The sequence below is a fragment of the Limosilactobacillus sp. genome (genome assembly GCF_040772465.1).
Lineage (GTDB): Bacteria > Bacillota > Bacilli > Lactobacillales > Lactobacillaceae > Limosilactobacillus.
On the sequence record NZ_JAXGYB010000001.1, the window covers coordinates 57672 to 115342 of the forward strand.

50 protein-coding genes and 1 riboswitch (2 of these 51 cut by a window edge) are annotated in these 57671 nt (G+C 44.3%); of the genes, 15 read left to right on the forward strand and 35 right to left on the reverse strand.

The genetic code is table 11. The annotated features are described in order from the left end of the window. Window positions 1–336, reverse strand: partial view of a DMT family transporter gene (locus AB3114_RS00175; RefSeq protein ID WP_367341246.1) — the start only. Its footprint begins 570 nt before the window's first position; 336 of the gene's 906 nt are visible here — the first part of the coding sequence; its start codon is at window positions 334–336; its stop codon lies beyond the left edge, outside the window. Between the two features lie 173 nt (window positions 337–509). Between AB3114_RS00175 and tnpA the strand changes: the two genes are divergently transcribed. Next, a complete protein-coding gene (tnpA, locus tag AB3114_RS00180) occupies window positions 510–938 on the forward strand; it encodes an IS200/IS605 family transposase (RefSeq protein WP_367341247.1) in 429 nt (142 codons plus the stop codon). Window positions 939–954: 16 nt separating this feature from the next. Then, a complete protein-coding gene (locus tag AB3114_RS00185; protein ID WP_367341248.1) occupies window positions 955–2115 on the forward strand; it encodes an RNA-guided endonuclease TnpB family protein in 1161 nt (386 codons plus the stop codon). A 624-nt stretch (window positions 2116–2739) separates the two neighbouring features. On the opposite strand, the gene AB3114_RS00190 is transcribed toward AB3114_RS00185, so the two are convergent. The 6 genes from AB3114_RS00190 to AB3114_RS00215 form a co-directional block, all read right to left on the reverse strand. Further along, window positions 2740–3000 (reverse strand): Txe/YoeB family addiction module toxin, encoded by a 261-nt coding sequence (locus AB3114_RS00190; protein ID WP_367341249.1) that lies wholly within the window; start codon window positions 2998–3000, stop codon window positions 2740–2742. Then, window positions 3000–3263 (reverse strand): type II toxin-antitoxin system Phd/YefM family antitoxin, encoded by a 264-nt coding sequence (locus tag AB3114_RS00195; protein WP_367341250.1) that lies wholly within the window; start codon window positions 3261–3263, stop codon window positions 3000–3002. The genes AB3114_RS00190 and AB3114_RS00195 overlap by 1 nt, the downstream gene beginning before the upstream one ends. Before the next feature lie 324 nt (window positions 3264–3587). Next, window positions 3588–4832 carry a site-specific integrase gene (locus tag AB3114_RS00200; protein ID WP_006500725.1) on the reverse strand — a complete coding sequence of 415 codons (1245 nt, stop codon included), beginning with the start codon at window positions 4830–4832 and terminating at the stop codon, window positions 3588–3590. Beyond that, complete coding sequence (locus tag AB3114_RS00205) at window positions 4819–5157, reverse strand: DUF3173 family protein (protein ID WP_231125437.1); 339 nt, start codon at window positions 5155–5157, stop codon at window positions 4819–4821. Before AB3114_RS00205 ends, AB3114_RS00200 begins: the two co-directional genes overlap by 14 nt. An 18-nt stretch (window positions 5158–5175) precedes the next feature. Continuing rightward, window positions 5176–5901, reverse strand: coding sequence for a hypothetical protein (locus AB3114_RS00210; RefSeq protein ID WP_006500726.1), 726 nt, complete (start codon window positions 5899–5901; stop codon window positions 5176–5178). Window positions 5902–5920: 19 nt separating this feature from the next. Beyond that, entirely contained in the window at window positions 5921–8500 is a 2580-nt protein-coding gene (locus AB3114_RS00215; RefSeq protein WP_123835522.1) for a hypothetical protein, read from the reverse strand. A gap of 441 nt (window positions 8501–8941) precedes the next feature. On the opposite strand from AB3114_RS00215, the gene AB3114_RS00220 reads away from it, so the two are divergent. Further along, on the forward strand, window positions 8942–10060 hold the full coding sequence (locus AB3114_RS00220; RefSeq protein WP_152739061.1) for a hypothetical protein: 1119 nt from the start codon (window positions 8942–8944) through the stop codon (window positions 10058–10060). Between the two features lie 163 nt (window positions 10061–10223). After that, window positions 10224–10517: a hypothetical protein gene (locus tag AB3114_RS00225; RefSeq protein ID WP_367341251.1), complete on the forward strand. Its 294-nt coding sequence runs from the start codon at window positions 10224–10226 to the stop codon at window positions 10515–10517. Here AB3114_RS00225 and AB3114_RS00230 read toward each other — a convergent pair. Further along, window positions 10512–10853, reverse strand: coding sequence for a helix-turn-helix domain-containing protein (locus AB3114_RS00230; RefSeq protein ID WP_273773726.1), 342 nt, complete (start codon window positions 10851–10853; stop codon window positions 10512–10514). The two genes, AB3114_RS00225 and AB3114_RS00230, sit on opposite strands and share 6 nt — an antisense overlap. Window positions 10854–11015: 162 nt before the next feature. Between AB3114_RS00230 and AB3114_RS00235 the strand changes: the two genes are divergently transcribed. From AB3114_RS00235 to AB3114_RS00245, 3 genes are all read left to right on the forward strand, one after another. Then, window positions 11016–14174, forward strand: a complete 3159-nt coding sequence (locus AB3114_RS00235; RefSeq protein WP_367341252.1) for an SEC10/PgrA surface exclusion domain-containing protein — start codon at window positions 11016–11018, stop codon at window positions 14172–14174. A 24-nt stretch (window positions 14175–14198) separates the two neighbouring features. Then, on the forward strand, window positions 14199–17303 hold the full coding sequence (locus AB3114_RS00240) for a Rib/alpha-like domain-containing protein (RefSeq protein WP_367341253.1): 3105 nt from the start codon (window positions 14199–14201) through the stop codon (window positions 17301–17303). 155 nt (window positions 17304–17458) lie between these two features. After that, a complete protein-coding gene (locus AB3114_RS00245; protein WP_123835528.1) occupies window positions 17459–17812 on the forward strand; it encodes a hypothetical protein in 354 nt (117 codons plus the stop codon). Window positions 17813–18110: 298 nt separating this feature from the next. Here AB3114_RS00245 and AB3114_RS00250 read toward each other — a convergent pair whose 3' ends face one another. The 7 genes from AB3114_RS00250 to AB3114_RS00280 form a co-directional block, all read right to left on the reverse strand. Beyond that, on the reverse strand, window positions 18111–18407 hold the full coding sequence (locus AB3114_RS00250; protein ID WP_367341254.1) for a hypothetical protein: 297 nt from the start codon (window positions 18405–18407) through the stop codon (window positions 18111–18113). Further along, window positions 18407–18595 carry a hypothetical protein gene (locus AB3114_RS00255; RefSeq protein WP_367341255.1) on the reverse strand — a complete coding sequence of 63 codons (189 nt, stop codon included), beginning with the start codon at window positions 18593–18595 and terminating at the stop codon, window positions 18407–18409. The genes AB3114_RS00250 and AB3114_RS00255 overlap by 1 nt, the downstream gene beginning before the upstream one ends. Before the next feature lie 45 nt (window positions 18596–18640). Next, window positions 18641–19105: a hypothetical protein gene (locus AB3114_RS00260; RefSeq protein WP_367341256.1), complete on the reverse strand. Its 465-nt coding sequence runs from the start codon at window positions 19103–19105 to the stop codon at window positions 18641–18643. Beyond that, complete coding sequence (locus tag AB3114_RS00265) at window positions 19041–20135, reverse strand: relaxase/mobilization nuclease domain-containing protein (protein WP_367341257.1); 1095 nt, start codon at window positions 20133–20135, stop codon at window positions 19041–19043. The genes AB3114_RS00260 and AB3114_RS00265 overlap by 65 nt, the downstream gene beginning before the upstream one ends. 64 nt (window positions 20136–20199) lie before the next feature. Next, window positions 20200–20793, reverse strand: a complete 594-nt coding sequence (locus AB3114_RS00270) for a hypothetical protein (RefSeq protein WP_367341258.1) — start codon at window positions 20791–20793, stop codon at window positions 20200–20202. A gap of 664 nt (window positions 20794–21457) precedes the next feature. After that, window positions 21458–23011 carry a glutamine-hydrolyzing GMP synthase gene (gene guaA / locus AB3114_RS00275; RefSeq protein WP_367341259.1) on the reverse strand — a complete coding sequence of 518 codons (1554 nt, stop codon included), beginning with the start codon at window positions 23009–23011 and terminating at the stop codon, window positions 21458–21460. Beyond that, window positions 23011–23148 (reverse strand): hypothetical protein, encoded by a 138-nt coding sequence (locus AB3114_RS00280; RefSeq protein WP_367341260.1) that lies wholly within the window; start codon window positions 23146–23148, stop codon window positions 23011–23013. Before AB3114_RS00280 ends, guaA begins: the two co-directional genes overlap by 1 nt. Before the next feature lie 38 nt (window positions 23149–23186). Between AB3114_RS00280 and AB3114_RS00285 the strand changes: the two genes are divergently transcribed. Genes AB3114_RS00285 through AB3114_RS00295 form a run of 3 tightly spaced genes read left to right on the forward strand, consistent with a single transcriptional unit; the run spans window position 23187 to window position 25730 of the window. After that, window positions 23187–23807: a GTP pyrophosphokinase family protein gene (locus AB3114_RS00285; RefSeq protein WP_367341261.1), complete on the forward strand. Its 621-nt coding sequence runs from the start codon at window positions 23187–23189 to the stop codon at window positions 23805–23807. A 2-nt stretch (window positions 23808–23809) separates the two neighbouring features. Continuing rightward, window positions 23810–24496 carry a response regulator transcription factor gene (locus tag AB3114_RS00290; RefSeq protein WP_367341262.1) on the forward strand — a complete coding sequence of 229 codons (687 nt, stop codon included), beginning with the start codon at window positions 23810–23812 and terminating at the stop codon, window positions 24494–24496. Then, window positions 24489–25730, forward strand: coding sequence for a sensor histidine kinase (locus tag AB3114_RS00295; protein ID WP_367341263.1), 1242 nt, complete (start codon window positions 24489–24491; stop codon window positions 25728–25730). Before AB3114_RS00290 ends, AB3114_RS00295 begins: the two co-directional genes overlap by 8 nt. Before the next feature lie 48 nt (window positions 25731–25778). On the opposite strand, the gene thiE is transcribed toward AB3114_RS00295, so the two are convergent. From thiE to helD, 8 genes are all read right to left on the reverse strand, one after another. Next, window positions 25779–26423: a thiamine phosphate synthase gene (gene thiE, locus AB3114_RS00300; RefSeq protein WP_367341264.1), complete on the reverse strand. Its 645-nt coding sequence runs from the start codon at window positions 26421–26423 to the stop codon at window positions 25779–25781. A 2-nt stretch (window positions 26424–26425) separates the two neighbouring features. Beyond that, window positions 26426–27235 (reverse strand): bifunctional hydroxymethylpyrimidine kinase/phosphomethylpyrimidine kinase, encoded by an 810-nt coding sequence (thiD, locus tag AB3114_RS00305; protein WP_367341265.1) that lies wholly within the window; start codon window positions 27233–27235, stop codon window positions 26426–26428. After that, the gene (thiM, locus tag AB3114_RS00310) at window positions 27228–28028 is read right to left on the reverse strand and encodes a hydroxyethylthiazole kinase (protein WP_367341266.1); all 801 of its coding nucleotides are present in this window, start codon (window positions 28026–28028) and stop codon (window positions 27228–27230) included. The genes thiD and thiM overlap by 8 nt, the downstream gene beginning before the upstream one ends. A 21-nt stretch (window positions 28029–28049) precedes the next feature. Further along, the gene (gene cytX, locus AB3114_RS00315) at window positions 28050–29228 is read right to left on the reverse strand and encodes a putative hydroxymethylpyrimidine transporter CytX (RefSeq protein WP_367341267.1); all 1179 of its coding nucleotides are present in this window, start codon (window positions 29226–29228) and stop codon (window positions 28050–28052) included. 82 nt (window positions 29229–29310) lie between these two features. Then, a riboswitch (TPP riboswitch) is annotated at window positions 29311–29399 on the reverse strand. Between the two features lie 158 nt (window positions 29400–29557). Beyond that, window positions 29558–37471, reverse strand: a complete 7914-nt coding sequence (locus AB3114_RS00320; protein ID WP_367341268.1) for a YSIRK-type signal peptide-containing protein — start codon at window positions 37469–37471, stop codon at window positions 29558–29560. Between the two features lie 567 nt (window positions 37472–38038). Next, window positions 38039–38959, reverse strand: coding sequence for a type I pantothenate kinase (coaA, locus tag AB3114_RS00325; protein WP_367341269.1), 921 nt, complete (start codon window positions 38957–38959; stop codon window positions 38039–38041). Between the two features lie 125 nt (window positions 38960–39084). After that, entirely contained in the window at window positions 39085–41181 is a 2097-nt protein-coding gene (locus AB3114_RS00330; protein WP_367341270.1) for an LTA synthase family protein, read from the reverse strand. 126 nt (window positions 41182–41307) lie between these two features. Then, the gene (gene helD / locus AB3114_RS00335; RefSeq protein WP_367341271.1) at window positions 41308–43608 is read right to left on the reverse strand and encodes an RNA polymerase recycling motor HelD; all 2301 of its coding nucleotides are present in this window, start codon (window positions 43606–43608) and stop codon (window positions 41308–41310) included. 168 nt (window positions 43609–43776) lie between these two features. Between helD and AB3114_RS00340 the strand changes: the two genes are divergently transcribed. From AB3114_RS00340 to hflX, 3 genes are all read left to right on the forward strand, one after another. Beyond that, window positions 43777–44427: a DedA family protein gene (locus AB3114_RS00340; RefSeq protein ID WP_367341272.1), complete on the forward strand. Its 651-nt coding sequence runs from the start codon at window positions 43777–43779 to the stop codon at window positions 44425–44427. A 78-nt stretch (window positions 44428–44505) separates the two neighbouring features. After that, window positions 44506–45174, forward strand: a complete 669-nt coding sequence (locus AB3114_RS00345; protein WP_367341273.1) for a histidine phosphatase family protein — start codon at window positions 44506–44508, stop codon at window positions 45172–45174. Window positions 45175–45199: 25 nt separating this feature from the next. Next, window positions 45200–46489, forward strand: coding sequence for a GTPase HflX (gene hflX, locus AB3114_RS00350; RefSeq protein ID WP_367341274.1), 1290 nt, complete (start codon window positions 45200–45202; stop codon window positions 46487–46489). 94 nt (window positions 46490–46583) lie between these two features. Here the strand turns inward: hflX and AB3114_RS00355 are convergent, their stop codons facing one another. From AB3114_RS00355 to AB3114_RS00380, 6 genes are all read right to left on the reverse strand, one after another. After that, a complete protein-coding gene (locus AB3114_RS00355) occupies window positions 46584–47144 on the reverse strand; it encodes a TetR/AcrR family transcriptional regulator (RefSeq protein ID WP_367341275.1) in 561 nt (186 codons plus the stop codon). 206 nt (window positions 47145–47350) lie between these two features. After that, complete coding sequence (locus AB3114_RS00360) at window positions 47351–47935, reverse strand: TetR/AcrR family transcriptional regulator (protein WP_367341276.1); 585 nt, start codon at window positions 47933–47935, stop codon at window positions 47351–47353. Between the two features lie 248 nt (window positions 47936–48183). After that, on the reverse strand, window positions 48184–48999 hold the full coding sequence (locus AB3114_RS00365; RefSeq protein WP_367341277.1) for a DUF6681 family protein: 816 nt from the start codon (window positions 48997–48999) through the stop codon (window positions 48184–48186). 14 nt (window positions 49000–49013) lie between these two features. Then, on the reverse strand, window positions 49014–49481 hold the full coding sequence (locus AB3114_RS00370) for a hypothetical protein (RefSeq protein ID WP_367341278.1): 468 nt from the start codon (window positions 49479–49481) through the stop codon (window positions 49014–49016). Between the two features lie 79 nt (window positions 49482–49560). After that, window positions 49561–50118, reverse strand: coding sequence for a guanylate kinase (locus AB3114_RS00375; RefSeq protein ID WP_367341279.1), 558 nt, complete (start codon window positions 50116–50118; stop codon window positions 49561–49563). Then, window positions 50111–50536, reverse strand: a complete 426-nt coding sequence (locus tag AB3114_RS00380; RefSeq protein ID WP_367341280.1) for a bis(5'-nucleosyl)-tetraphosphatase — start codon at window positions 50534–50536, stop codon at window positions 50111–50113. The genes AB3114_RS00375 and AB3114_RS00380 overlap by 8 nt, the downstream gene beginning before the upstream one ends. 98 nt (window positions 50537–50634) lie before the next feature. Here AB3114_RS00380 and AB3114_RS00385 point away from each other — a divergent pair, with 98 nt between their 5' ends. Next, the gene (locus AB3114_RS00385) at window positions 50635–52023 is read left to right on the forward strand and encodes an APC family permease (protein WP_367341281.1); all 1389 of its coding nucleotides are present in this window, start codon (window positions 50635–50637) and stop codon (window positions 52021–52023) included. 50 nt (window positions 52024–52073) lie between these two features. Here the strand turns inward: AB3114_RS00385 and AB3114_RS00390 are convergent, their stop codons facing one another. Further along, a complete protein-coding gene (locus AB3114_RS00390; protein ID WP_367341282.1) occupies window positions 52074–53450 on the reverse strand; it encodes an MDR family MFS transporter in 1377 nt (458 codons plus the stop codon). Between the two features lie 52 nt (window positions 53451–53502). Further along, window positions 53503–53934 (reverse strand): MarR family winged helix-turn-helix transcriptional regulator, encoded by a 432-nt coding sequence (locus AB3114_RS00395; protein WP_367341283.1) that lies wholly within the window; start codon window positions 53932–53934, stop codon window positions 53503–53505. A gap of 137 nt (window positions 53935–54071) precedes the next feature. On the opposite strand from AB3114_RS00395, the gene AB3114_RS00400 reads away from it, so the two are divergent. Then, window positions 54072–54830: a sulfite exporter TauE/SafE family protein gene (locus tag AB3114_RS00400; protein WP_367341585.1), complete on the forward strand. Its 759-nt coding sequence runs from the start codon at window positions 54072–54074 to the stop codon at window positions 54828–54830. Window positions 54831–54875: 45 nt separating this feature from the next. On the opposite strand, the gene AB3114_RS00405 is transcribed toward AB3114_RS00400, so the two are convergent. The 4 genes in view from AB3114_RS00405 to AB3114_RS00420 are tightly spaced (at most 2 nt apart) and all read right to left on the reverse strand, a layout consistent with a single transcriptional unit that may run on beyond the window. After that, window positions 54876–55949, reverse strand: a complete 1074-nt coding sequence (locus AB3114_RS00405; protein ID WP_367341284.1) for a PotD/PotF family extracellular solute-binding protein — start codon at window positions 55947–55949, stop codon at window positions 54876–54878. After that, window positions 55946–56770 carry an ABC transporter permease gene (locus AB3114_RS00410; RefSeq protein ID WP_367341285.1) on the reverse strand — a complete coding sequence of 275 codons (825 nt, stop codon included), beginning with the start codon at window positions 56768–56770 and terminating at the stop codon, window positions 55946–55948. Before AB3114_RS00410 ends, AB3114_RS00405 begins: the two co-directional genes overlap by 4 nt. Further along, a complete protein-coding gene (locus tag AB3114_RS00415; protein ID WP_367341286.1) occupies window positions 56770–57582 on the reverse strand; it encodes an ABC transporter permease in 813 nt (270 codons plus the stop codon). The genes AB3114_RS00410 and AB3114_RS00415 overlap by 1 nt, the downstream gene beginning before the upstream one ends. A 2-nt stretch (window positions 57583–57584) precedes the next feature. Continuing rightward, on the reverse strand, window positions 57585–57671 hold the end of the coding sequence (locus tag AB3114_RS00420; RefSeq protein WP_367341287.1) for an ABC transporter ATP-binding protein. 999 nt of this gene lie beyond the right edge of the window; the window shows 87 of its 1086 coding nt (coding positions 1000–1086); its start codon lies beyond the right edge, outside the window; it ends in the stop codon at window positions 57585–57587.

Below are 57671 nucleotides of genomic sequence, written 5' to 3' on the forward strand. Positions count from 1 at the left end.
CCAGAGCAGCAGTGGTGTCAGAATAACATAGGTGACAGTGATGAAAGAACTTTTGGCCGGGGTTGTCTGGCGGAGGCCTAGAGTTCGCAGGTAGTAGCCACAGAAGTTAACGAGACCAACTGCTAATCCGACTTTGAGGTCAAAGCGGGTCATCCGGCGTAGTTGACGATGGAATAAGACCACCCCACCGAGCACACACATGGCACCGCGGACAGCATTGATGGTGCCAGATTGCATGCCGGCGTTGACAACCATTTTGTTGAAGATGTAGGTACTTCCCCAAAGAACGGTGACGAAGAGCAGGGTCAGGTTGGCGAAGGTTTTGGATAGTTTCATGGTGAGGCTCCTGGGTGATAATGATGTAATCATTTTATCAAAATTGTTAATAGAAAAGGATGATTTTTTGGAAACGGTCAAGGAAACACGTTCTTTTAAGGACGTGATAAATTGCCCTCTTTTTTGTGTCCTGTGGACACATGGACTAACTCAAATATGATATAATTATTGGCATGAAAGATACTAATAGACTTACATATGGGAGAACATCTGTCTATAATCTGAATTACCACATCATTTGGGGTACCAAGTATCGCAATAAGGTGCTTACCGGCCATGTAGAGGAGGTATTTAAGGCCTTAGTACAAGATATTGCGAAACAATATGGTTTTGACATTGCCCATTTGGAAATCGGTAAAGATGATCATGTTCACCTGCTAGTAAGCGCACCGCCAAAATTATCGGTGACGAATATTGTCCGTTGGTTAAAAGGCATTACTGCTTATCAGTTATTTCGCAAATGTCCCGAACTGCAAACTAGTTACTGGAAACAGCAGGGACGTCACTTATGGTCACCAAGTTACTATGTTGAAAGCATTGGTGCAGTAAACGAACAAGCGGCAGCCAAATACATTGATGATCAGCGTAAAAAGGAGCAATAGAAGTGAGGTGAACGTAGTGCCTAAAGTGATTAAAGGGGTCAAACTTCGTTTGTACCCTAACCAGGCCCAGACCAATTTAATTTGGCAGATGTTTGGTAACGACCGCAAAGTCTGGAATTTAATGTTGGACATGGCTCAACAACGTTACCAGAACAATCCACATAGTCAATTTGTGAATGAATATGGCATGAACTATCTCTTGAAACGCTTAAAGCAGGAATATCCTTATTTAAAATTAAGTGATTCCACGAGTTTCTTAGTAGTTAACCATAATTTGGCCTTGGCTTTTAAAGCTCTTTTTAAGCACCGTGGTGGTTATCCACGCTTTAAATCACGGCATCAGCTACGGCAAGCCTACACTGGTCGCTCAGTTTGTCGGGTAGAAGCTAAGCGGCGCATGAAATTACCCAAACTAGGTAGTATTCGCACCAGCAAGACCGGCCGATTAACCCACAGCAAAATTAAACGCTATACGCTTAGTTACGACCCGACGGGTCGCTATTACTTATCATTGCAAGTAGAAACTGAGGTTGAGCAGTTGCCTAAAACAGGTCAATCCGTGGGCATTGACGTAGGTATCGCTGACTTAGCCATTGCTTCTAATGGGATCAAATATCCTACATTCAATGCTCATTGGTATGAAAAACAGGTTATTAAATGGCAATCTAAATTTAACCGTCGTAAAAATATAGCTGAAACAGCGGTCAACCAGTGGAATCATAACCATAAAACTATCAAAGAAGACTTGAATGATTACCAAAACTGGCAAAAAGCTAGAATGAGGAAAGCCCGTTATCAAAAAGCAATTGCCAACAAGCGCCAAGACTATTTGCAAAAGCTGACAACCGATTTAGTTAGGAAATATGATGTAATTGTGATTGAAGATTTGAAAACCAAAAATCTACTCAAAAACCATCATTTAGCTAAATCGATTGCCAACGCTAGTTGGCGTCAGTTCCGGATCATGCTGGAATATAAATGTACCTGGTATGGTAAAAAACTGATTACCATCAGTGCCAAGGACACTAGCCGAATCTGTTCAAAATGTGGCTTTAACAGCGGGCCCAAGCCCTTAAAAATTCGTGAATGGACGTGTCCGCAATGTGATGCCCATCACGATCGAGATATTAATGCGGCAGTTAATATCTTGCGTAGAGGATTAAAAGCCGTTGGCTAGGGACTAGCCGTGGTAAAAGAACGAAGTTCTGTAAGTTGGGTAGCATGAATACATGCATAATACCCCAAATACTACTTCGTGTTCCCAGAAGCTCGGTCATTCATGGCCGAGTAGTTCACCATGTTATGGGAGAGGCACTAATAGTTATGATGGTGAAACTATTACTCCCATACTTCTCCATAACAGACAATCCTCGTTTTTCAATAACGACGATTACTCCCCTCATATATAATCACCCCAAATCAGCCACTGTGATCCCCCAAAGCACAGTGGCTTTCTTTTAGGGATACGTAAAAAGAAGTGATTGCAGTGGGCAATTGTTCATTTGTCAATTCCTCTTAATTCGTTACTGATGCAAATTGATGTAACTAATGTTAGTCGTGCATGGCCTCTTTGAAAATTACTAGATGATCATACGAGCATACGTTTAATGTATACTTAGTACATTAAACAACAGCAATTCGGCTTTGACGCGTCATTGCTGTGTTTCTTTAACTATGTAAATTTTTAAAATTAGCGAGAATACTTCTACTTCAATTATTCTCCCATAAGCAATTACTAAGCGGGAACTAAATCGTCCACTTAACACCTTGTGGTGCCGATAATCTATATATTTGCATTATTTTACTCATAATGACTCCAAGCCGACCAAATTGTAACTATTTGATTAGCTTCATCCACTGTATAAACTACACGGTGTTGAATATTAAGCCTTCGGGAATATTTTTTAGCCATCGGCGGTTCCAACTTTTCGAAGCTTTGATTGTGCTCATACGGATTTCGTTTTAATTGATCAGTAATTACAAGAAACTTATTTTTCAAATTACTGTGCTTAAGCTTTTTTAAATCAGTTTTGGCTGAATTTCTAATTCTTACTTGATACATCACAACTTATCCCAATCAATATCATCAACATCCGTAAAACCACTGTCGTCTTGCTCACGCTCTTTAATTTGCTTATCTACCCCATTGTTAACTAAAAATAAGGTTTCTTGAATCGCGTTCCAATCATCTTCGCCGATGATAACAGCTCCCTTTTCATTATTTTTTTGGGGCTTAATAACAACTGGCTTGTTATTCTTGTTGACACCTTTTAAGATTTTAAAAATATTCTTTCGTGCTTCGGTTGGGGTATAGATTTGGTCCATAAAATCATCTCCATGTACATGTTCCTGTACTTCAATTATATATTATGTACTGAATAGTGTACATGTATATGTTATCAATTATCTTTGCCATCATTTGTATATTACATACAAATTAGGTGATTAGCCATTTTCAAAAACTCCGACTACAATTCGTCTAGATGATAATCTCAAAGAAAAGATGGGCAAAAAAGCAGTGCCATCAAAACAGCACTGCTTTTATTATTCTATTCGTATTCTTATGTAGAAGCCCTCTCAGGAATACTGCTATATCAACGATTAGGCCACATTAATTCAATTACGGTAGAAAAACGGTAGACAACCTACTTACATCTTAACGTACTGATTACCCGAAAAATTAACTAGTGAATGATCAGGATGCGACATATTGCTCATAGCTCCGTTCAATTGATCGGCAACTTCCCGATTGCGACCACGCCACATTTCAGCATAATATTTTAATGTTGTTGTTGGTTTTGCATGGCCTAGACGTTGCGACACTGCTAAAATGTCCACATTGTACTTATTAATAAGCAAACTAGCATGTGATGCCCGAAGTTCCTTAGCTTGAATTCGGTGGACACCAGCCAAATCAGCATACCTATTTACAATATTATTCACGCTTGAACGATGCATCGGCTGGTCAGTCGCGCTTAAAACATAATGATCATCACCCTTTTGAGGTAAGTTATCATATTGAACTTTTTTCCACCACTTTAAAAGTTCAACCAGATCCTGTGGAATATCGATCGTTCGCATTCCACTTACTGTTTTTGTATAGTTTTTGCGCTTCTTACTTGGGTCTTTTGTGTTTGTTAAAGTATGATCTACTTTGATATACCCATGATCTAAATCGACATCATTCCACCATAGCGCCAATGCCTCAGATACACGCATTCCCGTAAAGTAATATAAGTTAAGCATGGTATATGCCAAGGCACCTTCAACGTCACCAAGATAGCATTTAGAAACTACCTGCTTAAACTCTTCCAAGGTCCAATAATTAATTATATGATGTCCCTTTGAAATTGCTCCCGTAATCTTCTTTTGACGTGATGGATTTTGGGACAGATAATCTAATTCAACTGCTGTATCTAGAATTTGTCGAAACAGGCCATAGACCATTGAAGCAAATGATTGTGAATATCCGGTATCATCATCTAATAACCAATTTCGGAATTTCAAACAATCACTCGGTTGTAACTTTGAAAGGCGCTTATCTCCAAATCTTTTAATAATACTTTTAAAGATAGGTTGCCGCGCCATCCATGTGCTTTCCTCAACATTGTTCTTATAAGTAGGCTTAAACACGTCATTAATAAATTTGCTAATTGTGACATCCTTCGTCATTATAGTTTTACCGCTATGATACTCTTCTTGAAGACGTTCAACCTCTAGATGAGCATCACGAGCAGTCTTAAATCGATTACCTAGACTGTCTAGTCGTGATTTCTTAATAATCTTTTTACCGGTTAAAGGATCTCGACCAAGATACAGACTATAGTAAAAGTATGCTTTGTGTCCGTTCGTTGCTGGTTGTTTATATACCGATTGATATTTAGTTGTGGCCATTGGATTCACCTCGTAAAGGAAATCCTAAGATGACATTTTCTACAATAACACGTGGTGCCACTTCTAGTCGAGGATTTGCCCAAAAGTGTTTACCTCTCTTGACCATAATTTGACGTGCATCATGCAAAATAGTTTTAGCTTGATTGCGACGGAATCCTAATGACATTAATTCTTCCTTATCAACGGTAGGCCGATCACGTTCTCCTTTCGTTGACAAGCCATTTGTGTCATAATGATGTTGTTGACAATTCAATAGGTTAGTTGACAAGGACTTTGCATTATTTTGGTCGGTTGCAAAGTCTTTTTCTATACTTTGATTTTCCACGATCACTGACTCCTTTCTTTAGAATAATTGGCAGTGGTTGTACATAATGCATCGTTCTTGAGCATTTAGATTGTAAAACTTCTTAAACTCTTTATGACTAACATCACATTCATCCATCAATTTTGAAATTTCATCAAATGAAACTAGTGCATTCGGCTCACCATTCCAGAACAAACCCACCGGTCCTAAATTGGAGAAGAAATCTTGACGTAATTCCAGTTTTTGTAGGCCACTGAACGCTTGAGCACTATAACTATTGTTAAACATTTGCTCTCGTACCATTTCGGATAGAGAGAATAGATTTAACAAACGTTGTTTATTTCCCCGATTCTTACTCTTATTTACCTGATGACGTAGTTCATATTGCACTTCTGGATCATTAATTACTTCATAAAATGCTCCCCGTAGAAAAATCTTTTCTGTTACTGAATATTTAGACAGGAAGTCATTGAATTGATCTAAATTAATGAGCAGAAACTTACACCACGAGTCAACAGTGCCTTTCCCCAATCGAGCATAATCTTGAGCATCAAACAGCTCACCATGATCACCCATCCACTTACGAGTCTTTAACAACGCAACTGGATCCACATCTGCAAACGATTCACCGGGCTTGGGAATTACAACTCCTCCATTTTCAATACATTGATTCTTAAGGGTTAAACGAGTTAGAACATCTAGCAAAATAAAGATCGGGCCCATCTCAACAAGTGGCACTGGATTTTCATTTTTATTAATTTTCATTAGTGAACTCTCCTTTTATCTATTTAAGTTTGAAATTAGCAATGTTTTCATTAATCTGAACAGTGACTAACTTACTATTTTTACCAATTTGACTAGTGGAATTAAGCATCTGCCAAAACTTAGTCTCATTGCGGTGATAGTAGTTGAGGCCTTCTCTTGTTAACTTAATTGTTTTAATTTTGTCAAAGCCATCTCGTTCCACCGGCACTTCAAATCCCTGCAAAAAGGCGTCTAATTGATTGATTTGTGATTTAACATTCTTATCCTCATTCCACATGATTACTTCAGTATTAGATAAGCGGGTGATGAGATTGTAACGAGGTTCAATTGTCTTCTCTACAGACTCACCATAACCAACTTCTTCAAGTGAATCACTGCCCACCAGATAAGGATCACCATTTTGCTTATATCGCACATGGAAATCACACTTTTCACCTACGAATCCATCAACTTCGTCAAGTAGCTTTCCCGGATGATCTTGAAATGCCTTTTTGGCTTTTGTTTCTAATTCGTCCATCATCGAAATAACCTTCTTTGCAATTTTTGTCATATCATCATCAGTTAAATTTTCATTGATAACCGTTCGAAAAGTATGTTGACTCTGTTGCGTATGCACATAATCATAATGACTAACCGGACCAGATCCGGGTTGATAATTTATTCGTGATACAGTAATCACAGTTCCACGCTTGTTGGGCGTGGTTGCAATGTTAATCACAACCGGTATTCGTCGCAATACTTGGCTAAGTTGTGCTACGTAACTTTTTCCAGCATTAACATCATTTAAAATCAATTTCCAATCTTGATAATCCTTCTTATCAAGATAACCAAGTTTACTAACACCTTTCGCATAATGTAGTAGGTCATTAACAAAATCAGTAATGCCATGAGCAAAAACATTCGTCATAAACATATACCTAACATTCCACGGAATGGCATTATGGTACCGTGAGCCTACCTGTGGAAGCTTATATGGATCTAGTGAATCCTTAAAAGATTCCCAGGTGAAGCTCGCTGGTGAAATTTCATCCATCACAACACTATTTTCTGAATCATATCCTTGGAAAGGATCAAACGTGATTCCATCAGACTTTGCCACTACCTGAAATGGCTTTCGTCCTTTGTTTAATGACATCAAAAGAGCATTGGCTAACCGTGTTTTCCCAATGCCACCGGTTTGGGCTAACACTGCAACCGTCAGCATATTTCTCTTAAAGGATGGATCATCAATGATTGCTTGCTTCTCACTTTCAATAACCGCATTAACTCGTTTCATAAGATTAATATTTCCTAGTAGGTAATCAGCATCAGCATCTTCAAAAGAAGCATGTAAAAGTAGTTTCCAATCTGTAAATTCGATTTTTCGTTCTCTTAGCCAAGCCATAATCTGATTGAAGATATTGTTCACTGACTTCTTTGAAAAATTACAATTTCCTACTTTTTTTGTACCTAATTTGTGCAGTTGTTCTAGCATTTCAAAGGTAAACAACTTATTTGACTTTGCGTCGCCAACATATTTTTCCATCGTGTGATGGGATCGATTGAATGGTGATTGTAATACGCGAATGATTTCTGCATGAATACCTTCTGCAACTAACTGATTATCATTAACACCCGCAATTGATTCATAAGTCTGGCCAGGTTCATCCTGCAACCATGAAAGAACCTCACTTGTAGAATAAGCTGCTTTCTGGTCTTCAATTGCTTTCTTGCTTTGATGCACCAAATATTGAAGACTAGCTTGATAATGCTCAGGAATATCAAAGTTTTTAATTGATCCCAGCAGAGAATCAAGGAACGTGTTCATTCGATTAATCAAGTCATTTGTATCCTGAATATTCTCATCTATCCATTTAAATGTCTCAACAAAATCTTCAAAGTTGAATCCCATTGCTTTCATGATTTGGTAACGACTCATCATCATCGGTAAGTCAATTACTATGTGAATGTGAGCTTCCTTATGTTCTGGTGTACTTTCACGCTCGTTATTGTCGTAGTCCCGGGTATGTGCAATCGCAAATGCTTCAGCGGGTCGGTCACGTTTTAGATTCTGAATAACTCGTTCTATCAAATTATCAATCTTGTTGACTACCCATCCGAAAAAGCCATCTGGGACTGGGTGACCTTGCGGATCAGTTTTGATTACCTCACCTTTCGAATTAAAAGCTGTACCAAAGTTAGCAACATTAGTAAAGCGATCATCACCAACAAGTTTATCTCCGTGGTGCACTAGTTTGCCTTGACCATTCTCTAATACTGACATTTCCCCGAAGCAATCCGGAGGTAGCTGACATTGATGCTCAATATAAACTGGTGAGTATCCAGGATTACTCTCATCATTAATTTTGGGATTACATACAGTAAATGCCCAATGAATAGTAACAGCCCATTTACGTGATAATTGGCTTAGCAACTTTGCTATTTTGAGATACTTATCTAATACCTCCAGAATCTTATCTTGGTTTTCATCATCCAACCGCTTCAACAACTTTTTAGCTAAAGAAGTAATTACTCGATGAAGTGGCTTAGTAGAATGACTCATATTTTGAATCTTGGACTTAATATAGTGAAGACTATCTTTTGTTTTCTTTTCTGACATATGGTCAAACCTTCTTTCTATAATTAATTGGCTAAACGTTGAAGTATAATGTAGACAAGGAATTTTCATTTATCCACGCTTGATATACTTCTTTTAACTACTGATGAAATCAACCCTCAAATGCACGTCACGCCGATGTTTAACAGTTCTCCAGGTTGTTCTTTCGGAGAACTGCTTGACGGAGCGGCAGTGAACGGCGCAATGCGCCGTTAGGATTGTGATATTGAGTGTGTCTGTTACTAACCTATGAACTCATTTGCCCAACACTCCTTTCATCTTTTCATAACGGCAATTTAGCATTTCTGCTGCATCGCTTAATTATGTTATACGCGTAATTCGTCCCAGACACATTAAAACGGAACCCAGTGGATTCCACCAGGTTCCGCAAAGTTCCATTACAGAAAATTATTTAATTCTCATCATAAAGAAGGCATTACATTAATGAGTAAGATCACTTTTGCACAACTGGTCAAGGTCATCCTCACTGAAATACCCGATTCTACCCAAGAAGAAAAGCTAAGTAAGTTATTTGATTGGTTAGCAGATTCTTCCGTTAATCGTGAAAATATTACTATTTCTAAAACAACTGCAAGTCGTATTCTAAATGATAAAGGCTTCAGTAAAGCCGCTGACTCCTTAAAGAATCGTTTTAAATCCGAAGAAGAATTTGAGAAAGCTCTTCGTCAATCAATAACAGACGATTCATTAACATCACTTAGCGATTGGTTAAATAAAAATAAGATTACGGATGGTAGCAAAAAGGTATATCCATCAACAGCTCCTAAAGTTATCTATAAAGAACTAGAAGAAATGATTACAGATATTGCACTTAATAAAACTTCTTCAAAATTTCTCGGTTATTCTGGCAATTCTCAAAATACATATTCCGATAAAGCTCATTACAATAGTATGTTCAAAGATATAAGCGACATATTTATCGCTCGGTTTCCTGATTCCAAAGAGTTTCAGAATTCTTTCTCAGTTTTGGCTACTCACAGCAATAAAGTAAATAGTGAGGTAATTAAAATTGACAAGCGATATTGGCAAACAATTAAAGGAAAAATCAACAAGTCATTATTAATTGTTACGAGGGTTAGATATACGCTGCAAGACACAGTAAAACAAAACAACCATCCATTCGGAAAATTAGCTAACGAAGAGTTGCCAGTCCATATCGATGACGAAGAAAACTACAATATTAGACGTGACAAAAACGGAATTGCTTATTACATTGATCAACAAGGTAGGAAGCTGAAAAAAGATGATAAACCAGTTAAAGCCTTTAAGACAATTGCTGAACTTAATCCTCCCATTCCTGACTTTGCATATTTGTGTGAAATAACTTCTTCTAAGGAGCTAAAAATTCCAGATTCGGATAATTTAATAATCCAACTAACATGTCACCAGATAGCAAAGATTCACTACAACGTTATTTGGAATTATCGACAATACTTCGGAATACCAGACGATATATTTTTCAATAGTAGTAATGATAATAACTATCAATATATCTCCAACATTGACATTCTAAATCGATTAAAAAGAATATTAATCAAATAAAGCCGGACTTCCGTTTCTGGAAATCCGGTTTTTTATTCTGAATTTGTATTTTTTTGTCATTTTCATAGCTTACTTCAATCCATTTTTAAATGAACAATCGTAGTCAGGCAGAACCTGACTTACTTGGCCTATGCTCAATAAAATGAAGGAGGAACAAAATATTATGAGTACTATTACTAATGAAGAAAGATTAAGGTATGTAGACAATCATCACTTAACAATTAATGAACATACGATAATCAAGGTAGAACCAAACTTTCTATTGAATAACCCAGATGATGCTGAAGGCTATGTAAATAACACATACACTGACATATTCTTAACCTCATCCGATAATGACGGAAACACGTTAGCCAAAGGACAATATGAAGACTTAATAAAATATATTAATGTTCATGTTGCTGAACATACTAGATCTAAAGGTAAACGTAATACAGAAGACTCGATTGCATTATAATTTAATACTCTTCAATTTTAGTATGTGCAAAAACAGTTCACTGTATTCTTTGTTTGTTTGTAAATCCAATTTGCTTAGCTCATATTCAAGTCGATACTGCTCTGCGCTAACTGCCACATGCTCATCACTCTCACCGGTTACCAATTCTTCCATTGGTATGTTAAGAACCTTAGAAATACGATAGAGAGTTAGTGCACTAACATTACTCATGACACCTCTCTCAAGTTTCGATAAATAATGAGACGTGAGTCCACTTTGCTCTGCAAGCTGTTCTTGAGTCATCTTCAACAGATGACGTTGTTCCGCTATGTTTCTTCCTATATTATTTACTGTCATTTAGAATCTAACCTTTTTATTTAAAGGTTAAAAATTAAATGATTATAATATAAGGACCCATAAGGTTATACTATATAGATAATAGTGACATTTCAGGATTACAGTATTAAAATGTAGGTGTCAATTTCTGTTATAGAATTTATAATTTGGGAGGATTTCCTAATGGATACTAAGAAAAAAGTAATTATTACTACCGCTACCATGGCTGCGGCGGTAACAACTGGTGCAATTGCTACTACTGCACATGCTGACCAAGTAAATGCAAATGTAAACACTAATACCAATACACAAACGACACAAGGTCAATCCGACTTAAAGAAGGCACAAGACCAAAGTCGGCAAAACTATGCTGATGCTAAGTCAGCTAATGCCGCTGCACAAGCCGACTTGAACAATGCTCAGCGTGCTAATGTTAACGCTGAAAACCAACAAACTGCCGCTAGTGCACAAGAAGCTCAAGACGCTATTGCCCAGCAAAACGCACAAGATTCAGTTAATGCTGCCAGTGACGCCTTAGCAAAGGCCCAATCTGACGCTGCTAAGACGGCTAGTAATCCAGCTGCCGTAGACAAAGCTCAAAGTGACGCTAATGCAGCTTCTCAAGCAAACTCACAAGCACAAGCTGATTTGAGTCAGGCTAGTGAGAATGTTAAGACGGCTCAAGATCAAGCTGGTAAGGCTCAAGCTAGTGTTAACCAAGCACAAGATCAAGTAACCCAAGCTAACAACAACGTCAAGACCGCATCTGACGCTGTTAGCCAAGCTCAAACTGACTTGAACAATGCTAAGAGCCATCAACAAGCTTTGTCTGACGCACAGCAAGCTGTAACTTCTGCACAAAGTCAAAAAGACGCTTCCGACACTAACGTCAACAACGCTCAAAATGATTTCAATTCTAAGCAAAGTTCAGCTAACAGCGCTAAGACTAACTTGGACAATGCCAAGAAGACGTTGGCTGATCTTAAGAACAATGACCACGAATCAATTCAGCAAACCATCCAAGTAAGTTCTGACTGGATTAATCTCGTTAAAGAAATCCAAAACCGTTTCATGAGTCCCAATAACACTACTGATCTAAACTTTACTACCGATGAAGGAAAAAGATATAGCCAATTAAGCACAACAATTGCTAACAACGCTCACTATATTTCCGATCCAACACAAAGTGCTATTCCCGTTAGAATTAACACAGATGGTACATTAAATCAAGCAGATCAAGAAGACGCAACCATTTTTGTTGTCAACCTTATTAATTCAATTCGCCAACAACTCGGTTTTCCATTACTAAATGTAACTAAGCAATCTCTTGAAATTGGCAATAAGATTGCTCAACAATATAATTCTGACAATTGGAATGTTGATCCATATATCATTGATAATGACGGAATGGTACAGTTCAACACTGACGATCCTCATTTTGGAGACCATGATCAAAATGCTATTTACAATAATGGCGGTGGAAATGAAGCCTTAGTAGGAGGACTTTACAACGTTCATTACGATGATAATGGAAAAGCAACATCCATCACTTATGATAAGAATTGGGCCACAAATCGTGATCAGCTACATAAGATTCTTTATGACGATGTTGTTGCATGGATCTTCAATGATGGAAGTAATCCAGGCCACGCTAAAATATTGCTTGGTATGCACACCAGCAATGCTAACATTGTAAGCAACCACGCATCAATTCAATTCGACAAGTATAACCAAGCTCACTTCAACGTTGAAAAGGATCAACCAGATACTTCAGCTGTTATTCCACTAAACAACAACAGCTCAAGCAACAACGCCGATCAAATTAAGTCAGCTCAAACCGCAGTTAACAATGCTCAATCTGCTTATGACTCAGCACAGACTGCTTTAGCCCAAGCTCAACGTGCACTGGATCAAGCTAAAAGCTCACAAGCTTCAGCTCAAAGCAAGCTTGCACAAGCTCAAGCTAACTTGCAACGGGTACAAGCAGAAACTCCTAGTGTAGACGATGCTCAAGCTAAGTTGACTGCCGCTCAAAACAAGCTGGCTAGTGCTAAACAAATGGCTCAAAATGCCCAAAAGGCTCTTGAAAATGCTCAAGCTACCAAGACTAATGCCGATCGTGCCCTCGACCAAGCTGAAAACACCTTGGCTGGTGCTAAAACCAAGGCAGCTAATGCTCAAGTTGTCCTGAAGCAAGCTAACGACAAGTTAAATGCTGTTCTTGGTGCCAACAAGAAGATTGAGGATGCTCAAGCTAAGCTTGACGCTGCTAAGGCTGCCTTACAAGTTGCTAAGAGTAACCATGACACTTCAGCTAAGAAGTTGAGTGAAGCTAAGGACGCTGTTAAGGCTGCCCAAGACAACTTAGCCAAGGCTCAAGCTCATGCTGACGCTACTGCTAAGGCATTAAACAGTGCCAAGGAAGCCCTGATCACAGATGCCAAGGTTTACCACGACTCAGTTTCAATCAAGCCGGTTACCATTCACAAGGGTGAAAATGTTCCAGCTCCAGAAATTGCTAACCCAACGGCACAAGACCCAACTCAAAGTCTCGTTATGGGCGCTTATCTAAAGCTCGCTGCTTCTAAGCTTGATACTATTCCAACTGGTACCACTGCCGTATGGAGCAACAAGGCACAATTAGCTAGTGACGCTCAAATCGTCGGCAACCACCAAGAAGGCGCTACTGTTACCTTCCCAGATGGTTCAACCATGACACTTAATGTTCCACTGGTTGTTCTCGACGATGAAACTCCAGTCACTCCAACTAATCCAGGAAAGCCAGATCACGGTAAGACTGACGATCATGGTACTACTCCAGTAACACCATCTAAGCCAGACCAAGGCAAGACTGATGACCATGGTACTACTCCAGTAACACCATCTAAGCCAGACCAAGGTAAAACCGATGACCACAAGGGCGACGACAGTCATACGACAACGCCATCCAAGCCAAGTGACAATTCACACGTCACTACACCAAAGGATGACACCAAGACTGATACAACCACGAACACTACTCTTCCAAGTGATGCTCATGTTGTAGATGGTCAAGTTGTTAATGCTCAAGGTCAAGTCATCCCAGGCTTCAAGGTTGAAAACGGCACAATCGTTGCTAAAAACAACAATGCAACTACTGCCTCAGTTAACACAACTGCACCAGTTGCCAGTGCTACAACCATGACTCGTGAACAATACCGGGCTAGTCAAAACAACAAGAGCAACACTAATGCTAAGACCTTACCACAAACTGGTAATCATAACCAGGCTGGTTTAGTCGGATTAGGAATCGCTACTTTGATTTCTATGTTTGGATTAGCTGCTACTAACAAGAAGTACTAATCTAATAAAAGGAGACAAAATATTATGACTAATAAAAAGAAGATTATTACAACCACAGCTGCTATGGCAGCAGTAACAGCAGGTGCTGTAGCTATTAATGCTAATACTGCTCATGCTGATACAGTTTCTACTGAAGCTCAACAATCAAGTACTGTTCAACAGCCACAAGCTGAAAATGCACAACAGCAAGCTCAAGATAAGTATGTTCAAGCCAAGCACGATTTGAATACTGCTCAAGGCAACTTGAACCAAGCACAAAGTCAAGCTGACGCTACACAAACTGCTTTAAACCAAGCTAGTGATGCTCAGCAAAAAGCACAAGACGAGTCTAATAAGGCTAACCAACAAGAATCTCAAGCTAGTCAAGCTGTAAATGCTGCACAAAACACATTAACTAACGCTGAACATACTGCACACGATGCGACATCACAAAATATTAACGACGCCAGTCAAGCTGCTAGTCAAGCCAATCAAGCCGTTAATAATGCCCAAGCAAATGTTAACGATGCGCAACAAACTGTAAATCAGACGCAAACTGATCTTAACAATGCCCAAGCAAATGCTAAGTCTGCACAGGACCAAGTCAATAAAGATCAGCAAGCAATTAATCAAGCTAGTCAAGCTATGGACACTCAAGGTGCTAAAAAGGCGCTTGATGATGCTAATGCTGAATTAAATACGGCTAAAGCTAACCAAACCAATGCACACCAAGCAGTTACTAATGCTCAAAAAGATGTAAATAATAAGCAAAGCGCTGCTAACCAAGCTCAAACGGCTGCCAACTCTGCATCATCTCAAGAGGCAACTGCCAAGCAAGCCTTAGATACCGCCAATACCAACGTTAATAGCAAGCAATCAAAGGTTAATCAAGCACAACAAGCTCTTGACAACGCACAGCACCAAAGCACAACCGGATCCGTTACCGACCCTGCTAGCTGGGGTATTACTGTGACAGCCACTCAAGATGCTAAGAATGCTGCTAATCAAGCTAAGCAACAGGGCTCTGCTGATTATGGCCTTAAAGAACGGATGCTTAATGGCTTAACTGTCACTTACACGCCAAGTTCTCACGATCGTAGCGTAGTGCTTACTAATACAAGCATCATGTATGCTATTCATGGCGTTTTAAATTCGCTGACAACTAACAACTGGCAACTAAACATCCAAATTCAAGAATTCCTTGCCGCAATGCTCAACGGCATTCACCAAGCATTGGGAATTGACAACACCGTCATTCCAAATGAAGCTTTAATGCGTGACGCATCAACCTTTGCCAACAACCCACAATTCAAGAATACTGCTTGGGGAACCCGCGTAAATTATTCTGGACTTCATACTCAATCCGCCACTGAATTTAACGGTAGCGTAACCTTAAGTTATGGTGACGAAAATAACCCACATCAAGGATTTAATGTCAATGGTTATAATTATGGTCTGCCAGGACACAACCTTGATTTAAGTAATTTAAAGAGTCTATTCGGAACCATCTTACTTAAGGGCATTGACGGAGAAGGTGGCCCTACTTGGTCTAAGCTCAGTCAACAAAATAATATTGCTTCTGACTTAATCCTTGGTACTAATCTTAATAATGGTACTAAGACCTACTTTGGCGTTGCCTTCAAGAACTCAACCGAACAAGGCGGTATGTACAACGGATTCTATGAAACTGCAAAGGATGCACAAGTCTTTGATCCAGCCGTTGCCAATGCTACTACTTACGGCTTGTCAAGTTCATCAACCGCCGATACTAATGCACTGCAAGCTACACTTAAGAATGCGCAAATGGCACTAAACGACGCACAGAATCAACAACGTCAAGCCCAAGCCGCATACAATACTGCCCATCAGGCTAAAATTCAGGCTGACTCTCAACTCAAGTCCGCACAAAACGCGCTTGCCAGTGCACAAACTAAGTTGACGTCTGCCCAAAACTCAGCCCAAGCATCTGACCGCGCCGTTGCTTCTGCTCAATCTAAAGTTGAACAAGCACAACAAGCTTACAACAATGCTCAAGCCGACGCAGCCACTAAGCAAGCCAAGCTTCAAGCAGCCAAAGACCAATTAGCCAAGGATCAAGCAATCCTTAACACTGCTCAGGCTCAAGTTGCTCAAGCTACGAAAGCTCTAACCAACGCTAAGTCCACATTGGCTTCAGCTCAAAATGATTTGAAGACTAAACAAGACCGTGCCCAGACTGCTAACCAACGTCTGCAAGACTTACAAAACGCTCAAGCTAACGTAGCTAAAGCTCGTGAAGCACTTCAAACTGCTCAAGATAACTTAACTCGGGCTCAAGAACGTGCTCATAATGCTCAATCCGCACTAAACCTTGCTAACGACACCCTTGCTAAAGCCCAAGCTGCTAATGACAAAGCTCAACAAGCACTTAAAGCTGCTCAAAATGACTTTGCCCAAAAGCAAGCCGCATTCAATCAAGCTAAGGCTAACTTGATTTCCGACGCTAAGCAATATGGCGATAACGTCAAGATTAAGAATCCTAATATTACCATCACTGAAGGCGATCATGTTCCGGCACCAGAACTTGATAACACCTTTATCAAGACTCGTGAGAACTCAGAAATTGATTCCTTGCTAAGCGATTTTGCAACAATCACTGGTGGTGACCTACCAGAAGGAACTACTATTGCTTGGAGTAACCCAGCCAAGGTCAACAACGATGCTAACCATGCCGGTGAATACACCGAAGACGTAACAATCACCTTCCCAGATAGTTCAACTATTACTCGTCAAATCAACATGACGGTTAAATACAACCCGGCATTGCACCGTAATGAAGTAACTATTCCAGCTGGCACGCACGTTCAAGGCGACCATTTAATTGACTCTATTGGCAACGTCGTACCTGGATATAACGTTGTTAATGGCCAAGTCGTTAAGACTACCAACACTGCCACTGGTTCTAGTTCCTCTGTCAACTACACCACACCAACCACTGGTGCCGTCACTATGACTCGTGAACAGTATCGTACTAGTCAAAACAACAAGACCAACACTGATGCTAAGACGTTACCACAAACTGGTAACCACTCTGCTTTAAGTTCAATTGCTTTAGGTGTCGCCGGACTGATGGCCGGATTAGGTCTTCTCAAGGTAGAAAAGCGCAAGTAACATTTTATATTAAAACAATAAAGGGAGCTTACAATGCTCCCCTTTTATTTTAAAATCTGTTGCACTTAGATTGTAAATACTCAATATATATATATTATTTGACCGACAAGTCGGTCTACCTAGCTCTATGAGTAATAAAAAAAGGAGCTAGAATAATGAAATACTATAACTATTTGGTAAACGAGACAAACGATGTTATTAATTACATTAATGAGGAACTAGATATTGATATTGTAACCAAACAAAATCCTGATAAGATACGAAATGAACTTTATGACCGATTATTTAATGAGGATTCAGTCACAGGTAATGCTAGTAGAAGTTATACGATGAATTCAACGACTGCTGAAGAATATCTAGTTACAAACTGGAGTCTTCTAAAAGAAGCAGTCAATGAATTAAATCCAGATTTTAATGCTATTGAAGCAGGAGCAGAAGCTTGCGATGTATTAATTCGTTGTTATTTGCTTGATGAAGCTATCGATTTAGCTCTGAAAAGGCTTTTATGATAAGTAAACCCGACAGATTTTCTGCCGGGTTTTTATTTATATACTCATTTCATGGTAAAATAAAAAGGTGCACTGGCGACCACCAATGCACAAGCTGTCAACTTAGGAGCTGATACCCTTTCTGTTGCGCTTAGCTGGTGGTGTATTGCTGTACACCAGAACAAGAGCGCTACCGTTAAGCTATCAGCCTAATTGTTGAATATAATATATTCTGATTACGCTTATATTATAGCATAGTTTAGCGACTTTGACGACCGTCTAGCTTTAGGGCTAGGCGGTTTTCTGCTTTAAAGCATGACTATAATTCCAGACCGTCGTCCTTTTCCTTAGTTGCTTTTGCCCTCTTATTTCGGTTTACTTGCTTCTGCTGTTGTAACTCTTCTTTCCGTTTTGCTGCTAACAACCGCGCTCGTTGTCGCTTCTTTTGATATAACCGTGCTGCTTCTAATTGCTTATTATATAGTTCAAGCTGTCGAATACGTTTCTTTTCGCGAGCAGTTTGAGTGTTCACAACTCTCCATGTTGGAATTTTCTTTGGCTTTTCAAGCAATTCATCAAGCTGCTCATCACTCATCATATTCACATCGAATGACATTAACTCCAGCCCCCTTTCTTATAAATTTTCCAATCCAAAAATGCACACATTATTAAGCTAATTGGTGCTACTGCTAACTTTTGCCATCCGGGCGTAACCGCAACAACGGCCACTAAGATAACCAATTCGATGCCAAAAGCAATAAGGAAAGTCATGAAATTACCCAACATAGTGGCAATTTGTCTCACTGATTGCTGACTTGCTTTAGCACTAAATTTGGCACTAGCGCTAGCTTATTCAGCACTTTTACGTTCGTTGGCAAAATTCTGACTTACAGCTGTCTTAATGATTTCTTTTACCGATAGTCCTGTATCTTTTTCTAATTGCCGATAAACGTCATTAGTAACTTCCTGGGTATGGTGGGTGATTCCATCACGCATGGCTAAAATTAGATTACGCATAGTGGGCACTAGCTGATCATTAACCACTTGAGTATAATTCTCTAGATATTTACTGGCTTGGTCCAGATCTGCCACTTTTGCAATGCACTCTTGGGTCTTCTGATCCAAGTTCTGTTCGCGTAAGTTAATATCAGCCTCAAGCCCACTAATTTTCTGGTCCATCGCGTCAACACGGCCGACCAGCCCATCTGAATAACCAATGGCTCGGGCATCAGCTACTGCTTTAACCACTTTAGAGCTCTGGTCCTTCAGCTGTTCTTTCAGTGTTTGCTTGCTTTCGTCGAGCTTGTTGCTCAAGCTGTCGACGTTCTTCGACACTCGATTGACGTCGCCTTGCTTTGCTGACTCGTCGATGAGATAGTCTAGCTTTTCCGCGAGATCTCTGTTTCTGCTCTTCAGCCTTGGCGTCTTCACTTCGTTGTCGGTTGAGTTGGTTGAGTCGCTGTTGTCTAGCAGTTCTGATTCGAGCATCTCTTGCCATCGTTTTGATTTTTTCGAATTCTTCATCTTTTGATTGTCGTCGTTCATTAGTATCTTCCTCCACTTCTTTCTGCTTAAAGTAACCTGTTAAATAACTTTTAGTAAACGTTTGGCCCAAACCGCGAGTTGACAAAACTTCACCATTTTGTTTATCTACTCGTTGATAAAAGTCACGAACTTTGTATGACTTACCATGAACTGTTTGATGGTAAGTCCAGGCGCTTCCCTTCTGGCGTTCAGTCACGGTTATTCCAGCATCGTTTAAGCGCCGGATAAACTCCTTAAGTGAGTTTACTTCGCACCTAACTTGTGCGATTATCTTCTTTAAATTCTGTTGCCATTCAGATCGTGTTGTTAAATTATTAACATCTCGTCTTTCTTGTTGGTTATGTATTGGATTAGTCCATCTGTGACCTGTAACAAATTGGTAGTTATTGATCATTTCACGGTCAAAGCTGGATCGTAGTTTATGTATGTTGAAACGATTAGTTGGAATTGTTCGACCATTTGACTTGATGGTATTAAAAACAACATGTGCGTGTAGTTTTCCACCTTCGCTGTCTGCTTGAATTGCAATTATAGACTGTGCATCGGCAAAATGCTGATGAATAAAGTGCTGAACCAGCACCAATGCTTGTTTAGCTTGTAGGTTAAGATCTGAAGTATCAAATTCATCTTCTGAGAAAGAAATAATTAAAGTTTGTGCTTGATACTTTCGTTTGGGGTTATGTGCTTTATTTAGGTTAGCCTTGAATTGCTTTTCCAAATAGGCGCTATTTTGCGTTGCCGAAATATCGCCATTAGGGTTATGCAACAGTTTAATGTTAAATCCCGTACTTGCTAGCACCCGCTGCGACGTCTTTTGGTAACTATGTGGCGGTTCTTGGAACAAATACTGTAGCCTGCCGTAACTACTGCGACACGAGTGAGTTTCCAGGACTGACAACGGTGCCACCAGCTTTCTGATTTGACGATCCAGTGTCATTCTTAAGGTTGATGATCTCTTGTTGCAATTCAACCAAAACACGACTATTTTCGACTAGCTGCTTAGCAACCCACCGCCATAAGTCGTCATCGGTTAAATCGTCATCTTCTTGTTCGGCTTGTTGCTTTGCAGCATTCAAAATATGCGCAATCTGGTTAAGATTATTCCCCGATTTCGTAATTGTATACATAATAGCTTGGAGTTGTTGCTGAATATCGGCATATTGATCACGCACGATAGACAACTCCGACGATGATTTAGTATCTGTCAGACCATGGATTGCCTCAACTAACGGTAGCCGGTCTTGATCATTCAATTGTTGGACTAAAGCCGTCACGGCATCACGCTTACCCTTTTGCCAGTTCTCTTTAGCTTGCATTAATAGCTTCTCATCCTCAATCATTTGTCGCACTGCTTTCGAAGTACCTGCAATACCAAATTCACGCTTTACCGATTCAAAATCGGCAAGTTCATTTTCACTTAATCGGGCTTGAATCAATTTATTCTTTAATGGTTCCATCCATTCTTGACCTCCTCAGTTTGCCTGACGGCAAAAGAAATTTTCAGTCTTCACGTGCTCGTGACAACGACTGACTAAATTCCTCATTTCGTCGGGTTCGTTTGTTTTTTGTATTGGTCTAGACCAATTATTCAACTATATTATAATACAAGAACAAACGAACTTGCAAGCAATTAAATTCGTAATATCAAACAAGTTTGTAATACGTAACTAATGCTTGGAGGGGGGCCTTGCTAGCTCCCCTTCACCCCGCCGAGCGATCAGATATTACATTCGAAAATGAGTACCTTGAGATTGCATTCAAGGTCATTTCGAGATTTCACATCTGATTTACTTATGTTTTCGTCATAAGTAACAACACCGACCAGCTGTACTTGCCAACTGGACCAACAATTTCTTTTTGAATCACCAAAAAGAAACAAAAAATGACTGCCTAGCTATTTAAAGACAAGGTAGTCACGTTAATAAATACTATTCTAGTAGAAAAATAAAGGAACTAGTCGCAGTAAACATGCTCTAGTTCCTTTTGTGTTACCTAATCATCGAAATAGAATCACAGTAGAAAAACGGTAGACAACTTTACTTAAACCTGTATTTTCTACTAAGATCTAGCCTCTACAAATGCCGTCAAATTAGGATTCCCACTTCATATTGTTCTATTAAATTATTCATATTCAATTGTCGAAGGCGGCTTACTCGTGACATCATAAAGAATCCGGTTAACGTGGTCAACCTCATTGACGATCCGTACCGAAATCTTCTGCAGGACGTCCCACGGAATCTTAGCAAAGTCAGCCGTCATCCCGTCAATTGACGTTACGGCACGGATAGCAACGGCGTAGTCGTAAGTCCGGTTGTCACCCATCACACCGACGGAACGAATGCCCGGCAAAACCGTGAAGTACTGCCAAATCTTTTCGTCCAGACCAGCCTTAGCAATTTCATCACGCAGAATGGCGTCACTTTCACGGACGATCTGCAGCTTTTCGGGAGTGATCTCGCCGATCACCCGGATTCCCAGACCTGGACCTGGGAATGGTTGACGCCATACTAATTCGTGCGGAATGCCTAGCTTTTCACCAAGTTCACGGGTTTCGTCCTTGAAGAGGCTGCGTAGCGGTTCGATCAACTTAAAGCCGAGCTTCTTCGGCAGACCACCGACGTTGTGGTGCGACTTGATCGTCTTAGCCGTGTCCGTACCTGATTCGATAACGTCGGTGTAGAGTGTCCCTTGAGCCAGGAACTCTGCATCCTTGATCTTCTTTGCTTCTTCATGGAAGACGTTGACGAATTCGGCACCGATGATCTTCCGCTTCTTTTCGGGATCAGTGACACCCTTCAGCTTACCCAGGAAGCGCTCGGAAGCATCAACCTTGATGATGTTGACACCGAGGTCGCGGTTCAAAGCCTTCATGACCTGGTCGGCTTCGTTCTTCCGCAAAAGACCATGGTCAACGAAGATGCAGGTCAGTTGATTGCCAATCGCCTTGTGGATCAGGACTGCCGTAACTGAGGAATCAACCCCACCAGACAGGCCGAGGATAACCTTCTTGTCCCCAACTTCTTTGCGGATGTGTTCGATTTCCAGATCGATAAAGTCATCCATCGACCAGTTCTTTTCACAACCACAAACATCAAATGTAAAGCGGCGCAGGATGTCCAGGCCATACTGGCTGTTACGCACTTCGGGGTGGAACTGCAGGCCATACTGTTTCTTGTCTGTGTTTTCGATGGCAGCGATCGGGCAGTTCTTGCTCGTAGCGACGACCTTAAAGCCATCAGGAGCTTTGGTGACCCGGTCACCGTGACTCATCCAAACAAACTGCTTGTCAGGCAAGTCCTTAAATAAGGAAGCTTTGTCGTCCGTTACCTGGATATCAACCCGGCCGTACTCTGAGTCGTTGGCATTTTCTACCTTACCGCCCAGGTCATAGCTCATCAGTTGCATCCCGTAGCAAATTCCCAGAATCGGAATGCCCAACTTAAAAATCTCAGGATCTACCTTTAAGGCACCATCGTCGTACACGCTGTTAGGTCCACCAGAGAAAATGATCCCTTTCGGGTGCATCTTGGCAATCTCTTCGGCCGTCTTCTTATGGCTGAGCAATTCGGAGTACACTCCGAAGTCACGGATTCGCCGGGTAATCAGCTGGTTGTACTGACTACCGAAGTCGAGCACGATGATCTTGTCAAACGCGTCTAAGTTGACGTTTGCCACTATTCCCACTCCTTTGTATTGACTTTAATTGAAACTAAAACCATTGTACGTGCTGGGTCAAAGCTGGTCAACACGCCACGGGACAATGCCCATAAATTTTCTTTAATCCTATTTAATAACGCTGCTTTCTTTTCCATTATTGATATAATGTGAATGCAAAAGGAGTCGTTAATATATGGATATTTATGGTAATTACCACCATTCCCTTACCCTGATCCAGCAGATGGTGACGGATAAATTAAAAGAATTTAACCAGCAAGCCAAAGCTGATGGCAAGCCGGAATTATACGAACACCTATCCAGCCGGATCAAGGGCAATGACAGCATGGTCGAAAAGTGCCATCGCAAGGGCTATCCCGTCACAACGGAATCGGCACTCCGGCGTTGCCACGACGCCATCGGCTTCCGGATCGTCTGCAACTTCATCGACGACATCCCTCGCAACTTGCATGCACTCAAACAAGCCGATTGGTGCCGGATCGTCAAGGAAAAAGACTACATCACCCACGCCAAGCCCAATGGTTACCGCTCTTACCACGTCATCCTCGATTTGACCACTCCTTACAAGGACATCGAGGGCCACGTGCCCGGTCACTACTACGTCGAAATTCAGCTGCGGACCATCGCCATGGATTCGTGGGCAAGCCTGGAACACGAAATGAAATACAAGCACAACATTAAAGACCCCGAGCGAATCGGCCGGGAACTGAAAAAGTGTGCCAACCAACTGGCATCCTGCGATATTCAAATGCAGACGATTCGCCAACTGATTCACGAAAATGATGAGGAGGAATAGCCATGAAAATCTTATTAGCCGAAGATAATGACCAGTTACGCCGCGTCATCACGATGGCCCTCAAAACGAGCCAATATCAAGTCGATGCCGTCGCCAACGGCCAGGAAGCTGTCGACCATGCCAAGAAGAATCCTTATGACGTGATGATTTTAGACATCATGATGCCCGTTAAGGACGGTCTGCAGGCACTGCGCGAAATCCGCACTACCGGCGACCGCACCTACGTCATCATGCTGACGGCCCTCTCGGAAGTCGACGATAAGGTCAACGGCCTGGATGCTGGTGCGGACGATTACCTAACCAAGCCGTTTTCACTGAAGGAACTGCTGGCTCGGCTGCGCTCACTGGAACGGCGGTTTGAAAGCCTCGACGAGGACGTCCTGAAGTTTGGCAACATCACCCTCGACGGCAACGAACAAGTTCTGAAGAGTGAAAACTCCATCAGCCTATCGAGCAAGGAAAGCCGCCTGCTCCAGTACCTCATTTTGAATGCCGGCAAAAAACTGTCGACGGACACCCTGCTCAACCAAACCTGGGACGATGACGACGAACACGCGGATGCAGAGGACGTCTGGATCAACATTTCCTACCTGCGTCAAAAGCTGCAGTCCGTCAACGCCGACGTAGAAGTGGCAGGGCCGAAAGGTGGTCCTTACCAGTTAATTGACCAAGGTGATGCCAATGCTTAAAACCGTTCGCCGCAAGTTCATTGCGATTTCCACCCTTGCTCTGGTGATCGTCCTCGTGACCATCATCGGCAGCATCAGCTTTGCCTCTTTCTACCGTAGCAAACAAGAAGTCAACGCTGTTCTGACAATTCTCATGAAGAATAATGGCCAGCTGCAGCGTTCAGCGAACATCACTCCCCCGCAACCCAACTGGATGCAGCCACGGCAAAGCCGCGAAGGCATCTTCCAGTACCGCTTTTTCAGCAGCCAGCTGGATCCCCAGGGTAACGTTTTGAGCATTAACGACTCGCATATTGAAACCGTGCCCGACGGCGCAATCAACAATTTATCGGAACTGGCTTTTCAACGGCGCAGATCGCGAGGAACGATTAGCTACAACCGGACCCTCTACGCTTACCGCATGAAAAAAGTGCATAACCGTTACATCATCGTCTTTTTGGATCAATCTATTTTGATGGCCGAAAGCCACGATTTACTCCGAATTGCCGTACTTGTCGGAATCGTCTCGATGGTTCTCTATACCTTTGTTTTGGTAGTCTTGTCCAAGAAAGCCATTCAGCCACTGGTGATCGCCGAAAAAAGGCAGCGTGAGTTTATCTCCAATGCTGGTCACGAATTGAAAACACCACTGACCGTCATCTCAGCCAACACCGAAATGCAGGAACTTACCAGTGGCGAAACCGAACTGACGCGTTCTAATAAGGACCAGATTGGTCGTCTGACCCGCCTGATCAACAACCTGATTTCTTTGACGCGTCTCGGTGAACGTCCAGACATGAACATCGAAGCGACGGACATCAGCACAATCACCGAAAAAAACTACGACGCCTTTGAAAACGTGATGAAGCAAAGCAAACTGCACCTGAGCAAAGACATTGAACCTCAGGTGACGGCCGCGGTCGATGCGAATTACTACGCCGAGCTGGTAAACATCCTGCTCGACAACGCCAACAAGTATTGTGACAAAGATGGTCAGGTCAGCGTTCACTTACACAAAACTAAGCGTGGCAAGGGTGCCGTCCTCACCGTCAGCAATTCCTTTGCACAAGGCGCTGATGTTGATTACAGTAAATTTTTTGAACGCTTCTACCGTGAAGACACAGCTCACCAGCAAAAAGGCGGTTTCGGGATCGGCCTTTCAATGGCTCAACGGATCGTCAATGATTTTAATGGACGGATCCAAGCCAAGTACAGCAACGGTCAGATTAATTTTGTGGTGACGTTGCGCGGTTGAAATCTAAATAAGGCTCAGGAGCTTTCGTTGCCCCTGGGCCTTTAATTTTTAAAATACATTCAGCACATGACGCACCGTAGCACCAATGTCATCACTCTGCAAAATCATCGAAATCGTCGCTACCCCACTGCAGTGGCTGCTGGCGACGTGCTGTAGATTATCCTCGGCAATGCCACCAATCGCAACGATCGGGTGCCAGCTGGTCTCCACCAACTTCGTGAGTCCGTCGACACCGATCACCGGGTCAGCATCAGCCTTGCTCATCGTCGGGTAGACCGGCCCGGAGCCGACATAGTCAACACCAAGATGGTTGGCCCGCTGCACTTCTGCTTGCGTGCTGCACGAATAACCGACCATCATCTGTGAACCCACTTGCGCGATGACTTGCTGAATCTTTTCATCATCCTGACCAACGTGCACCCCGTCGGCTCCTAATTGCTGAGCCAAGGCCACATCATCGTCGATGATGAAGGGAACGTCATGTTGGCGGCACAGATGCATCAGCTGTTGTCCTAGCGACAGTTTTTCTTGGGCAGAGAGTCTTGAGCTGCCCTTCTCGCGGTACTGAAACATGGTAATCCCGGCCTGCAGTGCCTGGTCCACATCATCCAGCAACTGTTGCGGATCATGATTAGTATCCTGGCTGCCGCCTACCAGGTAGCAGCGCAACATGTCTGGGTTAAAACGCGTCATGGTTAAAAACCTCCTTCAGCTGCCCAGTGGTTAAGCGGGCCGTGGCCGTGACCAACCTGAATTGTGTGAATGATCGTCGCCGTGACGTAATGTTTAGCGATGCGAATGGCTTCTTCCAGTGTCCGCCCCTTGGCCAGTTCAGCCACGATGCAGGATGAAATGGTATCGCCTGTGCCGTGAGTGCGTTTGGTGTGAACCCGTTCCGAATTCATCCAGAAATGATCACCATTGGCGAGGAGGGTGAAGTCGCTAGCCTGACTATCAGCTAGCAAGTGACCGCCCTTGACCAGGACGTTCTTGGGCCCCAACGCCTGAATCTTTTTTGCGGCTACCACCATCTCGTCTTCGCTGGTGATTTTCATCCCCGCTAGTTTTTCGGCTTCTGGCAGATTCGGTGTCACCAGGTAAGCTAACGGCAGCAGTTCGTCGATTACGGTTTTGACGGCATCTTCCGTCAGTAACGGGGCCCCACCCTTAGCGACCATCACTGGATCAACGATCAGTGGGCCAAAGTCATACTTCTTAAGGTTCTCAGCAACCGTATGTACCCGCGTGCTGTCTGCCAGCATCCCCGTCTTGCAGGCCCGGATCTTGAAGTCGTCGGCAATCGACTTGAATTGCGCATCGATGATGTCTGGCGACAGTGGCACGGCCTTTTGCACGCCAATCGTATTTTGCGCCGTAATAGCGACCAAGACAGCAGTCCCGAAGACGTGGCGCATCTGCATAGTCTTCAGGTCGGCTTCCATCCCGGCACCGCCACCGGAATCGGATCCGGCAATCGTTAACGTTTGGGGAAAACTATTAATCATTTTGAGCACTCTCCTTCTTGACACAATCAGATAATTTCTGATCATCCAGCAAATATAATTGATCCAACAAAGCCGTGAAGAAACTGCCAGGCACCGGTTGGGCGAGACTAGCCGCAGCCAATTGGCCGGCCACCGTAAAGGCCTGAACACCAGTCAAGGCCGACCGCCAATAGTCACCACCGGTTGCCAGAAAGGCCGCCAAGACGCTAGAAACCATGTCACCACAGCCGACGTAAGCTTGGAACATCGGTGTCCCGCAATCATTTGTCGCAACCCGGTAACCATCAGCGATCACGTCGTGAACCCCAGTCAGGACGACTAGGGTGTGATACTTTTTCGAACAGGTGACGGCAATTTTGCGCAACTGTTGCGCATCACCCTGACCACTATCCACTCCGCGACTCTCCCATTGAAGACCAGCCAGACTGGCAATCTCGCCAGCATTCCCCCGGATCAACGAAATCCGGTGATTAGCCAGCACCTGCTTAATAAAGTGGTGACGGTAAGGCAAAGCTACGGCGACCGGGTCAAGCACCACCGGTTTTTCCGTTTGGTCCGTTGCCTTCAAGACCGCTTCAATCTCCTCCTGTTGTGCCTCGTTCAGGGTTCCGGCATTGATGGTGACACCAGCAGCGATGTTGACCATTTCTTCGGCTTCAGCTGGCGAGCTCGACATAATCGGTGATCCCCCAATCGCGTTGACTGCATTGGCCACGTCGCCAGGAGTCACCATGTTAGCTACCGTCAACACTACCGGATTATCATGACGAACTTGTTCAATATAATCTGTCATTATCGCACACCCTCTCCTATCTTAATTATCTGTCCGGCGGGTCATCATTCGCACGGCGTGCCACAACAAGCACAAAACCAGCACGATAACCACGTCGGGTAAGGTATTGCCCACAATCGTGTCCGTCTGCATCAGGCAGCGGTAAGCGATGAAGCCGATGACCCAAATGACAAAGTTAGGCCAGTTAACCGCCTGCTTCAAGGAGCTGTGATGGAAAATAAAGTAGTCAGCTACCAGCACCGTGATCATCGGTGCAAAGACTGAGCCGATCAGGTACAAAAAGTTGGTGATGTTATCCATCGGCAGTAAAATTGCACCGACCGTGCCGACCACCGTCGTGATCATCGCCATCCAGGTGCCGTTTAGTTTTGGCCAGATCGACTGCAGCGACATCCCTGCAGAATAGGCATCCATGAAAGTGGTGGTAACGGTAGAAAAGACGATGATTAATAGTCCAGCAATGCCCATCCCCGAAGCCACCATCACCTTAGCGATGTTGGTCTGCCCGGCGAAGAGGCTCATGCCCAGACCAATTAAGTACATCCAGCAACTGACCAGGCCGTACGAGATGACACTGCCGAGAGTGGCCGCCACCGGTCGTTTAGCCTTTGATGTATAGTCGCTGATCAGCGGCAACCAGGACAACGGCATGGAGACACCCAGTTCTACCGCTGCGCCAAAATTCAAATTGCCGCTGACGCTAGCGTGGATCATCGGTCGGTGAAAAATACTGAATGACAACCAGATCGTCAGTACCAGTAGTAAGGTCAATGCGACCGTATTCAGCTTACCTAAGTGTTCCACACCAATCCACAACCAAACGATGATCAGTAGACCAATTATCAAACACCATAGCCACTGACCTAGGTGAAATGCCTCGTGGGCGGCCACCGCCGCGTCATAGATCATAATCCCCGTCCAACCGATTAGTTGGCAGGCATTGAGCAAGGCAAAGACCACCGACCCCTTATGCCCAAAGCTGTTCTTCACAGTATCCATCGCGTTTTGGCGAGTCTGGCCACCAATCAGTCCGGCAAAAAACAGCAAGGTGCAGCCGATAACGTGACCAATTAGGATGGCCACAACACCCTTAGCAAATCCCAATGGAGCAAAGTACGTGCCCGTCAAAATTTCCGCAATGGAAATCCCGGCCCCCAGCCAAATCAAACTATTTTCCCAAACCTTCGTCTGTCGATGCATAATCAAACCCCTTTTTTCTCAAAGCAAACAAAAAAGCCACGTCAACACAGAGGCGACGTGGCTTTACTTTCAATTTAGATTATTCAAAGCTTATCATTTTCCCTTCGCTGCTGCTGAGCAGATCAGGTTCAATGGGTATAATCTCAGCCAATGGCACCCCAAAATGTTGATTTAAATTAAGTATAACAGGCAGTCATCATTTTGCAACCACGTGAACTACTCGATCATAAATGACAGAGCTTCCGGAAACCAAAAAACAGCCTGATCGCGGATCATTCCGTGATCAGACTGCTTTGCATTTTACTAATCTGGGGGATTAGTTATCTGCTTTAATCATTGCGACGACGTTTGCCAAGGCCGAAGAAGCCGAGGATTGCGGCGAGACCTAAGCCTGCCATTGCAGCATCCTTTGCCTGATCGTTACCAGTTTGTGGCAGCTTTTCAGTAGCAGAGGCAGCGCTTGGCTTGTTAGCTGCTGGAGTCTGTGGTGCAGCTGGTTGAGCTGGTGCTACAGGTTGAGCAGGTTCAGCTGGCTGACTTGGGTTAACCGGTGTAGTCGGTTGACTCGGCTGGCTTGGGTTGACCGGAGTAGTTGAACCATTTGAGCTTGGCACATTCGGTGTTGATGGAGTCGTTGGTTGACTTGGATTTACCGGAGTGCTTGGCTGACTTGGGTTAACTGGTGTAGTCGGTTGACTCGGCTGACTTGGGTTGACCGGAGTAGTTGAACCATTGGAACTTGGCACGTTCGGTGTTGATGGAGTCGTTGGTTGACTTGGATTTACCGGAGTGCTTGGTTGGCTCGGCTGACTTGGGTTAACCGGTGTAGTCGAACCATTTGAACTTGGCACGTTCGGTGTTGATGGAGTCGTTGGTTGACTTGGATTTACCGGAGTGCTTGGCTGACTCGGCTGGCTTGGGTTGACCGGCTGGCTTGGCTGACTTGGTTGACTTGGGTTAACCGGCTTGCTTGGCTGGCTCGGTTGACTTGGGTTAACTGGCTTGCTTGGCTGACTCGGTTGACTTGGATTTACCGGAGTGCTTGGTTGGCTCGGTTGACTTGGGTTAACTGGCTTGCTTGGCTGACTCGGTTGACTTGGGTTGACCGGCTTGCTTGGTTGGCTCGGTTGACTTGGGTTGACCGGCTTGCTTGGCTGACTCGGTTGACTCGGGTTAACCGGCTTGCTTGGCTGACTCGGTTGACTTGGGTTGACCGGCTTGCTTGGCTGGCTCGGTTGACTTGGGTTGACCGGCTTGCTTGGCTGACTCGGTTGACTTGGGTTGACCGGCTTGCTTGGCTGAACTGGGTTGGCTACGTAGGTAACCGTCAAGTCAAGGTCTGCACTTGTTGGGTCAACGGATTGAACAGCAACTAATGCCAAGTCAGGAGTGTAACCGTCAATATTTGGTGATTGAACAGTTGCGAACTGACCCTTAGCTGGAGTCCATGAACCATCCGTGGTCTTACCAGTGTACTGATCAACAGTGTTAGTCCGGTTGAATTCAACCTTAGCAGTGTGGTCAGCAGCAGCCTTCTTGCCGTCAGCGTATTGGTAATGAATCGTTTCGTTGACGGTCTTCGTTTCGTTAACGTCGTTCAGAACGTGAGCAAAGTGAACTTCGAAGGTGTTCTTGGTTGCATCTTCGCTGTAACTCTCGTGTCCATCATTGAAGTTGTTGGATACAAGCTTGAGGCCTTGCTGTTCGAAGTTAGCGATCTTACCTGCAGTGGTGTAATCGATAACTTCACCGGCGTGACCATCAAAGTCATCAACGGCTAAGTTCCGGTTAGTCGTGTCATCAATGTAGGTTACTTTACCATTTGCGGCATCACGGTTGTAAGTGACGGTGACATCAATGTCCTTAGCGTCTGGAGTTACCGTAGCAGCAACAACTTCTGCCTTGTCTGGCGTGTAGTTAGCGATTGTTGGTGATACGACGGCAGCGAATTGATCATTATCGGAAGTCCAGTTGCCGTTCGTAGTCTGCTTAGTGTAGTTATCCGTGGTGTTGGTCCGGCTGAAGTTGACCGTTGCAGTAGCGTCATCAGCAGCCTTGGTACCATCGGCGTATACGTAGTGGATCGTTTCCTTAACAGCCTTGGATTCAGTTGCAGTAGCCATGTCGTGCTTGAAGTGAACTTCGAAGACATTCTTAGCGGCGTCTTTATCGAAGTTTTCGTGACCATCCTTGAAGTCGTTTGATACAAGAGTCAAACCTTGTCCTTCAAAGTTCTTGATCTGGCCAGCAGTGGTGTAGTCAATAGCTTCACCGACATTACCATTGAAGTGGTCAGTAGCCAGAGTTTGGTTTGCCGTGTCATCAATGTAAGTTACCGTTCCGTTTGCGAGATCATGGTTGTAAGTGACGGTGACATCAATGTCATTGTCATTTGGCGTTACGGTCACAGCAGCAACTTCTGCCTTATCAGGTGTGTAGTTAGCAATCTTCGGTGATTCAACAGCAGCGAAGTGGTCGTTTTCTGAAGTCCATGCACCGTTGGTAGTTTGGCCGGTGTACTTGTCCGTGGTGTTAGTCCGACTGAAGTGAGCCGTTGCAGTGGCATCATCAGCAGCCTTAGTGCCATCGGCGTATACGTAGTGGATGGTTTCCTTAACGTCCTTAGCTTCAGTTGACGTCGTAGTAGCGTGCTTGAAATGAACTTCAAAGTTGTTCTTAGCAGCATCTTTGTCGAAGCTTTCGTGGCCGTCTTTGAAGTCGTTTGATACAAGGGTCAAACCTTGTCCTTCAAAGTTCTTGATCTTACCAGCGGTGGTGTAGTCAATAGCTTCACCTACATGACCGTTGACTGAATCAACAGCTAAGTTTTGGTGAGTCGTGTCATCAATGTAGGTTACCGTACCATTGGCAGCGTCACGGTTGTAGGTAACGGTGATATCACTGTCATTGTCACCAGGGTTAACCGTAATAGCAGCAACTTCTGCCTTGTCTGGCGTGTAGTTGGCGATCTTCGGTGAAACCACAGCGGCAAATTGGCCATTAGCTGGAGTCCATGCACCGTTCGTAGTCTTGCCAGTGTACTGATCAACAGTGTTATTCCGGTTGAATTCAACCTTAGCAGTGTGGTCAGCAGCAGCCTTGGTGCCATCGGCGTATTGGTAATGAATCGTTTCGTTGATGGCTTTCGTTTCGTTAACGTCATTCAAAGCATGAGTGAAGTGAACTTCGAAGGTGTTCTTCTTAGCATCCTTGTTGTAAGTTTCGTGACCATCCTTGAAGCCATTGGAGACAAGCTTGAGTCCTTGCTTTTCGAAGTTAGCGACCTTGCCTGCAGTGGTGTAATCGATAGCTTCACCGGCGTGACCATCAAAGGCATCGACAGCCAGGTTCTGGTTGGTCGTGTCATCGATGTAAGTTACCGTACCATTTGCGGCGTCGCGGTTGTAGGTAACAGTGACGTCAACATCCTTGGCGTTTGGCGTTACCGTCACAGCAGCAACTTCTGCCTTATCTGGTGTGTAGTTATCAATGGCTGGTGATACAACGGCAGCGAATTGATCATTATCAGAAGTCCATGCGCCATTCGTAGTCTTGCCAGTGTAATGATCAGTCGTGTTAGTCCGGCTGAAGTGAACCGTTGCAGTGTGGTCAGCAGCAGCCTTAGTACCATCGGCGTATACGTAGTGGATGGTTTCATTAACATCCTTTGGCTCAGTTGTAGTAGTAATGTCGTGCTTGAAGTGAACTTCAAAGGTGTTGCCTGCTACATCATCTGCAAAGTTTTCTTGACCATCCTTGAAGTTGTTGGATACAAGAGTCAAGCCTTGGTCTTCAAAGCCCTTGATCTTGCCCGCAGTGGTGTAGTCAATAGCTTCACCAGAATGACCATTCAGAGCATCAGTCCGCAGGGTTTGGTTAGTCGTGTCATCAATGTAAGTTACCCGACCAGCTGCGCTGTCTTTAATGTAGGTAACGACGACTTCGAAATCGTTGCTTGCTGGAGTTACGTTCCGGGCAGCAATTTGTGCGTAATCAGGAGTGTAACCCTTGATAGCAGGTGACTTCACAGCGGCAAATTCATGACTTGCTGGAGTCCATGTGCCTGCCTTCAGGACAGTGCCGTCAACGCTATCAACAGTGTTAGTCCGACCGAAAGTGACATCAGCAGTTGCATCATCGGCAGCCTTCGTACCATCTGCGTATTGGTAGTGAATCGTTTCCTTAACGGTCTTGCTACCGTTAACAGTTGTTTGACCATGCTTGAAGTGAACTTCGAAGTTGTTCTTCGTAGCATCCTGGTTAAAGTCTTCGTGACCATCTTTGAAGCCGTTGGATACTAATTCGTAGCCATCAGCCTTGAACTGGGCAACCTTGTCAGCAGTGGTGTAGTCAATAGCTTGACCAGCCTTACCATTAAGTGAATCTTGGCGAAGTTGGATGCCTGTCGTGTCATCGTAGTAGGTAACCATACCCTGAGCTGCGTTCCGCGTGTAAACAACGGTCATTTCGTAATCAGGGTTGCCTGCGTATTCACCCATTGCTGGAACTGTCAGCATGTTAGGAGTGAAGTTGGCGATCACTGGTGAATCAACAGCCTTAAATTGGCCAACTTCTGGTGTCCATGGTGTGTAACGGGTGAAGTTGGTGTCACCAGTGTACAGGTCCGTGTGCTTAGTCCGGCTAAAGTCAATGTGGGCAGTGTAGTCATCAGCAGCCTTGGAACCATCATCGTAAACGTAGTGGATGATTTCCTTAACGGTGCTGTTTTCTTGGCTATCCTTGAAGGCGTGCTTGAACTGAACTTCAAAGAAGTTCTGGTTTTCGTTCTTAGCGAAGTTTTCTTGACCATCCTTGAAGTCATTGTGGAACAGTACTAAGCCCTGCTTTTCGTAATCAGCAATCTTACCGGCAGTCGTGTAGTCAATTGGGTCACCGATGTTACCGTTCAAAGGAACAGTGGCCAGGACGCGGTTAGCAGTCAAGTCAACGTAGCTGACTTCACCCTTAGTGGCTTGTTGGCTGTAGATAACCGTGACTGTCTTGTCTTCGCTGTTTGGCGTTACCGTGTAACCAGCAACAGAAGCAATGCTTGGTTTGTAGCCCTTAATGGTTGGTGAAACGATCGTATCAAAGGTGCCAGTGTCTGAGAACCAGTCACCGTTAGTAGTTTGCTTGGTGTACTTGTCATAGGTATTGTTGCGGGTAAATGTGATACTGCCTTCAAAATCAGGACTAGCGGTGGTGCCATCTTCGTAAACATAGTGAATAGTTTCCTTAACTACCTTGTTTTCCGTAGACTGCGTAGTGGCATGCTTGAAGTGAACTTCAAAGTCGTTCTTGTTAGCATCCTTATTGTAGGTTTCGTGGCCATCCTTGAAGTCGTTATGTACCAGTTCCAGTCCCTGGTCTTCAAAGTTCTTGACTTTACCAGCAGTGGTGTAGTCAATAGCGTCGCCAACGTTACCGTTCAGTGAATCAGCGTCCAGTTGAGCACCTGTCGTGTCGTCAATGTACTTAACCTGGCCCTTAGTAGTGTCGCGGTTGTAAATAACCGTAAATTCAAGGTTGCTGTCGCCAGCCTTAACCGTCTGGGCATCGATGGAAGTCTTGTTTGCCGTGTAGTTAGCAATCGTTGGTGAAACTACGGCAGCAAAGCTTTGGGTATCTGGAGTCCAATTACCATTAGTAACCTTGCCATTATGTTGGTCAATAGTGTTTGTCCGTTTAAAGTTAACGGTGCGAACTGCATCCGGTGCCGCTTGGGAACCATCAGCGTAAACGTAGTGGATGGTTTCCTTAATTTGTTGCTGCTGATCTTTATTTTCTGTTGCGTGTTTGAAGTGAATTTCAAAGACGTTTTGAGCAGCATTTTCGTTGTAAGTTTCGTGACCATCTTTGAAATTGTTGGATACAAGGGTCAGTCCCTTACCTTCTAGTTCTTTAACCTTGTCAGCAGTTGTGTAGTCGATAGCTTGTCCGGTAACACCTGACAGATCATCCGTCCGCAGCGTAGTGTTATCAGTATCATCGATGTAGCTAACCTTACCAGTAGTATCAGCTGCGTAGATGAAGTTAACCGTGTAAGTAAAGCTGTTGAATTGGCCTGAAGTTGCACCTTCAGTCTTTACCAGAGTGTAGCCATTGAAATCACGCTGTGGAGCAGTCCAGTTACCGTATGGTAAGTACATCCCGTTGATCCCATCGTTGCTTTGGTCAGGATTGTTCTTGTTAGATGCCAACGTGACGGTGTCAGTCAGCTTGTTGCCCTTGGTGTCATAGTAGTTAACGAAGACTGGTTGGTTTGGTGTGAAGTAGTTCCATGTCTTAGTTATGTCGTTGTAGTAATCATTATTATTGTAGGCACCAGTGGAACCAGTGTAATTCCAGCCCATTGGTTTGATTAAATCAACCTGCTTTTGGAATTTTCCTTCAAAATCAAATCCATTTTGGGCAAAAGTTTTATGAAGGGCCCCACTAATAACAAATGAACCTGGCAGGCGTGTCTTACCATCAACAGTTGGCTTTGCTAAATATCGATATTCAGTCCACATTTGGTGACTTTGTCCATAGGCATGTCCCTGTGCATCAACACCAGAATCAGTATTATCAGTTGGTTCGTAATTGAATTCAATAACTTTTGGATTATCCTTGTACGTCCCATCGGCATTTAAAGTCTGGGTTGGAAAGTCATCATCGATATAGCCAGTAACCGGGCCTTCACCTGCAACCAGTTTGTAGCCGTTTAATTGGACAGGATTAATAACGTAACGTGGTGCGGCAGCAGATGTCTTATCGCCCATCCGGTATTGAATAGAGGTATCAGTAAGATCTTGAGTAGAATACATGCCGCTAAAGATGATCTTATGAGTAGATGCATCTCTATAATTAACATAAATGTTTGAAAGCGGAGCATACTTCAAAGTGATGTTAGCTGGCAACTTAGCAGAAGGTGCGAAACCGTCACCATTAAATGTCAATTGCTTAACTACATCTTTCCAGTTAACTAACTTGTAGCCTGGCAGGTTAATGAATTCATTGAAGACATTAGTAATTGAAGATCCTGTCAGTTGGAAAGTTAGTGAAGAGTCATTTGGCATGTAGTTAGCATAACCCCAGTATGACAAAGCTTTCTTTACATTCAGTGGTTTACCCGTCAATGCATTGACGTAGTTGAAAGTTGCCTTGTAATCGTCAAGGTTACGTTGCATAAACTGAACAACTTTGTCGTTAGGGTTCACAGTGCCATCTGCGTTAACCGTTTGAACTGGGAAGTTATCATCCAAGTAAAGATCAATCATGGATTTAGTTCCAGCAAAAGTATAGTTGTCAACATAAGTACTGTAAGGTTGAAGTTTACTGTATCCCCAATTTAGGCCATTGGCTTCATCATGATTGTAAAGATACGTCAGTGAAGCATCTTTACTACCATTTGTGTACAGAGTGTATTGGTGTAAAACCTTGCCAGTATCAGCATCAACATCTTGTACGATCACATTAGCAAACTTGGCATACTTAAGGACAACCGTCGTACCCATCTTAAAGGCAGCTGTGTCAGGAGTCGATCCAGGAACCATTTGGGCTACAACGTCTTTCCAGTTAACCAGTTTATAACCGTATGTGATGAAGTCGTTATTAACAACGTCCCAAGTTTTATCTAAATACTGGGTAGCTAAATCATGGCCGACGTAAAGGTTTGATTTATCATAGAAGCCTTCCTGGGTATCATCATTGAAGTTGCTACCACCCGTAATTGATTGACCATCAATTAGATTGCCATTGGCGTCTTCAAATACAAAGTGAACACCAGCGTAGTTTGCCAGCTTATCATTTTGACTTGCGTCACTATTGGCATCAGAAGAAGCTAATACTACGAATGGGTTTGCTGCTGAACTGTTTTGGGCGTTGGAAGCAGCGCTTGAAACAGCATCAGAGGCAACGCTTTGACTAGCAGCAGATGAAGCAACTGATGAAGCTGCACTTGAACTAGCACCAGATTGAGCAACACTCTGAGTTTGGTCAGCACCGGAAACTTGACTAGCAGCTGCACTAGCCTTGAGCGTTGCTTGATTGCCATCGTTGTCATTATTAGCAGTTGCCTGTTTTTCAGTAGATGTTTGTTGAGCAGAACCAGCAACATCCGCATGGACATCCTGCGTGATTCCCATGAAGCTCAAACCGACCAGAACAGAAGCAACCCCCACAGTTAATTTCTTAATGGCAAAGCGTTGTTGCTTTGGCATTTGCTTTTTGATTTGTTCTGAATGATTATTACTTGATAGCATGATAATTAATCCCCCGTCTGTTATTCATTTATTAATATCATTTACAATGTATATTTAACCCGATAAATGAAATTTTTGAAACCCTATTTTTAAATTTATATTATTTATAGCGTAGTATTGATATTAGTAGTCTATACTTTTTCAAAGTGATATGATTATTAAATCATATATATTAGCATTTTTTAGCCTATTAATTCTATTTATCAATAATCGATCGACACTTATCTCATTTATCACTGTTAACTAATTAGTGCCCTTCTATCAAGCCTTAGAACGGCATCAAGGGGACTTTTGATTTAATTCAAATGAATAAGTCCAATGTCCGCTGTCTAGTTTCACTTATAGTGTGTTTATCATTTAACTAGTGATATTTAGTACTATTTGCAGTAGCGATATTACTCTTTTTAAGTACTTTTAAAAAGCACCATTTTATTGCTTGTGATTCTTTTATTTATATGCAAAATCCCAAAAATCGAATTATATAGCATCATTTCATGATCCATAAATGAACAAAAAAGCCCTGGATGTCAACACATCTAGGGCTTTTTAATATTCAACTGATAAATGCTATTTTCTCAAATAAACACGATCAATGAAATGATTATCTGTTTTATGAAGGATTACGTCTGCTCGGTTACGGGTTGGCAAAATATATTGCTGTAAATTAGGCAGATCCACCCGATTCCATACGTCCCGGGCAATGTTAAATGCGTGTTCGCGATCGCGATGCGACAACGGGTAGTAGTAATTGGTCGGGTCCGTGAAAGCCGTATCCAGCAGCATCCCGAAACGCTCAAGGTACCACTGCTCTGCCAGCTTAGCCTTTGCATCGACGTAAAGCGCCATGTCAAAAAAGTCGCTGACGTAGAGTCGCTGGTTACGCGGCAACTGTAGAGTATTAATCCCTTCTACAATCAGAATATCTGGCCGGTCAATCAGCTGGCGTTGGTGTTTCATAACATCGTAGCTCTGGTGTGAGTAAATCGGCACACGCAACTCCTCGGCCCCGGCTTTTGCAGAGTTAAGGAAAGCCAGCAATGCTTCCATGTCATACGATTCCGGAAAACCCTTGCGTTCTAAGATTCCCCGCTTCTTAAGCTCAGCGTTGGGAAAAAGAAAACCATCAGTCGTCATCAGGGCAATTCGCCGGTCGGGCAATAGACGTCTTAAAAGGATTTGTAGCAGCCGGGCCGTCGTACTCTTGCCGACAGCCACTGAACCAGCAATGCCGATAATATAAGGTATTCGTTGGCCAAACTGGTGCAGGAAGGTCATTTTCTGCAGTTGCCACTGAATGTAATTCAGATACTTCAGCTGAATCAGCTTGATCAGCGGTAAATAGACTTCCTTGACATCATCAATCGAAATCTTATCGTTCAACGAGCGAATATCATCCAGGTTTTCCTGACTCAGTGTAACTTTATCATTAGGGAAAAAGCTGTGCCATTTTTGGCGATCAAAGCGGTTGTAATTTATCCATTCATCCATCTTTGTCATATTTTCGTATGTAATCCTTTTCAATAATAGTTTTAGTATACAACAAAGGACTGGGAACCAACAGATGATTTCCAGTCCTTATTTAGCAAACAAGCCCTTTAATTGCTTGTTTTAATTTACTTGGCCTTTGGGAACTTCAGCGTTGGGTCAGCCTTCAATTCTGGCGCATCCGTCGAATATTCATCAAAGGTACTCTGATTGTTGTTTTCAGCCTTCACACTCGTCTTCTTCTTCTTTTGAGCGTGCTTCAGCTGCTTCAAACCATGGTTCAAGTTGTAGTTATAATCCTTCTTGTTGACTTTCTTGAAGCCTGGCAAGTGGTAGAACCGCAGAAGGTCACCATTCATGACCTTATCAGACAAACCAAGCTCAGTGGTGACGTAGTGCTGGATATCATCCAGTTGCTTCTTCTGGGCCTTGGTCTGGTGTTTAATCTGCTTACCAGTCTTAGTGTAGTAAACATCGCCATCGTACTTGGTGTACTTAGGTGTGACGAAGTCGCCATCACGGAAGGAAACAATTTGGTTACGCTGTTTAGATAACAAGTCTTGACCAAATTGGATGTAGTTCTTGGAGCTCATCCCCAGCAGGTCTTCCAGTGTTGGCAGTACATCGATTTCACCACCATAAGTGTGGTTAATGCCACCCTTCAGACCTTCCATGTTGATCATAAATGGTACCTTCTGGAACATGGCCAGCTGGTAATTATTGACTTTCTTGGTCTTCAGGATCTTGTCAATTGCGCCCATGTGGTTGTTGGAAATGCCGTAGTGGTCGCCATACAAAATCAAAATACTGTTCTTCCGCAGACCGGTCTTGTCCAGGTAATCCAGCAATTCTGCAATGGATTGGTCAAGGTAGTGGGCCGTCTGAATGTATGGATCGACGGTCTTGTCACCAGTATGCAGCTTGCCGATGGACTTGTTCTGCTTATCCAGCAAGTATGGATAGTGGTTAGTAACCGTGATCAGCTTAGCATAGAACGGTTGTGGCAATTGCTCAAGATAGTAAGAGGAATCCTTCAGGAAAATCTTATCCTTGATCCCGTAGCCCTTGTCGTAATTCTTAGTAACTGGGAAGTAATTCTTACTGAAGAAGTACTGGTAACCCATAGATTTGTAGGCGTTGTCCCGGTTCCAGAAACTCGGAACATCCCCGTGGAACGAAGCGGTCGTGTAACCACGTTGATCCATCAAAGCAGGCATGGCCTGGAAAGTATTGGTTCCACCATCGGTAACGAAGGCTGATCCTTCAGGCAAACCAAAGAGTGAGTTCTCCAGCATCATTTCAGCGTCAGAAGTCTTCCCCTGGGCAACCTGGTGGAAGAAGTTATCAAAAGCCATCGTGTCGCTAGCGTGGTACAGCTTGTTCAGCGTTGGCGTTACTTCTTGCCCATGATATTTATAGTCAATCAAGAACTGCTGGAAACTCTCCAGGTGAATGATGAAGACGTTCTTCCCTTTAGCAGTCCCATAGTACTGGATATTAGGGCTCGCATAGTTGCTCTTTAAAAACTTACGAACTGGTTTCAGCTGGTTAGCAGAAGCCTTAGATTTAATTGCGTTGTTCTGACCAGTCTTAATCCCATCATAAATGGTATAAGCCTGTAAACCGAGATATTTAACGATGTAGTTGTTATCGAAAGTCCGTGTAAGCAGCTGGGAACGGTTGCTTTCGGCCATCCCCAAGTTAACGCCAAACAGCACAAAGCCCAGTGCTGTGATGGTCAGAGCATAGCGCACTTTAAAGTAACGCATGTCGACCCTGATTAAGTGGGTTAACAGGACCACTATCAGGATAATCACATCGACATAAACTAAAAAGTCACTCGGCCGAATGATTCCAGCCAAACTTTTACCAAGGTTGTTCGACGTTGCACTGGAGCCCTTAATTAGGTTGAAAGTGATAAAGTCGGAAAACTCCCGGTAATAGAGGATATTGGCAAAAAGCCAGGTTGACAGCAAGAAGTTAATGATGCTCATCAGCCAATAAGACAAGCGCCCGCGGAAATAAAGGGCAATGCCGATAAAAATCAGTGCCCCCGGAATGGTGTTAAAGGCCAGCAAGAAATGTTGGACACTGCCCTTAACCCCCAGGTTAAATTTATTTTGGTACGCCCAGTAGCTCTTGAGGGCAAACAAGACTACTGTCAAAAGAAAGAAGCCGAGCTTGGTGTTAAGACCAGCCCGCAGCTTCCGCACCGCTGTTTTCATAATTGTGCCTCCATTACAAGATCAAGTTTCATCATACCTTAACCACCAGAGATAGCAACTACCAAAGCCGGATTTTCTGAAATGTTAAAAAAAATATCACCTATCTGCAAACTTTCGGTAATATTCTTATTCCGTCCTGTACTCGTCTTTTGGCACCCGATCAAGGAGTGGCGTAGCCTGACCAATCGCGATTAATGTTAATTCGTGCATGGCACGTGAACAAATGGTGTACAACAGGCGGCGTTGATCATCACGATCATACTGTTTGTCGTTAGCGTTCCAAACGATCGTCGCGTCAAATTCCAAGCCCTTGGCCAGGTATGATGGGACGACAATGGTCCCAGGAGTCAAACGCTGGTTCTCGGTTTTAATGAGGGTGGCCTTGACACCACGTTGCTTCAGCAGATCCGCAATGCGTTCACTATCCGCCAGGGATTTACCGATCACGGCTGTCGTATCGTGTTCCTTGCTGTAGGCCTTCAGCGTGTCGACGACTGTATCAGCCGCAGTCGCTTCATCTGTCGCGGTCAAAACACGTGGCAGCTTGCCATTCCGGTTAAATGGCTCGATTGCTTCGCCATTAATCAACAGGTGCTTGGTAAAATTAGTGATCTGCTTAGTCGAACGGTAGGTCTTCGTCAATTGCATGACCTTGATCTTATCCTGATCAAACATTTCACCAAGTTGATGAAGCAAGGCATGGCTATTGTTATTGGTAAAGATGGCCTGGTTAAGGTCACCCAGCAGGGTGAATTTGGCTTCTGGGAAGCAGTATTTCAGGTAGGCCAGCTGGAATGGGTCGTAATCCTGTACTTCATCGATAAAGACGTAGCGCATCTCGCGCTGACCAATCTTCCCCGTCAGCAAGTCATACAGGTAGAGGTAAATGCTGACACCACTGGCACTCATCTTATGATTGCGAAGGTCATCCACCGTCTGATCGACAAAGGACAGCCACTGTTCTTCCGTGATCCCGGCTTTATCCAGATCGATAATCTTTGGTGTCACCCGCATCAGGTGGACATACTGGGCATTGATGTTGATCCAGCGGTTGTGGTCGATGGCACGCTTAATAGGCTGGAAGGCCTTCATCACGATCTGCCGAGCCATGAACCGGTACTCCTCTTGTTCATCCTTGAATTCACGCGGGTGATCGCGAAAGAGGTCATCGATTTCTTCCCGGCTCAGCGTTTGAACTCGCTGTTCAACCCATTTAGACCGTATCTCACTGCCAACCCGCCGGTTCAAGTACTTCACCAATTCTTCCTTAGTACCATCCAGGCGGTTGCCCAAGTTGTAGTTATTATTGAAAGAATAGTAGATTTCTTTAATCTTATCCTTGCTCAGGAAGACCTTTTTGCCAAACATCAGGTTACGGAAATGCAGGTTGGCGTGTCCAAGGTGGTTGGCGTAACGCGTTTCGGTATCGAAGTATTCGCGACTCGTCAAGAGATTATTGATTTTATGTGCAGTCTCATCCATCGTCTCTTCAAAACGTTCTTGCAGGTTTTGCACGTGGAGGCGCGGCACCCGACGATCAACATACTGGAAATAGGTCATCTGGACCATGTTATGTTCACCCAGCTGTGGCAAAACAGAGTCCACGTAGTCGTTAAAAAGCTGGTTAGGTGAGAACATGATGACTTGGGAACTATTGAGGTTGCCACGGTAACGGTAGAGCAACCAAGCCACACGTTGTAAGACCACCGCCGTCTTACCAGAGCCGGCAGCACCTTGGACGAAGAGAAGGTCCGCCTTTGTGTTACGAATAATTTGGTTTTGGGTGCGCTGAATTGTCGTGACAATCGACTTCATCTTCGTCCCCGAGTGGTTACTCAGGGCATTCAATAGCATCTGATCGGTAACAGCTTCATCCGTATCGTAGAGGGTCACGATGACTCCATTTTCGATCTGGAACTGCCGCTTGAGTTTAACGTCGACATCCTGTTTGCCATCTGGCGTGTTATAGCTCAGCTTACCTAAACCACCATCGTAGTAAATAGAAGAAATCGGTGCCCGCCAGTCGTAGACCATAAAGTGATCGGGACGGTCCGCAAAAGATGCGAGCCCAATGTAAATTGTTTCAGGCTTTTGGTGGGGCTTGGCCGGCTCTTCAAGAAAATCAATACGGGCAAAGTATGGCTTCGCATGCAAGCGTTTCAGCGTTGATAAACGGTTAGCCGCATGTTGCCAACTGTTTTTTCGTTCATCCAGCATCTGTTGCTGGGCCCGAACAGAGACGGCAGTATCCATCATCCCTGAATAGGTTGTGGTGTTGATGTGAATGTCATCAAAACCCTTATCCAGTTGGCGTGCCTCATGGCGAGCAGTCTGGACATGGCCTTCCGCCTTCTTTTCAGCCTGTTCAATTTTAGACAATACCTGTTTTAAGTGCTTGGTTTCCGAAGAAAGTACCGGATCAGTCAAAACGATATCCTCCTTATATACGTTCAAATAGTTGATAGATAATTATAGCATAGCTGCCAACGAGATGACGCTTCCAACGACTTTGCAAAAGAATGCTTAAGGTCAGTTCGTTTCTCTGGTGGACAGACTTTCCCTTAGGTAAAATAGATGGTAAAAGGAGGTCATCAATTGGATATCATTTACACGCTAACCCACCTACCACAGCTGTTGCTGACCCTTTTTTCTCTGATCGGCAACTGGGGGTACGTGCTGCTTTTTTTGATGATCTTTGCGGAAACCGGGCTGGTCGTTTTCCCCTGGCTTCCTGGTGAATCATTGATTTTTTTCGCATCGTCCTTTGCGGCCTTCAACCATTCTCCACTGGAGATGCGGATTTTAGTTCCCGTGTTTTTCGTAGCTGCTGTACTTGGCGACTCGCTTAATTACTACATCGGTCGTCGTCTAATTCAGTGGCCGTGGCTAAAGCACCGGGTGGAAGGCCCCAATCTAGATAAGGCGCGGTGGTTCTTTGATAAATATGGATTATGGACCGTTGCCTTTGGCCGTTTCGTGCCCCTTATCCGCACCTTCGTTCCCTTAATTTCAGGGTCAGCTGGCTTACAGTGGCACCGCTTTACTCTAGCTAATTTACTAGGAGTAGCCATCTGGGTGACACTGGGAAGCTGTTGCGGTTACTTCTTCGGTGGTATTCCTTTCGTCAAACAACATTTTTCAGCGATTTTCTTAGCGATCATCATCATCGCCTTGATTCCGGTCACCCTCTTCTTCATCACTCGTCAGATTCGGCGTCATTTGATGAAACGCAACAAGATGATGTAATGGCGAAGTGGATCTACGCGTTCAGCTTTCGGCAATTATGATAAACTGGGATTAACACTGACTAGCGGAGGGAAAAGAATGGCAGTTAACGTATACATCGTTCGTCATGGACAAACTTACCTGAACCTTTATCATAAAATGCAAGGCTGGGCCGATGCACCCCTTACTAAAAGCGGGGTCAATGATGGTATCCGAGTAGGCAAGACCATTGCTAAAGCGGGCATTCACCTCGACTACGCTTTCTGCAGTGATTTAGTACGTGCTGAAAGGACCGCTAAACTGGCATTAAAACAACTACCAGCAGAGGAGCGGCCTGAATTACACGTTGATCCCCGTTTTCGTGAGCTATTCTTCGGATTCTTAGAAGGAATTCCGGTAGTTCAGGGGCTCCAAATACTGAACGGCAACGACAAATACAAAACCTTTGACGCTTACATGCAAGATGTCCCGATGACCAAGATCTGTGACAAAATGCATGATATGGATCCGAAGGGCTGTGCTGAAGCCTACGATCCTTTCATCCACCGTATCGATGAGGGCCTCGATGAACTGCGTCAATTACCGAATGGTAGCAACGTTCTGTTAGTCAATCACGGCATCGTCCTGCGGTGCTTGATGCAACGCATTGATCCAGATGGCAAAATTTATGACTACTCAAACCCAGACAACGGTGCTTTTACCAAGCTCGTCCTTGATGGCGATCAAACTAAATTAATTTACTTCAACGAAAAACAAATTGATGGTTAAATTGCTAGGAGATGCTTAAACCTATATGGATAACAGTACACCGACTGACATACAAAGCCCGGAAAAAGTCATCATTATCGGTCTTAACACGGGCCAAGAAGATTATGAATACTCGATGGTTGAACTGGCTGAATTAGCTCAAGCCAACGGCATGGACGTGGTCGATCGGCTGGATCAACCACTGGATCGCCCCAACCCAGCAACTTATTTTGGCAAGGGCAAAGTCGAAGAATTACGCGAATTCGCGCTAGCAGCCAATGCAACGACGATTATTGCCAACGATGAATTATCACCAAGCCAGCTCAGCAATCTTTCCAAAGAAACTGGCGTTCACGTCATCGACCGCACAGCCTTGATTCTGGAAATCTTTGCTACCCGTGCTAAAACCAAGGAAGCCAAGATTCAGGTTCAAATTGCCCAGTTACAATACCAACTGCCACGTTTGCAAACCGCCGACAATGTCCGTCTGGACCAACAAACCGGCGGCGGTAGTGGCTTTACCAACCGTGGCGCTGGTGAAACTAAACTGGAAATGGACCGCCGGGTCGTCACCAAACAAATTGGCCACTTGCGCCGTGAACTCGCCCAAATTGACCGTGAAGGGCAGGTCAAGCGTCAGCAGCGTGACAAGAGTGAGATCCCAACAGCCGCACTAGTGGGTTACACCAACGCTGGAAAATCGACCTTAATGAACCAGATGATTGCTAACTTTGGTCTTGAGGAAGACAAGCAGGTGTTCACCAAGAACATGCTTTTTGCTACGCTTGATACCAGTGTCCGGCAATTAAATTTCCCGGGAAATAAACGCTGCCTCTTATCTGATACGGTTGGTTTTGTCAGCAAATTACCGACAAAACTGGTAGAAGCTTTTAAATCGACCCTAACTGAAGCAGCTAACGCTGATTTACTCGTTCAAGTGATCGACTACTCCGATCCTCATTACAAGGAAATGATGAAGACCACTGAAAAGACGCTGCACCAAATTGGCATCGAAAATATCCCGATGCTCTACGTTTTCAATAAAGCTGACAAGACTTCAGCAGACTACCCTTCGATGGAAGGCGACCACCAAATCATCATGTCAGCCAAAGATGAAAAGTCAGTCAAAATGCTGCAGCAAGTCATCCAGCGTTTTCTTTTCAAAGATTACGTCACGACAACGATGCTTGTGCCTTTCGACAAGGGACAAGTCATTTCCTACCTCAACGAGCACGGCAACATCATCGATACGAAATACGAGGCTACCGGTACGAGAATGAAGCTGGAATTATCACAAAAAGACGTCGACCGCTACCAAGAGTATGTCGTTGAATAGTCCAAAACAAAAAGCTTGGCAATAACTTTCTCACTCTCGTGAGTATTGCCAAGCTTTTTGTGTACGCTGATAACACCATTGAGAACCAGCATCCCTATTGGTTTTCTTTAGCTTTTTCCACTTTAGTCATGGTCTTCATCAGACCTAAAGCAAAGTCGATCATTTCTTGTTCAGAAACGTCGTAATTATGTTCACGCCACCAATAAAACGTGCCTATGATACCCCCACTAATGACATAGGCTAAGATTTCCGGTTGGTCACTGTGTCGCAAAGCCTCTAAAATTGCATCGTGCGAATCACTATCACGACGACGCAGCAAAATTTCGCTAAGGATCCGTAAAAATTCGCCATGCAACCCGGTATGGTCTTCAGCTCCTGCTAAATTATGAAAAATTTCTTTATGATTATTGACGTAATGAATTAAGGTGCTGACAATAGCTTGTTCACTACCTTGTTCATCAATCATCTGACCAAGCCGGACTTCCAGTGTTTGCTCCAACAGATCGTACTTATCGCGGAAATACCGATAAAAACTACTACGATGAAGCAAGGCTTCTTTGCAGATTTGATCCACCGTCATTTTACTAAACGGTACTTTACCCAAAAGGCTGACCATGGCATTTTGGAAATCTCGCACCGTCCGGTTCATCTTCATCTGAACATCCCTCCGTTAAGTCAACCATGCGGTTAGTAATGTTAAGTGCGTCAGCTCCTATTATAGCAACAACTTGAGCCTTTCAATAATTTTTTTCACTAAAAATTTGGCCAATTTGAATAGTTATTGCCTAATATAATAATGGTTCATGTTTATCGCACTCACCGATAATCATGAACCATTGCTATATTACGAAAAGGAAGTCCTCAGTTTTTGTCATCTGCACCATCGTCAGATGAACTGGAGTCCAAACTGTTTTCCATAGCTCCCACAACTTTGCGAGCATACGCAACCACTTCTTCGGTGGAAACATTGTAATTTTCGGCCCGCCACCAGTACAGGCCACCGACTAAGCTTCCGCTAATCACGTACGCTAGCATGTCTGGATGGTCGCTATCATGAAGCATTCGTAAGACAACATCCTCCCGGCTGTCTTCGCTCTCACTACGCTTGAGTAAGATGTTTTTTAAGATAGTAACCAACTCTAACTGCAATCCTGGATGATCATCATCCGAAAGATGACGGAAAACTTTCTTATTTTGTTGGACCTGCTCAATTAATAACTGGACAATGTCCCGCGATGAATCGTTGCTCTGAACCACTTTGCCAATCCAGTCGTTCATCGTTTGCTCTAAAAGCTGATATTTATCGTGAAAATAGCGATAAAAACTGCTGCGGTGAAGCATTGCCTCTTTGCAGATCTGGTCTACAGTTAGGTGATGAAAAGACGTAGTGTAAAGCGAACGTAAGAGGGCGTTCTCAAAGTCCCGAATGGTACGACTATTCCTCATTTGATCACCTCCATACAGTTCCCCCATCTTCATTATATGTTAGGACTAACTAAAAAGAAGAAAGCATAATCTCAGTTAGTCTCGAAACAAGTCAAAATTGCAAAAATGTGTACAAAAGTGAACTAAACCAATTCAATTTAGGCATGCATTATTCCTATGGTCAGTAAAAAACAGCTTATCTTACCAATTATTAGAATTTGGTAAGATAAGCTGTTATCATCTTGACATTTAGCGATAATTGTGAGCGTTTAACGTTGTCGATTGCGATATGCCACTTGAACCACCAAATGATAATCGCCATCCATCATAATCGTCGATCCCTGGCGCCCAGGAATCTTGTTGGGTCCACCAGTGATCGTCACGTTAGCCAGGTATAACTGGTAGCGATTATGAGCTGTATGAATATCAGTTAGACCCACTTTGGTGATATGTCCAACGGCGCGACGGTCCATCTGGTTAACCCCAATGCAAACTTCCATCAGGCTCTTGCTACGGTCGTGAACCAGCTCAAAATACGGTGGCTGCTGGCCAGCATTCAATTCATCAACTGGTTTGCCCGTTTCTTCGTATTGAGCAATGATGTCGTCATTAGACATCCCATTAAAGTCAGCCGTCAGCAACCCCTGGTCCAGTAACTCTCCCACAACACGATTTAGGTTGTGCTGCTCAATATGGTCGCTGCTGATTTCGGCCGGAATGGTCTCTTCGTTATGATAAATCCCGTTAGATGCCGTATTGACAACCTTGTTGCGACGTTCCCCTTTCTCAGGTTCGGCTTCAACCCCAACGACCTTCCCCAAGTAAGGCGACAGGAAATCAAGGCGCGAAGTATAGCCCAGGAAGTAGTAAATCGCGTTCAAGTACACAAAGTAGGAAACGGCAACCACTGCTAAACAATACAGAAAGCCCCGTAACCAAACCTTATTAATCAACAAACGTGCAGTGACGTAGATCAAATAAAAGTCACCAAGCAACGCAATGATGGTATACACCCGGTTTTTGAGTTTAGTGTTGATATTAAAATAGCTCAAAGAGTGGTTGACCATGTCTAGAAAGCTAAACATTTCGCTAAACCTCCTTAGTTGCCTTGGGTGGTAGCACCTGTACCCTGGTTGCCAGTGCCGGTACTATTATTGCCACCATTACTAGTGGTAGTCCCTGTGTTGGATTGGTTGCCAGTGCTGGTATTAGTGTTGCCAGTACTCTTTTGCTGGCCATTACCACCATTGTTAGTATTGTTATTTTCATTGCCATTAGAACGTTGGCCAGTCTGTGTATTATCGTCATTATTATCATTCTGGTCATCGCTGCTATTATCGTTATTATGTTTAGGATTATTTGATGATGAACTAGCATCCGATGAATCATCATTGCTGTGGTCATCATGATTAACCATGCTGCGTGAGCTATAGCTCGTACTTGTTGAAATCTTAGCCCCTTCATGGGTGTGGGTTGTTTTGTTAACAACTACGTTGGTAGCACCCAGTGCTAAGACGATTGAAACTAATGCAAATGGCGTGATAAACGGTGGTGTTTTCATTGCCATGCTAAACACTCCTTTACTATTGCCTCATCTTAACGCATTTTCACTTGTTCATTGTTTAAATAAATCATAAATTACGTTTTCAGTAACCATAACGATGCATAATGCGGTCTAAACGTCGCTGTGTTATTTGCCAATTGTCATTGAGGACCACGTGAGCAAAAGGTGCAATCTCCACGGGCAGGTGAGCATCACGGCGGTTTTCACTTGCCTGAACGCGTGCTTTAACGTCAGAGATCCTGTCGCCACGCATTTTAATCCGCGTTGTCAGCATTTTCAAATGACTAACCTTCAGAAAAATAATAACCGCCGCGGCGCCGAGCTCGCGGTGGTAAGTAGCTGCTCCCTTTGTATCGAGGACGATCACATCATCCTGGCCATCCTTCCATCCATCTTGCAGTCCCTCCATTGAAGAGCCATAGAGGTGGTGATCATAGTGCACCATCTCCAATAAGTGGCGCTGGCGAATGGATTCTGGCGTCTCAAAGTAGTAATCAACACCATCATGTTCTCCCGGTCGCGGCTGACGGGTGGTATGGGTAATGACCCGGTGCAGATTGTAACGATCACGCAGATAGGCAGCAACAGTCGTTTTTCCTGTGCCAGCGGCCCCCGTGATCACGAATACATGCTTAGTCATGTGCTTGTGACAAATGATCGTTGGCCTCATCCAGCAATTTCTTTAAATTATCATAGGTCAGACGCTTACGTGCATCCTGGTAATCAAACCACCCAGAATTAAGAATTTCTTCTTGCTGCAGTGTCACGCCATCGTCGCCCTTCACTTCAGCAGTATAAAGAGTCATTTGTTTGCGGTTGCCATTTGGCAAGTCATATTCCGTGTAAACATGAAAAGACGTATCAATTGGCAAGTCTAATTTCGTTTCTTCTTTAATTTCACGGTGAGCTGTCTGCTTGAGATTTTCCCCAGCTTCAACGTGTCCTTTCGGAAAGCCCCAGAAATGACCCTTATTTTGGCTTTCTAGCAACAAGTACTGCAACTGGTGGTTATCATCCCACCGGTAAACCACTGCACCACTCGTAACTTCAATTGCCATTGATTGTTCCTCCTTCGCACTCTCACTAAAATCTCATTGACTTTTAATTGAGTGCACAATATTATTATAGTTAATTATACCAAAGGAGCTTCCAAAAGATGAAGTTTAATCTACTGCGGAAGGAAAGCTTGTCCCGTTACCTCGGAGCCGATAAAAACTTTGTAAAATCCATGACTGCCTTTGACCTAGTAGCCATGGGTGTCGGCGCCGTCATCGGAACCGGGATCTTCATCCTTCCGGGGACAGTTGCTGCCAAGACGGCCGGACCTGGCGTAACGTTATCTTTCTTATTCTCGGCGATTGTCTGTGCTTTAGCTGCGATGTGCTACGCCGAATTTTCTTCGGCTTTGCCAGTTGCCGGTAGTGCCTATTCATACGGTAACGTTGTGTTCGGTGAAATTTTCGGCTGGATCCTTGGCTGGGCTTTGATTCTGGAATATATGCTTGCCGTAGCTTCAGTCTCCACCGGTTGGGCTGCCTACTTTCAGTCATTGCTTGAAGATTTCGGGATCAAAATTCCCAAAGCTTTAGCCGGTCCCTTTGATCCATCCCACGGTGTCTACATCAACATCGTTGCCGTGATCATCGTTTTATTAGTCACTGCAATGTTGTCCCACGGGATGCAGACTTCGACGCGGGTTAACGACGTGGCCGTGGTCATCAAGATCGTGATCATCATCCTCTTCTTAGTTGCTGGGGTCTTCTTTATCCGCAAGGCTAACTACCATCCGTTCTTGCCATACCACATGAGCGGGGTTTTCCGCGGCGCCACGACAGTCTTCTTTGCCTACTTAGGTTTCGACGCAGTTTCTTCTTCTGCTGCCGAAGTTAAGGATCCGAAGAAGAACATGCCAATGGGAATCATCGGAACGTTAATTGTGGCAACGGTTCTCTACATGTGTGTCTCCGTTGTCCTGACCGGGATGGTTCATTACACCAAATTGGATGTCGCTAACCCGGTTGCCTTCGCTTTGCAGGTAGTCCACCAAGACTGGATGGCGGGTCTGATTTCCATCGGTGCCCTGATCGGAATGTTCACCATGATGGTTACCATGACTTACTCGAGTTCACGACTGGTTTACTCAATCGGGCGTGACGGTCTGCTACCTTCATTCCTGAGTAAACTGGACAAACATGGTACCCCGCAGATTGCGGTGTGGACCGTCGGCATCATCATCGCCTTGATGGGTGGTCTGGTTTCGCTGGATCAGCTGACAAGCCTTGTTAACATCGGTACTCTGCTGGCCTTCACCTTCGTTTCCTTCGGAATCATTCCTCTGCGGAAGCGTAAAGATATTGGTAACCGCGGGGGCTTCAAAGTACCGCTCTTTCCAGTCCTGCCGATCATCTCTGGGCTCGCCTGCCTGGCAATGATCTGCATGCTGTCAAAGGAAACCTACATCGGTGCGGGCATCTGGTTTGCCCTCGGATTGATCCTCTACTTCTCCTATGGCTACCGCCACAGTAAGATTAATACGGATCGTTAAAATAATTAATAAAACCGGGAATGGAGTCCCTTCTCCATCCCCGGTTTTCATTATGCTTTTTTAGGTAACAGACATGACAGAACCAGTGAAAATACTGCAATAATCAGGGCCGTCAAATAAGCTGCATGGTAGCCGTTTGCTAACGCCGCAACGTGGTTGGTCCCGTGTGCGCAAAGGCTGACGACCATCATCATCACCGCCGTCCCCAGTGAACCAGCCACCTGACGCAAGGTACTGCCGACCGCATTACCATCGATCTCTTGTTCCTTTGGCAAGGCATTGATGCTAGCCGTAAAGAGCGACATCATTGAAAATCCGATGCCGACACAGCGGAAAGCATACGTCAGTACGATCACAACAATTGAAGTGCCTTGGTTAAAGAACAACATCGGTAACGTCCCGAGCACTACAATCGTGTTCCCAATGATTGCCAATTTCTTAATTCCCATCCGGTCATAGAGCCAACCAGAGATAGGGTTCATGATCCCCATCAAAATTGCGCCAAGCAAGAGGGTCAAACCTGAATGGAATGCGGAAAGGCCGCGTACGTCCTGGTTATACAATGGCATTACTAGTTCAATACCCACTAAGGCGATGTTAGAAGTCGAACTCAATAGGGTCATTAAGTCGAAGTGACGATTCTTCAGCACTCTCAAATTGGCAACCGGGTCGTCCACATGGTTACTCCGGTGGACAAAGAAAGCACATAGGATAATACCGACAACCAGGCTAACTATCACCGTCAGTGTAATCTTCCCGTCATTGCCCACAGTGGATAGTGCAAAAAGAATGGCACCTAATCCTAAGGTTTCATACATAAGGCCAAGGCCGTCAATTTTAACAGGACGCGTGCTAGTAATATTCTTCGTCGTGAAGAATGATATGAATAAAATTACTGCTGAAACAGGCGTCAAAATACCAAATAACATCCGCCAGCCAAAGTGATCAATCACCCAGCCGGAAAGACTCGGGCCGATTGCCGGGGCAAAAGAAATGATAATCCCGGACAAGCCCATCATCATTCCCCGAATCTTCTTAGGGTAAGCCACTAGCAAAACATTATTGGTCAGCGGGATAATGGCCCCGGCGCTCACTGCTTGAATCAACCGTCCGGCCAAAAGCCAGCCAAAACTTGGCGAAAACCAACTGATCGCACAGCCAATGATAAAAATGAGCATCAGAGTGAAAAATGTCGGGCGCAATTGAAAACGGTGAAAGGTCCAGGCACTGACCGGAATCATCAGTCCTGAAACCATCATGTAACCAGTAGAAACCCATTGAGCTGTTGCCTGGTTGACATGCATGTCCCGCATCACTTGGGGTAAAGCGTTGTTCATAAATGTTTCCCCAAGCAAGAGCACAAATCCGCCGAGGAATAGTACCGCAACCAATAGATTGGTGCGTTTTCTGCTTAACTGTTCTGCCATAATTCTCCTCCTAAATTATGTAGCTTACTACACTTATCTCCAAAAAAATCGGCTAAAAATTAGCCTTCATCTTTTTAAGGACCCGGTCAAACGTGGCCAAGTCTTCTTCATTAATTCCCTGAACTAACTGATCCTCGGCCGCGTCGAGAACTTGGGTGATTTGGCCAGCCTTATCAGACATCCGCTTACGACCTTCATCCGTCAGTCTTACCTGCACCTGGCGCTGGTCAGTTGGCAAGGGCGTTGTCACAACCATCCCCGCTTGCTGGAGGCGTTTGATAATTCCCCGCGTCGTCGCGTGGCTGATGTACAAACGCTTTTCAATCTCTTTTTGGATCAATGGCCGTTGAGCTTCGTACAAATCCATCATGATCATGCTTTGCGCTGGTGTCATCCCTAAATGAAGCCGCGCCATTCGTTGATTAACCATCTTCTCCGACAGCAACGAGAGAAATTTAATTTCCTGATTACGTGACGTTCTCATCTGTTTCCTCCATAACTGTAGCTTGCTACATATTTTAACATAGGATTCATCATTTGCAAACTTTCTTGTGAAAAGTATTGACGTAGATATCCAAGGAGGTAGATAACAGGTGTAATTACTACTGAATGGAGAGAATCATGCACACCTTTCTCGTTATTATCTACGTTCTGATCGGGGGAGTCCTGGCCGGAATCATGTCTTCCGCTGCTTCCTTTGCCTCCTTAGTCTCTTATCCACTGCTGCTCAGCGTGGGCATTCCACCAGTCTACGCTAACGTCACCAATGATGCCGCCCTAATTTGGAACAGCATTGGCTCCGTCTTTTCATCAGGCCGTGAATTACATGGTCACTGGAAGGATGTTGGGAAATACGCAATTTGTACAATCCTTGGCTCCGCTTGTGGCAGCTTTTTATTACTCGCATTTCCCGGGAAAACTTTTGAAAAAGTGGTGCCATTCTTTATCCTGATTGCCGGAATCATGGTCATTGTTTCTGGCCAACATAAAGCAATTCAGCAGGTACAGCGGCCACTATGGCAAAAGGTGGCCTACCTAACCCTATTGACGATAGTAGGTATGTACGCTGGCTATTTTGGGGCAGCGGCCGGCATTGTCGTCCTTGTATTATTGACCTACCTGATGAGCGAAAACTTCTTAGTTGTCAACGCGATTAAAAATGCTGTCTGTGGTCTCGCCAATTTAACTGCTTTGATCATTTATATGTTCAATTCACACATCTACTGGAACTTTGCCATTCCAATGGCTATCGGTATGTTTGTGGGCGGTTACGTAGGTCCAATCATCGTCCGTCACGTTCCGGCCCGACTGATGCGAATCATCATCGCCATCCTGGCCTTAACTCAGGCTGCTATTTATTTCTACAAAGCCTATCTGTAAGCAAAAGCCCGAAGCGCTGGCAAAAGTGCTCCGGGCTTTTAATAGCTAACGTGTTAACATCTTAAATTCAAGAAAGAGGTCGTTGTAGGTGCCCACGTCTTTCAGTGGCAGATCCGAATAGACGTGGAGCCGTTTCATCACCTTGGCAGACGGGTAAAAAGCCCGGTTAGCCGTCACTGACCTCGGCAAATACTTCTTGGCCGCTGGCTCAGGTGTCGCGTAGCCAATGTACTTGGCATTCTGGGCCGCATTACGTGGTTCCATCATGAAATTGATGAAACGGTAAGCAGCGGCCTTATGCTGTGCCCGCCGTGGAATCACGAGATTATCAAACCAAATATTACTGCCTTCGCTTGGCACCAGGTAGTGTAGATGTGAATCATTATCCATCATTTCACGGGCTTCGCCAGAGTAAGTAACACCGGCTGCCGCTTCGCCATCTTCCATGTACATCTTCATTTCATCGGCCACGACTGCCTTGACATTTGGCGCTAACTTATGCAAACGCCGGGCCGCCTGGTGCAGGTACAGCAGATTGGTCGTGTTGACCGAATGGTGGTCGATAATCAAGGCCATCGCGAAGACGTCCCGGGCACTGTCGATCAGCATCAGCTTTTTACGCAAGCGAGTGCTCCACAGCTGACGCCAGTGTTCAACATGATCACGCTGAATAAGACGATCGTTATAGACGATTCCCAGTGTTCCCCAAAAATAAGGTACTGAGTAACGGTTATGGCGATCGAAAGATTGATTGAGCAGTCCTGGATCGACATAGCGCATATTAGGCAGGCGGTTTTTATTCAGTGTTGCTAATAGGTGTTCACGTTTTAAACGGGAAACCGTGTATTCACTAGGAACCACCACATCGTAGTTCGTCCCGCCCTGCCGCAACTTTGTCAGCATGGCTTCGTTACTATCAAAGGTTTGGTAGTCGACATGAATGCCCGTCTGGTGCTCAAATTTAGTGATCAATGCCGGATCAATATAATCACCCCAGTTGTAAATCGTCAAAGTATTATCATGGCTGGCATGACTCTGCTGTCCCAGTCGCCAGTTAATGCCAGCTAAAGCAAGGCACAGCAATAAGATGCCCACCACCGCCGTCATCAGACGCTTCATTGGACATCACCTTCTTTAACTGTCACTGTCCTGTTATGCCGGCCTGCATGGCGACTAATGAAGTAATAGCCAATTACTAAGGCCAAGCTGACCAGAAAGACAACTGTCGAAAGGGCGTTGATTTCCAGGTTAATCCCCTGCCGGGCCCGAGAGTAAATTTCCACTGATAGGGTCGTAAAGCCGTTACCCGTCACGAAGAAGGTGACGGCAAAGTCATCGAGTGAATAAGTGAAGGCCATGAAGTATCCCGCTAAAATTCCCGGCGTAATGGCTGGCAAAGTCACCCTACTCAGAGTTTGCCAAGGAGTCGCCCCGAGGTCGGCTGCAGCGTCAGCCAAAGTCGGTGAAATCTCGTTCAGTTTTGGCAACACCATCAGCACGACGATCGGGATCGAAAAAGCAATGTGGCTGAGCAAAACTGAAATAAAACCGAGGCGCAGGCCTAAAACCGTGAAGAAAATCAGAAAACTGGCCCCAATTAAAACGTCTGGTGAAACCATCAGGACATTGTTCAATGATAATAAAACTTGGCGCTGTTGCCGTGAGCGAGTCCTCTTGATCACCAAGGCACCCAGCGTGCCGATAATCGTGGCGATCAGTGAAGCTAGCAAGGCGATGATCAGGGTGTTGATCACAATCTGAATCATCCGCGTATCCGTCGCCAGCACTCGGTAGTGCACCAACGAAAAACGGCCAAACTTCTCCATCGTCTTGCCTGAGCTGAAGGAATAATAAACTAGGTAAAAAATGGGCAGGTAAAGGATCACCAGAACGATCGCTAAGTAGACTTTGCCCAACAATCCGACACGTTTATTTTGCATTAGCGACGCCCCCTTCGGTGCTTCTTTTCACCCGTCAATCCCATTACTACAAACATCGCCAGGATCAGAATGACACCAATGGTCGACCCCATCCCCCAATTCTGGGTGGTCAGGAAATGCTCTTCAATCGCCGTCCCAAGCGTGATCACCCGGTTACCAGCAATCAGACGGGTAATCATAAAGAGTGACAGCGAAGGAATGAAGACGGCTTGGATTCCAGCCTTAACTCCCGGCAAAGAGAGCGGCCAAACGACACGGATAAAAGTTTGCCAGCGATTAGCACCCAGATCATAGGCAGCATTGGTCAATGAACTAGGCAAAGCTTCCAGTGAATTAAAAATCGGCAGTACCATAAATGGCAGCTCAATATATGATGCCACGATGATGAAGCTCATGTCGGTAAAAAGTAGCTGGTGTGCTCCCAAACCGATGAATTCCAAAAAGTGATTGATGGATCCGTTGTGGGCAAAGAGGCCGATGAAGGCATAAGTCTTTAGTAAGAGATTAATCCACGTCGGTAGGATAACCAGCAGAAGCCAAAACTGTTTGTTAGGCAAGCGGTTGAGAACGTAAGCGGTCGGGTAACTGATAACCAGGGTGACGGCCGTGATCACAAAGGCATACCAAACCGACTCGGCGGTCATCTTAAGATAGGTCCCTGATCCTAGATAACTAGCGTAGTTAGCCAGGGTAAAGCGACCGCTGAGGTCCTGAAATGATTGGTAAATGATGAGGATTAGCGGTGCAATTACGAATAGTAAAATCCATAAAACATAAGGAATGAAGAAAAAGAGTTGTTGCTTTTTGACCATAGTTAATCCTCATAGCTTTCCAGGCGGTTATCGAAGTCCTGTTCGCTTTCGTTAAGCCGCATCACGTGAATATCCTCAGGATCAAAACC

What these genes read in the sequence shown, in the direction of transcription:
- AB3114_RS00330 (WP_367341270.1), bottom strand. Translation starts at nt 41,181, where the DNA reads ATGAAAACAGCGGTGCGGAAGCTGCGGGCTGGTCTTAACACCAAGCTC.
- AB3114_RS00415 (WP_367341286.1), bottom strand. Translation starts at nt 57,582, where the DNA reads ATGGTCAAAAAGCAACAACTCTTTTTCTTCATTCCTTATGTTTTATGG.
- AB3114_RS00190 (WP_367341249.1), bottom strand. Translation starts at nt 3,000, where the DNA reads ATGTATCAAGTAAGAATTAGAAATTCAGCCAAAACTGATTTAAAAAAG.
- AB3114_RS00230 (WP_273773726.1), bottom strand. Translation starts at nt 10,853, where the DNA reads ATGACAGTAAATAATATAGGAAGAAACATAGCGGAACAACGTCATCTG.
- AB3114_RS00390 (WP_367341282.1), bottom strand. Translation starts at nt 53,450, where the DNA reads ATGGCAGAACAGTTAAGCAGAAAACGCACCAATCTATTGGTTGCGGTA.
- thiM (WP_367341266.1), bottom strand. Translation starts at nt 28,028, where the DNA reads ATGACAGATTATATTGAACAAGTTCGTCATGATAATCCGGTAGTGTTG.
- hflX (WP_367341274.1), top strand. Translation starts at nt 45,200, where the DNA reads ATGGATAACAGTACACCGACTGACATACAAAGCCCGGAAAAAGTCATC.
- AB3114_RS00240 (WP_367341253.1), top strand. Translation starts at nt 14,199, where the DNA reads ATGACTAATAAAAAGAAGATTATTACAACCACAGCTGCTATGGCAGCA.
- AB3114_RS00235 (WP_367341252.1), top strand. Translation starts at nt 11,016, where the DNA reads ATGGATACTAAGAAAAAAGTAATTATTACTACCGCTACCATGGCTGCG.
- AB3114_RS00250 (WP_367341254.1), bottom strand. Translation starts at nt 18,407, where the DNA reads ATGTCATTCGATGTGAATATGATGAGTGATGAGCAGCTTGATGAATTG.
- AB3114_RS00245 (WP_123835528.1), top strand. Translation starts at nt 17,459, where the DNA reads ATGAAATACTATAACTATTTGGTAAACGAGACAAACGATGTTATTAAT.
- AB3114_RS00285 (WP_367341261.1), top strand. Translation starts at nt 23,187, where the DNA reads ATGGATATTTATGGTAATTACCACCATTCCCTTACCCTGATCCAGCAG.
- AB3114_RS00395 (WP_367341283.1), bottom strand. Translation starts at nt 53,934, where the DNA reads ATGAGAACGTCACGTAATCAGGAAATTAAATTTCTCTCGTTGCTGTCG.
- AB3114_RS00345 (WP_367341273.1), top strand. Translation starts at nt 44,506, where the DNA reads ATGGCAGTTAACGTATACATCGTTCGTCATGGACAAACTTACCTGAAC.
- AB3114_RS00295 (WP_367341263.1), top strand. Translation starts at nt 24,489, where the DNA reads ATGCTTAAAACCGTTCGCCGCAAGTTCATTGCGATTTCCACCCTTGCT.
- coaA (WP_367341269.1), bottom strand. Translation starts at nt 38,959, where the DNA reads ATGGATGAATGGATAAATTACAACCGCTTTGATCGCCAAAAATGGCAC.
- AB3114_RS00220 (WP_152739061.1), top strand. Translation starts at nt 8,942, where the DNA reads ATGAGTAAGATCACTTTTGCACAACTGGTCAAGGTCATCCTCACTGAA.
- AB3114_RS00270 (WP_367341258.1), bottom strand. Translation starts at nt 20,793, where the DNA reads ATGGAACCATTAAAGAATAAATTGATTCAAGCCCGATTAAGTGAAAAT.
- thiE (WP_367341264.1), bottom strand. Translation starts at nt 26,423, where the DNA reads ATGACGCGTTTTAACCCAGACATGTTGCGCTGCTACCTGGTAGGCGGC.
- AB3114_RS00320 (WP_367341268.1), bottom strand. Translation starts at nt 37,471, where the DNA reads ATGCTATCAAGTAATAATCATTCAGAACAAATCAAAAAGCAAATGCCA.
- AB3114_RS00405 (WP_367341284.1), bottom strand. Translation starts at nt 55,949, where the DNA reads ATGAAGCGTCTGATGACGGCGGTGGTGGGCATCTTATTGCTGTGCCTT.
- AB3114_RS00195 (WP_367341250.1), bottom strand. Translation starts at nt 3,263, where the DNA reads ATGGACCAAATCTATACCCCAACCGAAGCACGAAAGAATATTTTTAAA.
- AB3114_RS00365 (WP_367341277.1), bottom strand. Translation starts at nt 48,999, where the DNA reads ATGTTTAGCTTTCTAGACATGGTCAACCACTCTTTGAGCTATTTTAAT.
- AB3114_RS00280 (WP_367341260.1), bottom strand. Translation starts at nt 23,148, where the DNA reads ATGGAAAAGAAAGCAGCGTTATTAAATAGGATTAAAGAAAATTTATGG.
- AB3114_RS00370 (WP_367341278.1), bottom strand. Translation starts at nt 49,481, where the DNA reads ATGGCAATGAAAACACCACCGTTTATCACGCCATTTGCATTAGTTTCA.
- AB3114_RS00375 (WP_367341279.1), bottom strand. Translation starts at nt 50,118, where the DNA reads ATGACTAAGCATGTATTCGTGATCACGGGGGCCGCTGGCACAGGAAAA.
- AB3114_RS00200 (WP_006500725.1), bottom strand. Translation starts at nt 4,832, where the DNA reads ATGGCCACAACTAAATATCAATCGGTATATAAACAACCAGCAACGAAC.
- thiD (WP_367341265.1), bottom strand. Translation starts at nt 27,235, where the DNA reads ATGATTAATAGTTTTCCCCAAACGTTAACGATTGCCGGATCCGATTCC.
- AB3114_RS00290 (WP_367341262.1), top strand. Translation starts at nt 23,810, where the DNA reads ATGAAAATCTTATTAGCCGAAGATAATGACCAGTTACGCCGCGTCATC.
- AB3114_RS00410 (WP_367341285.1), bottom strand. Translation starts at nt 56,770, where the DNA reads ATGCAAAATAAACGTGTCGGATTGTTGGGCAAAGTCTACTTAGCGATC.
- cytX (WP_367341267.1), bottom strand. Translation starts at nt 29,228, where the DNA reads ATGCATCGACAGACGAAGGTTTGGGAAAATAGTTTGATTTGGCTGGGG.
- tnpA (WP_367341247.1), top strand. Translation starts at nt 510, where the DNA reads ATGAAAGATACTAATAGACTTACATATGGGAGAACATCTGTCTATAAT.
- AB3114_RS00355 (WP_367341275.1), bottom strand. Translation starts at nt 47,144, where the DNA reads ATGAAGATGAACCGGACGGTGCGAGATTTCCAAAATGCCATGGTCAGC.
- AB3114_RS00210 (WP_006500726.1), bottom strand. Translation starts at nt 5,901, where the DNA reads ATGAAAATTAATAAAAATGAAAATCCAGTGCCACTTGTTGAGATGGGC.
- AB3114_RS00360 (WP_367341276.1), bottom strand. Translation starts at nt 47,935, where the DNA reads ATGAGGAATAGTCGTACCATTCGGGACTTTGAGAACGCCCTCTTACGT.
- AB3114_RS00380 (WP_367341280.1), bottom strand. Translation starts at nt 50,536, where the DNA reads ATGGCAATTGAAGTTACGAGTGGTGCAGTGGTTTACCGGTGGGATGAT.
- AB3114_RS00225 (WP_367341251.1), top strand. Translation starts at nt 10,224, where the DNA reads ATGAGTACTATTACTAATGAAGAAAGATTAAGGTATGTAGACAATCAT.
- AB3114_RS00400 (WP_367341585.1), top strand. Translation starts at nt 54,072, where the DNA reads ATGCACACCTTTCTCGTTATTATCTACGTTCTGATCGGGGGAGTCCTG.
- AB3114_RS00385 (WP_367341281.1), top strand. Translation starts at nt 50,635, where the DNA reads ATGAAGTTTAATCTACTGCGGAAGGAAAGCTTGTCCCGTTACCTCGGA.
- AB3114_RS00215 (WP_123835522.1), bottom strand. Translation starts at nt 8,500, where the DNA reads ATGTCAGAAAAGAAAACAAAAGATAGTCTTCACTATATTAAGTCCAAG.